This window comes from Bacillus sp. NMCC46, from assembly GCF_002998465.1.
Classification (GTDB): domain Bacteria; phylum Bacillota; class Bacilli; order Bacillales; family Bacillaceae; genus Bacillus.
The window spans coordinates 57,672-108,203 of sequence record NZ_PVQZ01000007.1 but is presented as its reverse complement, the minus strand read 5'-3'; the positions used below and the strand labels follow the sequence as shown (position 1 = coordinate 108,203).

The following is a 50,532-nucleotide window of genomic DNA, read 5'->3' as shown; positions in this document are numbered from 1 at the left end:
ATTTGTTCACGGAGTTCCTGATAGTGTTTTGCCCTTGTGTCCGTGGCACTTGTTAGTGCTTTTGCATCAATTATCTTGCCCAGAAGAAGTCACTCCCTCCATTATTGATCATAAAGTCTATTTTACCGTGTCCACCAAAACGGAAAAATAGGCTAATTGACATAAAAAATGGAATAGACTCACTATTTAACGGGCTAAAAAATAAGCTAGACAATGCGCTATGCTCTGTCTAGCCATACATTCGTTTTATTTATAATCATTGACAGGTCCTTTATCCATCAAAACCTCAATTTCATTAGAAGACTTCATTTTTAATTTAGGTCTGCGCTCAGAGTTTGGTTTGCTGTAAAGCTCAAGTGGGCGGATGATCACACCATCATTTGTATTTTGAAGTATACCTGGCACACAAGAATAAATACGATCATTGTCATTGGCATGTTTGGCATGAATCGTCACAGACGTTCCTTGGTGATTATCTATACTCATAGATACTCTATATCTATAAAAGGAACCTATTCCGTTTGATTGGGCAGAATAAACAACCGGAACGACAGCAAGGATATCGTCATTTAACCGTAGTTTAATAACTTCTGTTTTCATTGATTCATGGTCTCTGCCGACATCTCCCATATGCTCAACAGCTCCGCTGCCGTAACTTTTGAGAGCAGGAATTCCTTTCGCACCAAACATAGCCACATCTACTTGCTTTCCTGACTTTGTGTAGACCAATGCATAAATATCATAATCGGTGCCGGACTCCCAGGATACTGTAGCTGTGATCTCAGGCGTTTTCTCGATTATGATCGGTTTATGACCTTTGTCTAGACTAATTTTACCCTGAACTTTCTCTAAACTGATAGGTGCAGCGACTTTCTCTTTAGCAGTTGTCTTCGTTTGAGCAGGGTCTTTAATTGGTTGTTTTTCAGGAGCCATTTGATGTGTAGAAATATCCTGTTCATCAGGTTCAACCTCCACACCATAATGCTTGCATAGACCTTCCAGTCCAGAATCGAAACCACGCCAAATTGAGCGTGCTTTCGTGTCACCATTTCTTATATATAGCTCTACTACGACAATGCCCTTTTCATTTGTAAAGTTTACTGGTGTTAGATAAAACACCTCGTCACCTGTTCGAATTTCTGCTTGCAAATTCTTCACTAGAGAAAAGCCCGTTCCTTGATCTTCTGTTAATGTAATAGCCATCTTTGTGATTCCAGCAGGCACTTTGCTCATATCAAAATTCAATTGATGCCTTTTCAACTGACCTGATACCTCTGCTGGTAAAAGTGACGCTGCACCCGAAGCACTCTCTGGTTGATTGTAAAAAATAATGCCATGATCTCCTTCAACCTGATCTGAATCTGTTAAAAGAAACGCCGTTAAAGAAATATCAATTGCAGATGACACTTCATAGCTGATGGATACATGCCCCTTTGGAGAACTTAGTACGGTATTGGCTCCCATTTGCAGTGTTTGATTCATTTCAACAACTCCTATACTTTATCTACCATTTATCGTTTTTATAGATCAATTATACCAAATCATGTAATAGAACCTATTAATATCTTTATCTCTTTTCAACCTCTGCAATGATATGAGACAATGCTAACTAAAAACAAACACTCCCGAAAGGAAAATCAATGTGTATAAAAGAATCATTCCTGCAATTATGGTGATATTCGGCCTTTGGATTCTTCTTCAAATATCCTTGAACATCAAGATCTTTCACAATCCAATGAACTATTTTGTCGCCATTACTCTCTTTTTTCTTTGTATTCAGGCTCTATTAAAACATAAACGATGAAAAACCCGAACAAGCACATACTTCGCTCATCCGGGCTTCTCTTTTCCTTTGTTACATTTCTTCACCGTTCGTGGCAATGACGTTTTGGTACCAAGTAAAAGAATCTTTTTTGAGTCTCTTCATCGAGCCGTTGCCTTCGTTGTCGCGGTCAACGTAGATCATGCCGTAGCGTTTTTTCATTTCACCTGTTGTGAATGACACGATATCAATGATGCCCCAAGGTGTGTAGCCAATAAGGTCAACACCGTCGTATTCAATGGCTTTTTTCAGTGCTTCGATATGAGAAGCGAGATATTGAATTCGTTCTGGATCGTGAATAGAACCGTCATCTTCCACTTGATCTATGGCACCAAATCCATTTTCTACAATGAATAGCGGGATTTGATAGCGATCATAAAAACGATTCAAAGTATATCTTAGGCCTGTCGGGTCAATGGACCAGCCCCAGTCGCTTGATTTGATATAAGGATTGTCTACACCATGCGGCAGGGCTCCGTTGACAATATCTCCGTTGTTATCAGACACTGCATCACTTTTAACCGTTGTCGACATGTAGTAGCTAAAGCCAAGATAATCTACTTTCCCTTTTCTTAAGCTTTCTTCATCGCCTTCTTCAAACGGAATATGATAGCCTTCGCGTTCGAATTCTTTAAGTGCATAGCTCGGATAGTAGCCCCGAACTTGTACATCTGGGAAGAAATAGCGTTGTCTCATATATTCTTCAGCAAGCATGACATCCTCTGGATTTGAGGAATATGGATAGATTGGTACGTGAGAAACCATTGCTCCAATTTGAAAAGCAGGATTGATTTCTTTGCCTTTTGCTACTGCCCACGCACTTGCAAGTAATTCATGATGTCCTGCTTGATACATGATTTCTTTGGCATTTTCGCCTTCTTTGACTGATACCCCTGAATTTGTCCAAAGGAACAGTGGGTTGTTGACATCCATTTTGTTATTGATTTCATTAAATGTCATCCAGTATGTGACTTTGTCCTTGTATCGATTGAAGCACACTTCTGCGAATTTCGCGAAATACTCAGCGACTTTTCGGCTTCGGAACCCGCCGTATTCTCTTGCCAAATGAAGCGGCATCTCAAAGTGAGACAGTGTAATCACAGGCTCGATGCCATGCTTGAGCAGTTCATCAAATACATCATCATAGAATTGTAAACCAGCTTCATTCGGTTCAGCTTCATCTCCCTTTGGGAAAATTCGGCTCCAGCCGATGGATGTACGCAGGCATTTCAAACCCATTTCGGCAAACATCGCGATATCTTCCTTGTAACGATGGTAGAAATCGATCGCTTCATGGTTCGGATAAAATTTGTTGTCTTCTATCGTCTCAGTAATTTGTCTCGGTACTCCGTGAGCACCAGCTGTCATTACATCCACAACACTTGGGCCTTTTCCTCCTTCATTCCATCCACCTTCGAATTGATGTGCAGCTAATGCTCCGCCCCATAGAAAATCTTTTGGTAATGTCATTATTTATTCCTCCTATTTTACAATTGTAATCATGACGTCCGTTGGCTGACATGTCGATTGTGCTTCTACCATCACATCTTCATACGCTTGTGTATTGGTGATGATGACTGGTGTGACTGTTTTTAATCCTTTGCTTTCAATTGCTTCTTGATCAAATGTCATCAACAAGTCACCCTTTTTCACCTTGTCGCCTTCTTGAATTTTGAGTGTAAATGCTGAGCCATCTAGAGAAACCGTATCAATTCCTACGTGAACAAGTAACTCCACACCAAATTCTGAACGAAGTCCAATGGCATGCTTTGTTGGTGCAAGCATGACAACACTGCCGTCAAACGGTGCATACAGCTTATTGTCTGTCGGTTCAATGGCAAAGCCTTTGCCCATCGCCCCGGAGCTAAATACGGCATCCGGTACTTCAGATAATGTGAGCACTTTTCCTGCAAGTGGTGCAGTGATTGTTTCTTCATTGTTCATCGAAGCATTCTTTTTTTCTTTATCTTGATCTTTGACAGTTGTTGTTCCGGCTGTCTGCTCCACTGTATCTTCCCCATAACCAAACATTTGAATGAGCACAACTGGTAAGATCAGCGCAATTGCGACACCAATTAAGATACCGATGATCGATGTTGGATAATCTGCACTAATTCCGTTCACAATTGTCAGCGGACCAGGCAAACCTGCATACGCAAAGTAATAAGGCGTGAAGAAGCTGGCAACGATGGCACCGGCTGCTCCAGAAATACATCCGAAAATAAACGGCTTTTTAAAACGTAAGGTAACACCGTAAATCGCAGGCTCCGTAATTCCGAAGAGTCCCGTGATTCCGGCTGAGACTCCGACTTTCCGAGTTTCGCGGTTTCTTGCTTTTAAAATAACTCCTAACACTGCGCCGACCTGAGCGATAACAGCAATGGTTTGATATGCCTGGAAGGAGTCACGTCCATATTGTTCAAAGTTGGCGAGCACCATTGGCGTAATGCCCCAGTGAACGCCGAATATGACAAGTACTTGCCAGAATCCACCGATAATGGCGCCTGCTAAAGCCGGTACATTTTCTGCTAAGATATTGTATCCGTTTGCAATCCCATTTGCACCTGCTGTTGAAAGAGGACCAATTAATAGAATGGTTAACGGAACCATGACGACCATACAGATAAATGGGACAAATAACGGTTTTACTACCTCGTGAATCCGTTTATTTAAAAATCTCTCTACATATGAAAGAATCCATACCAAGAACAGCGGAGGCAAAACAGATGACGTATAAACAGTTTCAGATAACGCAATGCCTAAAAAGGTAACGCCTTCACCTGAAGCCACACGCCCAGCAATTTCTGTCCAAGCTGGACTGACAAGCGCTGCTGTACACGCTACTGCGATATACATATTCGTTTTAAAATGCTTAGCTGCTGTGATGGCAATAAAGATTGGCAAAAACGTAAACGGTGCCCATGAAATGAAACTAAAGACTTCATATGTTCCCGTTTTCGAAAAGCTTGGAAATAACAAATTAATGAGGATAAGTGCACCTTGTAAAATACCAGCTGCAGCCAAAATATACACAAAAGGCGCAAACACAGCGGACATGGTCGCAATGACACGGTTCAGTACCGTTCCCTTGTTTTCATTAGGCTGGTCATCATCCGACGATTGGAGCTGAACAAGGTTGGAAAAATGCTCGTATACTTCACCAACATGCTGTCCGATGACGACCTGAAATTGACCGCCGTTTTCCACCACGGTAATAACACCAGGCATGGCGTTGACTGCTTCCTTGGCCTTTGGATTCGAACGTTTCAGTACCAAACGCAGACGCGTGGCGCATCTTGCGGCACTCACCACATTTTCTTCTCCGCCAACTGCCTCTAAGATGTCTTCTGCAAGCTTTTGATAATCCCTCACTTTTGACATATAACCCCCCCTTTATCACTACTAGTATATGTATATTATAATTATACCGGTACAATATATCAATACATATATAATTTTGATTAGCATATCAAAGGAAAATCGGTATGTGCTATAATACAAAGACAATAAATCGTGAAAACAAAGAGGAATGGCTATGTTAAAGTATCAACAAATTGCGAGCGATATTGAAAAATATATTGTCACCCATGAGCTGCAGCAAGGGGACAAGCTTCCTGTACTCGAAACCCTCATGAGCCAATTTGCTGTGAGCAAAAGCACCATTATCAAATCATTAGACTTACTCGAAAGAAAAGGAATTATCTATCAAGTGAGGGGCAGCGGCATCTTTGTTCGAAGACACAGGCGCAAAGGCTACATCAGCCTTTTATCCAACCAAGGGTTTAAAAAAGATTTAGAGGAATTTCAACTGACTTCAGAGGTTTTAATGCTAGACACCATCAAACCGTCCGAAGAAGCTGCGCTTAATTTGAATATTGAAGAAGATGAGGATGTTTTTTACCTCAAACGCATCCGTTACATCAATGGACAAACCTTATGTCTAGAAGAATCCTATTACCGAAAAACCATCATTCCCTATCTCAACACAGAAATTGCTGCCGATTCTGTTTTTAAATTTATCAGTGAAGGCCTTGGACTCAAGGTCGGCTTTTCCGATATGTACTTACAAGTAGGAAAACTGAATGAAACCGAAGCAAAGCACCTCGGCCTTAAACAAGATGATCCCGCTCTCCGCGTCGAGACCGTCTTTCATCTCACAAACGGCCAGCCCTTCGACTTCTCGAAAATCACTTATAACTACATGCAGTCCCAATTTTTTATTCAGGCGAATAATTATTATGGGTGATGGATGGAAAAAGCTTCCTGAGACAATCAGGAAGCTTTTTTGTCGTATGAAGAAATGTCGCATGATGAATGTTTTGCCGAATATGAGGCATCACCCGCTCACCTCATCAGTTAATGAAAGACCGTTTCGATTCCGCCGCAGCAATACAATCCCTAATTCGGATACGAGCTTCACAATGTTATGACTCACGCCAGACTGTGTCAGCCCAAGTTTCTCCTCGGCTTTTAAAACTGCCGGATTCGACGACTGTTAGAAATATTTTGTATTGGAATGTGATCAGTTTGCTTATCTCAAATGTTAATCTCACATTAAATCTTGGCAAAACCTACTGCTCGATATATCTTTGATCTTTCGATTTAAATGGCTTTCTACCAACTGAAAACATTTTTCCTGAATCAATGACCGTTTATGCGTGTCTAGTTGTTCTTTTTCATCACCATGCACATCTTCATCTTCCTCTAACTGAAAATCAGTTAAGTCCATTTTGTCATGAACATGAGTGTTAATAAAAACATGAGCATTGTGAAAATAGTGCATATGCTCTACTAAAGAAGAGATCGTGGTGATAAAATCATCGAATGTTTCTTCTTCAAACGTTTTTTTGAGATCGAGATTACTATGGACATCAATTGAAATGTAATTATCTCTTTCATCCAGTTCTTCTTGGGTAGCTAGAGGATTATCGTGAGTCGTTGCTTTTCGATTTAAATCTGTAATGGAGAAATAAATGGTGATTTCTTTTTTATCGAGAAATTCATACTCCCATATTTCTGCGTCTCTTAATCTTAATATGCGGGTTAGGTTGTCCAACTTTTTAAACCCTCCATTGTTATTCATCTATTTCTAAAAAATGATGATCTTAATTCGTCGTTGCCGACGACGAAGACCTAGACGCTGCTTCATCAGCCTTCACACAATCAATCGCAACAACCAACGCAATCATTACAGGCTCCATCTCTTCTTTCAAAATATCAACCTTATAGCTGTCACCCCAAGTAAACCATTCCTTCTTCACCTGACCGATCACTTCGCCGTTCTGCAGCACTTGGAAATTCATATCCCACCAGTTGCCTTGTACTTCTACACCAGCAGCATCAATTGAATATTTTGCTTTAAAGAACGTAAACTCTTTTTTGATCGTCAATACCTCTTGCCCACCAACTTCTACTAAAAACTTTGGTAAAAAGCTAAACATTTTCTTCGTAATCACGGCGATTTCTTCTCGTTCTGTATTCAGAATGGTGAACGTCTTCGGCATCTTCATAAAGCTGCCCTCGACCACATACACATCGTTCTCCTGCTGATCCTTTACCGTAAACCTGCCGCTCAGACTAAATACTTTCTGCTTCATGTAAAGCTGTTTCATATGTACCTCCCTCTACTAAATGACAACTTCATTAAAGTTTATCATACAGAAAAAGGCCCAGATAACCCAGCTGTAAATTTCTTCACCAAAAACTGTATCAAACTAAGCGTTTTCCCCATTCATTTTACTTTTAAAAGCAAAAATGGCGATAGCTACAATAACACCTGTATATCCAATTACCCACCAAAGATGCAGTAAAATTGATGCATAGTCTCCAGAAAGTGCGGCTCTGCTAGCGTCTACTGCGTGAGCAAATGGAAGTGCGTACGCAATATCTTTGAACCAGCCTCCAACTAAATTCAAATCGAACCATGTACCACTTAACCATGCGCTCATATTCGTTAGTAGCGCTCCACAAATACCACCAACCTGCTTGTCGTTAAATATACTCCCCACTAAGAGCCCTATGCCGATAAATAGTAAAGATGTTGGCAAAAGGACAAGAATGGATAACAAAACATTGGAATTAAAAGGTAATCCTAAGAAAAGTGCTGCGATAAAGCTAATGATAACTTGAACAATTGCTATCGGTATGAGTGGGACAATATACCCTACAATGTAGTCTGAGGCAGAAAGAGGTGTAGTAAACAATCGCATCAAAAATGATGTACTTCGATCTTTAGCTATTAACATTCCAGAGAATAGTGAGATAAAAGAAAGCCCGAAGACGGCTATGCCAGGAATTAGTTTATCAATGACAAATAAATCAGTTGGAACATTCGCTTGAATAGCATGAAGCAAAAATAAGATAACTAACGGGAAACCTATACCAAATGCTAAGTTTAAAGGATCTCTCAAAATCTCTTTACGATTACGTGCAGCAAAGGCTAGTGACTTCATCTGGTGACCTCCTCATTGGTAGCTAATGAAATAAAGGCATCCTCAAGTGATTTGGTGTTGGTACTTTCCATCAATTCAGCTGCTGTTCCAACTGCCTTTAATTTTCCTTTCGCCATCGTCCCTATTCGATCCGAAAGGGCTGCTGCTTCCTCCATATAATGTGTCGTGAGAATGATGGTCATGCTCCCCTTTAATTTCTCAATAGTACTCCATAGCTCACGCCTTGCGATGACATCGAGACCGAGAGTAGGTTCATCAAGAAAAAGGATTTTGGGGTCTGTAATGAGTGCCATTGCAATACTAAGTCTTCTTTGCATTCCTCCAGATAAGGTTTTAGCCTTCATTTTAGATACCTCAGTCAAACTAAACGTATGAAGCATTTCCTCCACTTTTATATCCACCGTTTTATTGTGGAACCCGTATATTTGAGCGATTAATTCAAGATTTTCTTTAACGGATAAGTTAGGAGCTACTGCCGTTTCCTGTGGTGAAACATTAATCTGTTCTTTTACTGCGTAGGGATTAGAAACAATACTGTTACCAAGGATCGTTGCATCACCGGTAGTAGGGATGCTAAGACAGGTCAACATCTTGATCGTTGTCGTTTTACCTGCACCATTCACTCCAAGTAAAGTAAAAAGCTCGCCTTGTTCAATTGAAAGATTAAGAGAATCGACTGCAATCTTTTCTTCGATTTTCTTAGTTAGATTCTTTGTTTGAATAGCAATCATTCCTCATCCTCCTGATCTTCCTGTGCCTTATATATATCGTCAGCAAACTGCAGGAAGGCCTCATTTTTTACAATGGCGATTCCTTGAGCTTCATCACCCAAAATCAACAGGCTGTCTCCAGGACTGATGCTGAATATCTCCCTCGCTTTTTTAGGAATGACAATTTGCCCGCGTTCACCAACCTTTACAAGTCCAAATATGTGTTTTCCTTTTGGTTTCACCCCTACCTCTTCTGTACCATCCACATTATTCACGAGATCATCCAAAGCAACGCCGTATATTTCAGCCAAAGCCTTACAATTGTTGATATCCGGCACAGTTTCTCCCGATTCCCATTTCGCAACAGCTTGCCTTGAAACACCAATTTTCTCAGCCACTTCTTCTTGTGTAAACCTGTGTATTTTTCGCATTTTTTTCAAATTCATATTGATCATGTTTTTCACACCCTTCAATATCATTATATAAGACTTATTCCGATCATCTACCAACTGAACATGACATCAGAAGTTATCTTCAATTTACATTTGGTTAAATGCCTAAGTTTAACCCAAAAAAGCCACCTCGAAATTAAGTGGAGGGGACTTTTTTGGTGTGTAATCGAATAAAGGAACTGAGATTCATATGTTTAATCACATATACTAATTTTTAATTCTGCTACAACACCTTTTGCTAAAGCTAATAAGGGAAGTAAGAATGGCTTGGAAAATAGGTATTCCCCCACGCAAAGCATCACTAGATAAGTATAGTAATGTTTTCAGTGAATAAAAGGAGGAACTATGAAAAAAATAAAGTTTTTTGACTGGACAATCAATTTACAACATGATTTAACCGCAATTACAGATCATAATGAAAAGAAATTGGTCATTTTAGAACCATCAATTGAACTAAACAGTGTGATCTGGATGGATGAAAACAATGAACTACAAATCAAACCTACTTGGGATTGTATCATTACAATCGATTCAACTAACAAATCACTGACAATTCAGCAAACAGAAGAAGTTTTTGGAAATGTGTACGAGTGAAAATAGGAGGAATGATGAAGGAAACCACTTTTTTTGACTGGACGGTTCACTATCCAGAACATTTAACAGCAGTCAAAGATGATACAGAAAAGAAGATGGTTTTTCTAGAACAAACTGTTGAATTCAAAGGGATTATCCGTATTGATGAGAATGATGAACTGCAAATTAAGCCAACTTGGGATTGTGTCATTATTATTAATGCTAAAAAATGTCTGTCACAGTTTGTGATGCAGAATATGTTGTAGGTTTACCATAGAAAATAAAAAAGTCTCGTTTGAGGGAAATCACTCAAATGAGACTTTTTTGTTTAGTTTCAGCAATTATTTAATAACCATTTACAAAGTAAGCAATGGTTTCTAATTCATCTGCTTTCAGTTCTCTGTTCACGTAATTTTGATATTCTATCGTGATTTTCTGCTGATCTCCACCACAAAGATCAGTGTATTTCGCAATCATCCTAAGCTTATCTGTTTCCTGACGAAACTCCTCCTTTGTCCACGGTCTTTGGTGTGAAGGAATATACGTATCGGCATCAAAAGCATCTAACTCATCTAAAAGACGCAATGTTTCCTTCATTGAATAATGGACTTTTTCGGCATACATTTTCGGATAAATACAATCACCAAGAAAAAGGATTTTCTCTTCTTTCACATACACGATGACTGAGTCAGCGGCATGATCGCCCCCAACAAGTTGCACGACACAAGTGACCCCGCCAAGATCGATCTCCATCCGACGGTCAAATGTCACATCCGGTAAAACCACCTGAATATCTCGGTGATCCTGATATTCCTCCTTGATGGCCTTCGCGCAGAACTCAATCTCCGTTCCTTCCCTCACCCGCTCATCAATTGCTTCATCTGACCACGAAAACGGAAGAAGCTTCTCCATTTCCTTTCTTGTCTTTGCAGAAGCAATCGAAAGCGAATCAGGCAGCGCTGGCAGACCAAAGATATGATCCCAATGCCAATGCGTGAGCACAACCATATCAGGAGTCAAGTTCTCATGTTTTAACGTTTCTTTGATAAAGTACTTGGCATGTTCTTTCGAGTTACCAGCATCAATCATTAATGTCTTGTTACTGCCCACAACCATACCTAGAATGGGGCGGTCGGTAAGCGATATAGGTGTGATATACCAAAAATTCTGACCTATTTTTTTAATTGAGTGCATAGGTTGCTTCCTCCTTTCTATAATTATATTTTAAATCGAATCACGTTTTTTACCATCGTTCCGCTGTTTATGATGCGGTTGTCCTTCAATATTATAAGTGCGGTTTACTAATTCGAATTCCATTACTCGAAGTAGCACGTGAAGCCAATATTGTTACAATGATCGCGATTGCAACACCCAAAGCCCCTACCCAAGTAATGGAAGATAGAGAAACTCTCTCTACAAAGATACCTCCAATAGCTGCACCTGCAGCCATCGCCAATTGCATCATTGACTGATTGAGACCTAATAGTATACCTGATGACTCTGGCTCCATTGTAGCTAGGTGATATTGTTGAGTCGGGCCAGAAGACCATGCAGCAAATGACCATAATATTAAAAAGAGCAATACTCCAATATAAGAATGCGTAACTAGTGAGAGCAATATTAGCATGATGACATGTAATGTCATTCCGCTAATCAGAGTAAAATTCACACCCCATCGGTCGGTACTAAATCCACCAACCTTTGACCCAACTAGACTAGCAATCCCGAATACGAGGAGAACTCCACTCAGCAATTTGTTGCTTACACCTGATATATTTAAAAGGTAAGGGGATAGGTAGGTATAGGCAATTGAATAACCACCAAGCCAGAAAAAGGTGATGGCTAATCCCAACACTACTTTTGGTTTTTTAAAAAGAGCGAGTTGTTGAATTAAAGGTACAGGTTTATCCCCTTGGATTTTTGGAATCGTAAGAGAAATTATAACCATTGCTAATAATCCGAGTAAGGCTATTCCTCCAAATACAGCTTTCCAACCGAAGAAATCACTAGTCATTCTGCCCAGTGGGACTCCAATTATCAATGATGCTGTAAATCCCATTACTACTGTAGCAATAGCGTTACCTTGCTTACCTTTTGGTGCGATTTTTTCAGCAATTGTTAATGCAGTAACGACGACCATCCCCGCCCCAAGAGCCATAATAATTCTTGAAACAATAAATAATTTATACCCAGGAAGGACGAATGCAAGAATATTACCTAGAATAAAAATGCTAAGTGAAAATAACATTAACTTGCGTTTATTCATTCCCGATGTTAAAGCCATTAATACTGGGGTGAAGATGGCATACACAAGAGAAAAAATGGTAATCAACTGGCCGGCTGCAGCTATCGTAATTCCTAATGATTCAGAAATATTATCCAAAATACCAGAGATGATATACTCTGATGTACCAACTAAAAAACTTACAATAGCTAAAGTGTATACCTTTACAGTGTTTGACAATGTAGATCACTCCTTATATATAATGTATTTACATATCTTGAATTGTTAATATGTATGAACAAAAAAATATATTACGATAAGTCGGTTTGTATTTAATAAATGAAACTGAATTCTGATGTATGAATTCAGTTCATTTATTAAATATTTTTTTCTAGAATCTGAGCAATTTTTTTTATGGCATTTTCATCTCTTTTATAATACGTGTATTTACCTATACGCTCTGTCGTAATTAATCCAGCTCGCAGTAGAATTGAAAGGTATTGAGATGCTGTTGATTGCGTCATTTTCAATTTATCTGTTATTTGACTAACACATACCCCTGTAGTATTCATATCAATCCCTTCGTGGGGTGTAAAATGACGATCAGGTTCCTTTAGCCATTGTAAAATTTGCAGTCTTGATTCATTGGATAAGGCTTTGAAAACTTCTATTGGCTCCATACACCCCATTATATCGATAAATAACGATATGTCAACATGTGTTGTTTGAGATCCTTAAAATTTCTATTTTCCTTCTTCCTCTGGTACGGTTCATCGTGATACCTTTAAATGAAGTTATTAAAAAACCTTGGTGGAGACCAACCTCTACCAAGGTTCTTAAAATATTATTTTATGTTGGAAGATCTCTAGAACAACATTTAAATTAGAAATTGCTTATCACTCTTCACAAAAACTAATGATTTCCTTCGGTACAGGTTCAAATATTAGTACCTCTGGCTTTGGATAAGACCTTTTCCTCAAATAATCTTTGAGTGGGATCATACTTTTCCAGTACTGCTCAATCCAATATTCAATCGTTTCTCCAGTGTCAAAATTTAAAGCTTCCTCATCAAACTCTTTCATATCTTCATAGAACGCTTGATCATAAATAGAAAGCGAAATATCATTATCAAATACAAATATCTTGTCCGTAAATATAGGGAAACAAAAAGACTCGGAAAAACGATTGATTATATCAGCGCCTATTGCTTCTTTGAAATTAATCCATTTAGGAATATCAGAAGGTCTTAAATTTTCTGTTATCTCTAATTTCACTCTTCCACCATTACTATATCTATGATTTGACTTCGTAGAATATTTAATGCCACTGTTCATGACTTCCTGCCGTGAAACATGGAACTCATGACTCTCGGGAAAATATGCATGGTATAGTAAATCACTCATGTAATCACCTTCTTTCTATTTATTTCTTGGAACGTAAGGGAAGTGTGAACTTCTTGTTGGATCATCTAAGTTTTCAAATACCCTGTGACTCCCAGTTGGTGTATCAGGTGTACTGATATTCCCATCAAATTCTTTATAATACTTGGTTATTTTATTGGGGTTCGGATTATTAGAGTTTGGCCAGTTTGAATAAGCCTTATCAGGATTAGCCATTGTTTCTTCCCTTAATTTAGAAACATCTACATCTTTACCATATTGAGACCTATTAGGAGTTGACGGTCTACTTGAGTCATACATATGTTTTTCAGAATGTGGACTAACAAAATCTTTGGGGTTAGTACCACCATTTGGCTTTGTAGGTACTGGAGCACTCCCCTTAATCCCCATTTTCCCCTGAAATCCCTTCACCCCAAACGGCAAAATCCTTGCAAGTGCTGCATTCATACTCGCTTCCTGCTGTTCTTTTGAAACCTTGTTTCCAAACATATCTCGACCCGTAATAGCCTCGCTGAAACCGTTTGTGGCGGTAAGGCCATATAAACCTTTTTGAGATGTTTTCAAGGCATCAAAGGACTTTTTGGACGTCTTGTAGATGTCAACTGCTCTGACTGCGGCTGATGTGGCTTGGGTGGTTTTATAGACGGCTTTTCCGCCTTTGAAAATGCGGCCTGCCCAGCCGACGATTGGGATATAACCCGCTGCTGCCATGCCGCCTGCAGCGACTCGCTGTCCTGCGGTGAGCTCTTCACTTGTGATTGGGTCAACGCCTGTTGCGGCACGTTTTGCATCGTTCACGCCAGTCAGTTCATTCACGATGTTTCCGCCATAGTCGAGGGCTTTTTCATACCAAGGACGGTTGGCGAGTGCTTCTTGTTCCTTTGCAATCTTTCGGGCTTCTTCTTGTTCTTTTTTGATTTTGAGGTATTCTGCAGTTTGCTTCTCAATATCGCTTTTTGCCTTGTAGATTTCACTATCTTGAAATGCTTTTTTGTCAAAATTCATAGGTGAAATGGATTTCCCGTCATTCGTGGCATCCATCATTTCTGCGTACAATGCCATTGTAGCCTTCTCCTCAGTCTCTGACAAAGAATATTCATCTTTTAAATTTTGATCAAGTTCAATTAAATCCTTAACGGTCTTTTTCCATTCATCTTCCGCATCTGCAACCTTTTCATCAAATGTTTCACTATCAAATACCTCTAAAGAAATGAGGTCATCAATATCTTCAAAAATGGTTTTGAGCGCCTTTTTTTGATCCGTCACAAAGCTTTTGGCGTTTTTAATGCCCATATGTACTGCATCGTCTAAAAAGTATTCTTCAACAAAGGTATCATCGCCAAAGCTCGTATCATCAAGCGTACCGGATACACCCTCATGAAAAGCTATTTGCTTATCAATGAAACTGATAAACATGTCCACATTTCCGGCGAGCTCTTTGTAGAAACTTTTAATGTTATCGGCTCCTTTTCCAGTGAAATCATCACCTAGGTTTGCCACGCCTTGTAGAGCCTTTTTTAAATCAACCATTTGTTCGCGGAGTTCCTGATAGTGTTTTGCCCTTGCGTCCATGGCACTTGTAAGTGCTTTTGCATCAAGTATCTTGCTCAGAAGAAGCCACTCCCTCCATTATTGATGATAAAGTCTATTTTACCGTGACCTTCAAAACGGAAAAATAGGCTAAATGACATAAAAAATGGAATAGACTCTCTATTTAACGGTCAAATAAAATAAGCTAGACAATGCACTTTGCTTTGTCCAGCCATACATTCATTTTATTTATAATCATTGATCGGTCCTTTATCCATCAAAACATCAATTTCATTAGTCTGCGCTCGGAATTTGGTTTGCTGTAAAGCTCTAGCGGACGGATGATCACACCATCATTTGTATTTTGAAGCATACCCGGCACACAAGAATAAATCCGATCATTATCATTCGCATGTTTGGCATGAATTGTCACAGACGTTCCTTGGTGATTATCGATACTCATAGATACCCTATATCTATAAAAGGAACCTGTTCCGTTTAATTGAGCAGAATAAACAACCGAAACGATAGCAAGAATATCGTCATTTAACCGTAATTTAATGACTTCTGTTTTCATCGATTCACGGTCTCTACCGACATCTCCCATATGCTCTACAGCTCCGTTTCCGTAACTTTTAAGAGCAGGAACACCTTTTGCGCCAAACATGGCCACATCTATTTGTTTTCCTGACTTCGTATAGACCAATGCATAAATATCATAATCCGTTCCAGACTCCCAGGATACTGTAGCTGTAATCTCAGGCGTTTTTTCAATGATGATCGGTTTATGACCTTTGTCTAGACTAATTTCACCTTGAACTTTCTCTAATATAATAGGTACAAAGTATGAGGATAGACTAATGATTGTCTTAAAAACAACGTCACTTACTTTTTATATTTTTTCTATAGTTAAACTTTCTCTTCCTGAACTCCTGACGAAATAATATTTTCATATAAAAACTCAATAATTGGTCTAACCATTTTCTCAGCCAGTATAACCGGCACTGCATTGCCAATTTGTTTGTATTGTTCATTCAGCTTATGATTTTTAGTAACGCCATCTTTATTACCATTTGAAAACTCAAACCAGCTAGGAAACGTTTGAATTCGGGCAACTTCGCGAACTGATAAGCGACGGTTAAAATCACCCTGAAATTCCCATTCGTCCTTACCGATTTTCTTCATAGGTTCACCATGAGGATGCATGGGAGCTTGTCTACCGCTCGCTTGAATAGTAAAGCTTTGCTCATTCCAACTTTTTTTACGATTACGACTCATATACATACTTGAAAATGAGCCTTCATAAACATCACTTGCATCTAGAGGTAAATCGCCGATTGTTTCTTTCAAAGTGACATATGGTAGCTTCCCTTCTCCATGTGTTGGTTCAGGAACTTCATAATTAAAACCATATTTTATATATATATCATTGCGAATTCCTATAATAAATACTCTCTCACGAAGTTGAGGGACACCATAATCTCGTGAATTTACTAAATGAGCAGTTACGTGATAACCCGCTGCTTGAAAATCCTCTATCATTTGATTAAGAACTTGCCCTTTCGCCATTGTCATAAGACCTTTAACATTTTCTGCAACAAAAAACTCAGGTGTACTTTGAACTAAGGCACGAATATAATGAACGTATAAGAAGTTACGAGGATCGTCCAGTAATCTAGGACCAGAACTACTAAAGCCTGGACAAGGGAAACCACCAAGCATGAGATTACATTTTGGAAATACTTTTACTTTGCGAATATCCTTAGCTACTTTAGTTACTGTAGGTGCAAAGTTTTTGACATAACTCATATTAGCTGCAGTAAACATATCATTTGAATAAACAAAATTGCATTTTACTTTACTTCGTAATTTTAAATAGTCATCTTTGCTTTCAAATGCTCTATATGCCTTCTCTTCTCCAAATTGAACAACCATACTAGAAAGTTCAACTCCTAGATCTAGACCACCAGCCCCAGAAAATAACGAGACAATGTTCGTCTCTCCTTCTTTATAATAGAGCTCTTTTAGCATTTCTTTTTCTTCTAATCTATCTTGTTCAGTGACATTACTTTGAACCAGTTCGTTTTCTTCATGAATTTTCTCAAATAGAATTTTCTTTACTTCTTCAGGTGTGAAAGTAAGCGAAGACACAAAAGTTCTTTTTTCTCTTTCACCATCTACCATAAGAAACCACTCCTTTTCAATATATAGCATCTTACCACAATAGGTTGGATTTGGCCAGTTTTTAATACTATGAGAAAATAAAGTAAAAACATAAGGAGAAATGTCATGACACATCCACCTACAACAAATGTTTTAGTGGCTTTAAAGAATATATTGGATAGGAATTCATGTATATTAACACCTATTTTCAGATCAAATGGTTCAGTGAATGCTGCAGGAGACAGTCTCGAATTTTTCGTGAAGGATATGTTTTGCACTGGTGCTAGTCAATACCAGTACGAGCATGAGAAAATGAGAAAATATAATGAATATCTAAGCTGGACAGGTAATTCATCTAACTTTCCTGACTTTATTGTTAAAGGTGGTGTGGGTGTTGAACCAAAAAAACTAAATAATCGGAGCTATTCTTCTTTAGCTTTAAACAGTTCATATCCAAAAGATTATATCTACCCCAATAGCCAGAACTTACCGAAATTTATAGACGAGGATGAGTGGGATAAAAAAGACGTCATATATGTTGCAGGGAATTTGAATACTGAGAATAACAAACTTCTTTCAATTTGGTTTGCTTATGGAAATACAATGGTAGCTGACCGATCTACGTATTTAAATCTTATTAATGAGATTAGAGAAGCAATAGCAAGCACCAATGCAACACTAATGAAATCTAAGGAATTAGCTCGTGCCAAAGGAATTGATCCATTGAAAATGTCAAATCTTCGAGTTCGAGGTATGTATGAATTAGAACACCCACATAAAGTATTCTGTAAATATATATCTCGAGATGATATTCCTATAGGTGCATCAAAGATATTTTTAGTTATGCTAGTTGAGGATTATATTGCAATTGAAGAAAAGCCAGATTTATCTATATATCTCGTTAGTGGTAAACTGAAGAAAACAGAAATTAACATTCCAAATCCGAATAATCCAAATGAGAGCCTTAAGGCAATCCTATTTGAAGGTTGGACGGATTAATTTATAAACATTACTTACATATTCCACCTGAATTTATTTAACTAAAGAGAGTGGTGATAATAGATATTATCACCACTCTCTTTAGTTTTGTGTTTTTATTGTTTTTATCTAATTCTTAATTATATTTGATGTGTACATATTAGAGAACGACACTCACTTTGTAATAATTAAAATAGTGAAGTTTGAACGTAAAGTCTTTCACTTTCTCCGTTTTCCAGCTGACTATAAGCAAATTCTGCAATAGGTCTGGCAATTTCCTTTGCTAAGATTACTGGGACAGCATTACCAATTTGTTTATATATTTTATCTAAACGTCCATTTACAGACATCTTCGAACTTCCACCATCCATAAACTCATACCAGTCAGGAAAGGTTTGAATTCTAGAAATTTCCTTTACAGATAATCTCCGGTTAAATTCTCCAACAAATCTCCACTTGTTTTTTTCTATTTTTTCCATACCATCACCGCTCGGATGCATAGGGGCTTGTCTACCAGATGCTTGTATAGTAAAACTTTGGTCATCCCATTGTTTTTTCCTATTCCTTGACATATATATAGTTGAGTATGAACCTTTGAAATAAGGACCAGGATTATTTTCTAAATCTCCTATTGCATCTTTTAAGGTAACATACGGTTTAAGTCCAACGCCTTCTCCATAAATTGGATTTGGTTCAGGATATTTGAAATTATGTTTTTTGATTATTTTATCTTTGTGGACACCAATTAAAAAAACACGCTCTCTATATTGTGGTACACCAAAATCTCTTGCATTTACAAGATAAGGAGTCACTTTATAACCTGTTGATGAAAAATCTTCAATAATTTGGCTTAGAACCTCACCTTGCCCCAGTGTCATCATACCTTTAACATTTTCAGCAATAAAAAACTCTGGCTGGGTTTGTAACAGAGCTCTAATGAAATGAAGGTACAAGAAGTTTCTTTTATCATCAACTAAACGAGGACCTGCCTCTGAAAAACCTGGACATGGAAAGCCGCCTAACATTATATTACATAGGGGGAAATTAGCTACTTTTTTTATATCCCTCTCATGTTGAACTACATGTTCTGGGAAATTTAATTTGTACGTTTGATTAGCTTCTTTAAACAAATCATTGGTATAGATAGTATGGAACACACTTTGGTGACGAACTCTATTAAATAACTCCTTATCTTTGAAAGCTTCCATAGCAGCTTCTTCACCTATTACTGCAGATAACCCCGCTAACTCAAAGCCTAAATCAAGACCTCCACATCCTGAAAATAAACCAACAACATTAAATTTGTTAGTCCTATAGTCTATTTGTGCTAATAATTCCTCATCTTTGTCGCTTTCAACAATTACCTTGGATTCATCAGCGATTTTTTCCATTAATATTTTCTTTACTTCATCTTTTTCAAGGTTAGGCGCAGGTTTAAATTTTCCTCTGCCCTTCGTATTGATCTTTCCATTATTTATTTTATTTTCAATTTTGTCTTCATTAATTTCATATGGGTATTCTTTTATATCAAAGGTCTTCATTTCAATATCCTCCACTACTGTGTTAAATCATATTTTAATATTCATAATATATTTGGTCATATATATCCGTACTAATTAAATCTAGTATAATATAGAAAACTACTTTTTAGTATGGAGGCAATTCACAATGGATCCAAATAAAACTGGTAGGGCATTTGAAGCCATAGTACTCGAATATTTAATTCAATCTTTAAAAACTGAAGATATCAATGCTAAGTACACTTCAAGGGCATTAGAAATTCAAAAAGGCTATATAAGCATTTTTAACGAATTAGCCGATTTAGCTAAAGGCGATGTAAAGTACAAAAAGCTACATGAGAATTTTATCTCAACAACTCCACAGCTAGTTGACTGGATCATTAATTCATTTAAATTAAAATCTTGTGAAATAGTTATTATTGATAAGTTTAAAGACTCAGAAGCTAGTGGAAATATAGCGGATTTACAACTTCAAGTATTTTATAATGGCGAGCCTAAAGTTATAAATTTATCTCTTAAAAATAACCACGACGCACTTAAACATTCACGAGTTGGACCCCTGCCTACATGGATTGGATTTTCAAAAGAAGATGATGAGTATATAGAGTATACTAAAAAACTTGTAGATGCTAGGGAAAAAGTCAAGAATAAAATATCCAATTTATCACAAAGTAAAAATACTCCTATCAAAAATTATAAGGATTTAGATTTGATCAATACAAATGTAAAAAGGTATTCTACTCATTATAAAAATCAGCACATATATCCTGAATTTTATTCAGTTATTAAGGATTTTATGGAAACCCAAGCTCAAAATAAGAGAGCTGTAAATCTACTTTTTCGCTATTTAATGAGCGAGCCACATTATAAAATAATTAATTTACCAAAAGAATTTAGAATTTATGACTTCACTTCGATACCAGATGCAAGCTCTGTAACTTTTAATATCGATTTAAAAAATGGCTATTTAATGCTTAATTTCGATAATGGTTTTAAAATGGCTATTAGACTTCATAATGATAAGTCAGAGATCTTAAAAAGTTTTAATTATAAATGTGATATTAATTTAGTATCGCTAGATGAATTAAATATTACTCCTTTCATTCTCAAAAAGTAAAAAGAAGAGGCAAATTTCACCTCTTCCTTTTAATAAAAATTCTGTAATAAACAAATTAAAATTATATTCCAAATAATAGATAGGGTTAAATAATCAATTATGTCTGTTAGAAATTATTATACTAATAATAAAAGATTTATTTCCCATGTGTATCATGACAATTCAAGCTTAATTATTTCACAATATTACTAACATAAAATTCTTTCAGTATTTCTTTAACTATGCAGTATATCCTATGTTTTTGAAATTTTTTGATTATAGTTCTTCTAATAACTCTAAAGATTCGAAGTCTATCATAAAGACACGTTATGATATTAGTAAAATTTTCAAAACTGCCATCAGCATGTCGATAGTAAAATGGAACAAACGTAAATTGTAAATAGGGTGACATATTTTCAATTCGTTGATTCCAAATATCATATCTTATCGATGCCTGCTTTATCTCCCATTCATTATAACTACATGCGCATTGAGCAAATGAAATTGGAATGAATGGCATATTATCAACCGGAATATATGAAACCAAATCTAATCCACCGTCACCACCTGGAGCATTAAAAAGTTTATCATCATCGAAGGATTTGGTTGTAGTACTATTAATATTTTTCGCCAAAGATGAAATCCTTTTGCCCAAATTACCTTTGTAATTTCCACCTCCAGTATCTCTTGATGTCCCGAATACATGAGTAGTCGCTAGTGGAGAAGATATTAACCTCAAAATATCACAACTCATATCTTCAAAAGCATGAGCAAGAATAAATCTTGTTGACTCATCAAAGAATGCCAAATTAGATGAAAATAGAAGAAAAAAGTAAAATTCATTGTACTTTGTTATTTGATCTTTTAATTTTATTGAATCCTCAGATACTACAAATGGATAATATTTACCTAGGGTTTCTGCTCTAAAATTAATATAAATAAAGTAATCATTTACCTTTGAACGCAGTTTATCATATTCTGGAGAGTGATCTATACTTCCACGGTCTGTCTCTTCTGGTCTCTCGTCCGTAAAATGGTCCAAAATATCATCTATTGTGATAAAGTTATCTTGATTGTTCAAACAAGATAATTCTATAAAATCAGCCCATCTGTTATTATCATTTTTGGACCATTTTGGGAGGCTATTTATTTTTTTAACAAGGATCATTCTTATTCACCTTGCTCTTCAATTAAAGATAGTAGTTTATTTATTTGATCCGGTGTCAGTTTTTTTTCCAAGTTCTTTATTTCATCTTTCCCAGACTGCTGAAAGTTCTCATTTATAGCTCCTGTAATTGTTTTACACATTTTTTCAATCTCAGTAATTACCTTTATAGCTGCTTCCGGATAAGTACTAAGTTGTTCAATCATGTTTTTCGAACTCTGCAAGTTATCCTTAGCACTTAAGATTAAAGAAATGAATGTCTCACTGGGTTGAGTTGTAAATATTAATGCTTCAGCTATAGTATTACCTTCCTCAAGTTTTTTTAAAGCTGGTTCAGATTTAATTACTTCATTTAACTCTGATATATTCCTAGATTCTTCAACCTTCTTTTTTTCAGGATGAAATAACCAAGTAAATAAATCCTTATAATGCTCTTTATCTAAGGTTTCTATTGAATAGTCTCCTGTTGACATTATTCCAAGATATTCTTTAATACCTGTATAGGATATTGCTGTTGTTATCCAAGAAAAGTTAAAATCTTTTTCTTTAATTTTTGCATCAAAATAGGCTTCATTATTAGCTATTTCATAAAGTTTCAAAGAGGTATGTAATCTTTCAACATAATCAGAACGACTTCCAATCATTTTAGCTAAAACTTTATATATCTGATCTCCGGCTTCACTAATATGCAATTCATAAAGTTGATCAAGGTATTTAGCTTTTTCTAGTGCACCCCAATCCTTAACACCCGTTATGTGTCGGTATCCTAAATAATTTAGAACATCATCCCTGGTCTGATAAATAATTACTGGAATACTTGTTGGTTTATGCTTTGCTGTAGAACAGACTTCAGCAATTGATTTTTTACGTACTTTAGCAATTTCAGGGTTATTTAATAATTTTAATGCTGTTAATCTTCGATTCCCCTCTACAACTATAAATTGCTTTGAATTCTCTTCCTTAGGGACTACTAATAATGGTTCAGCTTCTGAATATCCTAATTGTGCAATTGATTCCATTAACTCTATAATATTTCCATAACGGATCATATAATCAATAACCTCTAATTCATCCACGGAACCATATAGAGATTGAGGCATGCGTGGATTTTTAGGATCATAGTAAAGTTGTTTTAAATTGACAAAACTAATTTGTAACACGGAAACTCCTCCAATAAAAAAGTAATTTAAAACTATTTTACTCTAGCTTGCACTTTAAGCAGAATATATTTTAAGATCTTGGCGGGTATTCTTTAGTTGATTGAAATTTTCTCTTTTTCAACTAATGAATTGGAATTGTAAAAAAATATCTTTTATGGGGATATACTAATTAAGAGTAACAAATAATATTTAATTATCTATAAAAACATATTCCCTTTTCACCATTTTCAACTCTTTTCTTAAAAATTATTCCACACTCGTTTAATAATTACCTTTGACTAATATAAAAAACCTCACTTACTTATGGTACGGCTCCCCCCGCACAATCCGAAACGCTCGATAAATCTGCTCCACCAGCACCAACCTCATCAACTGATGCGGGAACGTCATTTTCGAAAACGACAGCTTCTCATTCGCACGCTGCATGACGGCGTCGCTTAATCCGAGGGATCCGCCTATGACGAAACATACCTTGCTTTTTCCGTATGTTGCCAGCTTATCTATTGTATCGGCTAATTCTTCGGAACTTTTCATTTTTCCTTCGATGGCGAGGGCGATGACGTGGGCGTCTGGGTTGATTTTGCTTAGGATGCGTTCGCCTTCTTTGTCTTTGATGATTTTCATGTCTTGATCGCTGAGGTGTTCGGGTGCTTTTTCGTCTGCGAGCTCAATGATGTCGATTTTCGCATAGGCTTGTAATCGCTTTGTGTATTCCGCTATGCCTTGTTTTAAATATTTCTCTTTTAATTTTCCTACTGTGATAATTGATATATTCACAGGTCATCCCCACCTTAAGAACAAGTTATTCATATAAGTTATCAACAATTGTGGATAAAATTTGTGTATTTTGTGTCCGATCATTCGTTCCCCACTATATATATTGCAGGTTCATCGCACAATTCACAGGTTGTGGATAAACTGTGTGTATGTTCGATTTTTCTGAATTCTGGTGGCTGTTCGTGATCATCTATGTACATGTCTAATACGGTTTCTATGTGTTCTGCACAAGCATATAATGTTTTGTTCATAAGTTTCTTATTCCTCCAATATGTTGTCTGGTTATTCACAAGTGTTTCGCTCATTGTTCAATATAACCGATTTATTCACATGTTAATAGTCTTTTGCCATTTCCCACACCTTTTATCCACAAACCAAACAAAGAAGCCTCCACTTCTGTGAAGGCTTCTTTCTATAAAAATGGATTATAAAATCTTGTTCCTCTAACAAATGTAATCACTAGCGACACGATGAGTACCACACCAACAAACAATAACGCAGCATAATCTGCTTTTTGAAAGTCTTTCGCCGTGAACCATGTGCGCTTTTTATGCTTTCCAAATCCGCGCAGCTCCATCGCATTGCTGATCGTTTCAATCCGCTCCAAGCTGGAGAAAATCAGCGGCATCACAATCGACAGCGCATTTTTAATCCGTTTCCCCAGTTTTTCATTCTTCGATAAATCAATTCCTCTTGCTTGCTGAGAAATCGCTATCGTTCGAAAATCCCGCTGAATATCTGGAATATAGCGTAAAGCAATCGCGACAGCATAGGAAATCCGGTAGCTGACCCCGATTCGGCTGAGCGATGAGGCAAATTCACTTGGATTCGTTGTGACGATAAACAAAAGCGCTGCTGGCATGACGGTCACATATTTCAGCGTAATATTCAATTGATAGAAAAGCTGTTCCAGTGTGACGTTGTACCAGCCTGCAATATGAAACAGCTCATGCTTTGCTCCGTAGATGGCGACTCCTTGCTGGGGCGCAAAGATGTAAATAGCGATGTTGTTGATGACTAGGAAAATCGCCAGGACAATCACCACGAAGGAAATATCACGAAATCGCACGTTCGATAGCTGAAAGAATACGATACTGGCGGCTAGCATAAAGACTAAAATGCCTGTATCATACGTGAGCATCGCTGCGGATGACCAGAGGATAAAGCAAATGAGTTTGGTTGCACCTGTCAGCCGATGAATCGGCGACGGGCGATCGATATAGGACAGCATGTCTACAGCCATGTCATTCGTTCCTTTCTGTCAACCTCAATGAAGCGATCCACGAGTTCATTTGGATTTGGCCAGTCTGCTTTCAGTGCCAGTTCGTACAGCGATGTTTCCTTTAAGCTCGCCTTTTGGACAAGCAGTTGATCTGTCAGCACTTTGGCTGGGGTATCATCTGCGATTTTTTCTCCATCTGAAATGACAATGGTTCTTGTCGTGTATTCGAGCATCAAATGCATATCATGGGTGATCATGAAGATCGTGACACCCTGCTGATTTAATTGCTCTAAAAACGTCATCATCTCTGTGTAATGTTTAAAATCCTGTCCTGCGGTTGGCTCATCTAAAATGATGATTTCTGGCTCTAATACAAGAATTGATGCGATGGTGACGCGTTTTTTCTGTCCGAAGCTGAGGGCTGAAATCGGCCAGTTCCGAAATGGATATAAGCCGCATACTTTTAGAACCCGCTCCACCCGTTCCTTGATGTCGTCTTCCTTTACGCCTCTTAAAACGAGACCGAGTGCGACTTCATCAAAGATCATTTGTTTTGAAATCATTTGATTTGGGTTTTGCATGACAACGCCGATTCGTTCAGAACGCTGTTTGATTGTGTCTCCTGTGATGTCATCGCCATTCAGATGAATTGTCCCTTTCGTTGGCTTTTCAAACGCGCAGAGCACCTTGGACAATATCGTCTTGCCTGCGCCATTGGCTCCAGCGATGCTGATCATTTCTCCTTTTTTGACGGTAAAGGAGATGTTGCTCAGCGTGTTTGGTCTTGTCGGATAGTCAAAGCTCAGCTCACGCACCTCTAGTAAATCCTGCGATGCAATCTGCTCTACTGACGGCTCAGACGCTTCCATCCACTGCTCGATTTTCTCTTTTTCCTCGTCATTTAAGGTGAGATGCTGTAAATTAGCTATCTGATCTCCCGGTGTAACTGGAATGCCTGCATATTTCATGGCCTTTACATATAAAGGCTCGCGCAAATATGCCGCTTCTAATACATTTGAGGCGAGCAATTCATCTGGTGTCATATCCGCTGCAATCGTGCCGTCATTGACGACGATGATGCGGTCGACATGACGGAAGAGGACGTCCTCTAACCGGTGCTCGACCATCACGACGGTTTTTTTCGTTTCTTTTTGCAGTCGATCGATAAGGTCGATCACTTCTTTGCCTGTAGACGGATCAAGGCTTGCAAGTGGTTCATCAAACAGCAAAATGTCGACATCGTTGACAAGTACGCCCGCAATGGCGACACGTTGTTTTTGACCGCCTGACAGCTCATGTACGGACGATGCCAGCTTGCCGTCCACCTCTGTTAATCTTGCCGCTTCTTCGACACGTGTTTTCATTTCTTCGCGTGTGACTTGATCATTTTCAAGAGCAAACGCGATGTCTTCTCCAACGGTCAGCCCGATAAATTGTCCATCAGGGTCCTGCAGCACCGTTCCGACGAGCTGTGAAAGGGAAAAAATGTTCTCTTTCTCTGCATTCTTCCCGCCGATGTGAAGACTTCCTTCCATAGAACCTTTATAAGACGCAGGAACTAGCCCATTGATACAATGGGCTAGCGTGCTTTTTCCCGATCCAGACGGGCCTGCGATGAGGACTTTTTCCCCTTCATAGATGGTCAGGTTGATATCTTTCAATGTCGGTTCTGCCTGACTGCGATACTTGAATCCGAAATGTTCGAATTGAATCATCGGTTTCTTCATTTATGTGTTCCACCTTGCTTCATGATGTTTCTTTCGATAGACTGCCGCTTTTGCTTCTCGTTTTCGCATAAGCCGCAATGATGATGGTTCCTAGTACACCGACTGTGATGATGTTCGAGATCCCTGCCACGATGCCTTGAACAAATACTTTGTTCGCAGGTTCTGCATAGATCACAATGTCGAGTACAGGAGCAATGACAAACCAGCCTAATGCCTGCGCACCTGCTTGTACGGCGTTGAAAAGCGTGATCTTCTTCCAGCCAAAGTCGCCCTCTTCTACTTTTAAACGGTTAGAAATGAAGCCAATCAATAACCCAACAACACCTGAAACGATAATCCAGCTCCACCAAGGGCCGAATGTGGTGGCATCTTTAATGAGATGACCAATAAACCCAATCAGTGCGCCTGCAACAGGACCAAAAAGCACAGCCATTAATGCAAGGAATGCGTATGATGTCTCAATTTGTGTATTCGGAATCCCAGTTGGAATGGAGACGAAGCGTCCTAAAATGACAAAGACGGCTGCGCCAATTCCGATGGCAACGACAGTTTTCGTTGAAAGTTGTTTACCTGCCATGATGTTTCCTCCTCTTATTCGTATATAATGCGCGGAGCTTTGCGAATCGAAAGGCGCCAGCCTGTGCCTGTACCGATGTTATAAGCCTTTGCAAATGACCCTTGATTGATCGCCACGCCTAAATGGTCGAGTGAATTGACATATACGAGTGGTTCGCCTACCTTTAAATCGGCAAAAGATCGTCCATAGGTCATGATATTTTTATACACATTTTTCGGCCCGTTGGCAATGGTAACTTCTATTGCATCGCCGTAATTAATTGAAAGCTGTTCAAATAACGTGTAATGAATGTTTGTCCATAGGTTTCCGAACCTCACGTCTAAAATATCAATCGTCCCTGTGATGACTTCTTCTTTCGCATACGCCTGTACGACTGGAAGGTGAATAATATCATCAATATTCGCCTTTGGCCCCACCTCTTCAAAAGAAATCACACCTGAAGCGATTCTCGCCCCTGTATATGCGTAAATGTCTCTCCCATGGAATGTATGTGATTTTCCCGACTTCGGCAGCCGGTTAATGGTTTCATCTAAATAACGGGCTTCCACAATGCCAATATCCTGCGCGACGTGCGTGAGTGTCCCGTTATCTGGGGTAATGATATAGTGCGAGCTTGTGGTTTTGACGACAAGACTCTTTCTCTCTGACCCAACGCCTGGGTCAACAACGGAAACGAATACCGTCTCTTCCGGCCAGTATGTGACGGTTTGGAGCAGGCGGTAAGATGCCTCCCAAATGTCATACTGCGGTATATTGTGTGTTAAATCAAAAAGGCGGATCCTGCTGCTCACCGTATTTGCCACTCCGTACATTGCGCTGACTGCTCCATCATCAATGCCGAAATCTGATTGTAAAACCAATGCATGTTCACTCATGTCAATCTCCCTTTCATTTGAAAAAATGGATGTGGTGTTTCACGTGGAACATTTGAACATTTGTATGAAAAAAGTGGACAATAAAAAATACCCCATCCTTATCTTTGAATCATAAGGACGAGGTATTTGTCTCGTGGTACCACCTTTATTTACTGTTTGCTCGCGCTAAACAGCCTCTACAAGTACAAAGCTCCAATCTGGCTCATATACTGTGGTTTTGATAACGAGTACCAACTCTCGTCGTGTCCTACTAATATCATAGATATGTTCAGCACGAGGCTCAGAGACCATTTTTCGAATCATTATTTTTGCTTCTTTTCAGCTGCCGAAGCTCTCTGTGGAAAAATTGATGATTGTACTTTCTCTCGTCATTGCCTGTTTAACTATCTTGAATTAAAGCTATCATACATGATGTTTTTTGATAAATCAAGATATTTTTCTGAACATTTTCAAAAGTGGGTCAACTGATGCTGGAAGAGTCTTCTTTTTATAAAATTTAAACAAATGTTAAAGAGCGAGATATGGTGTCTTTCCTTTCTAGCTGTATAATAAAGATGAAGGGAGGTACAGCGTGTGTGGACCATCTGTATGAATGAGTTTAAGCAGCTCTTCAAAAGCACAAAATCCATTTTAACAATTGTTATTATTTTCATTTTATCTACTTTTGTTTCAACTCTTCCGTTTATTGCTGCTCATCAGGACAAATGGGAGCAGGCAAAGGATCCTTATTCTATTGGGAATGAACTGGTGATGTCGTTATTTGGTTTCTTCCTTATTTTTTTATTGTCTCATGATATTTTGAGCCGCGAAATTCATTTAAAAACCATTCGTTTTCTAGTCAGTAAAACAACCCGTTTGAACATTATTATCGGAAAATATCTTGGGCTGATGCTGTTTTGGCTTAGCTGCATTATGACGACATACGTACTGAATATGGTGATTTCACATCGTTTTCTGTTCTCTGATGCGTTAAAAATCTTAACCTTTATCAGTGTCGGTATCTCATGTACTTTATTTTTGTCCATGCTCTTTCCAACACCGCAGAAATCAATGTTTGTTGGGATGTTGTTTTCCTTTCTTTTCCCGATCGTCAGTATGATATCTGTTCTTTCTTCAGAACGATTGATTCATTGGTTCCAATATATGACGCCTTATTATTATGCGCGCTTGAGTGAACCGCTGACCTATGTACTCATGAATACAGCATTAACCGTTGTATTACTCATTGGAACAGCACTCCTATTTCAAAGGAGAGATGTCTAAATGCTGCATACAAAAGAGCTCACAAAAAAATATCGGACAAAAGTCGCGATAGATCACATTACCATTGATGTCAATCAAGGCGATATCTTCGGACTCATTGGACCTAAGGGTTCTGGTAAGACGACGTTTTTCAATATCATTACGGGAATTTCCCGGCCAACCTCTGGTACGTTTACGATGATGGATATGCCTTCATTAAAAAAGGTGAGGCAGCATATCGGTGTTCTGCCTGAATATACGGATTTATATGAAGGGCTCACGGCACTTGAACATATTGCCTACTTATCCAAAATCACCGGGACACGCCAGAAAACGAGTGATTATGAAGAACTGCTCGAATTTGTCGGTTTAGATCACTATCATCAGGAAAAGGTCGGTACCTTCACACCTGGTATGAAGAAGCGGCTCGGAATGGCGCAGGCCATCGCCCATCGGCCCGAATTTATTTTACTAGACGAGCCTTTTGCCGATATTGATGCTGATTCGATCTTACACATCCAGCAGGTCATTGAAACGTTAAAACATGAAGGGAAAACCGTCTTTTTAACGGCTGACCGCCCAAGGTTCACAAATAGTATTTGTACCAAAACGGCATTCATTTCTGAAGGAAAATTAGTGTCCCCCCATACTCATCCTCAAGAAAAAACCATCACATCCTCAAACATACGTGCAACCTTCAAGCATGCGTGGATTGATGATGAGGTGAAGCCTGTTCTCACGCAGTACTTACAAACTGTCGGAACAGATCTTGTGATCAGTGATGACGAGACCTCATTGTTGATTCGTTCAGAAGCCCAAGTCCCATCGATCATCCGCGCTTTCGTGAAATGCAAAGTCGATTTATACAGAGTCACGGCTCAGGATGCCATGAGCACCTCATAAAAAAGTACCGTACGCGATCCGCACGGTACTTCTTCTTTTTTATAAAGGTTTACTCATATAGATTCCGGTTTCTGCAAATCCGGTCTTCTCGTACAGTGAACGGGCGATTTGATTGTGAGCAAAAACATGCAGCGAGAGTTTCTGCACTCCTAATGACTTTGCCTGCCCCTCTAATGCAGCAATAGCCTGCTTTGCAAAGCCTTTTCCTCGATAAGCTTCGAATAAAATAAAGTTATAAATGAATCCTTCCTGCTGAGGGTGATTCGGGTCATAACAAAGCCAAACCCAGCCAATCGCTTCTTCCCCATTTAAGAAACTCCATAGTTCATGATGCTCTGTCTGCAGACCTTCTGGAAGCAGACGATCAAATTGCTCTTCTGCGTTCGCAAGTGATTCTTCCTTTTCCCATGTCCCTGCGAGTACCTTTTCTTCTGCGTACCGCTGAATGGCCTTCTCCATCAATACATCGTAATCCGTTTGTGACATTGGTTGTAGTGTAACCAATTCGTACCGCCCCCTTTCCTCCATCATATGATGAGCATGCAAAAAAAACCAGTCCCATCAAGGAACTGGTCATCCGCCGAATCGGTCGGTTTGAGAAAGTTTGATCTCTACTGATTTTTTCTTTCCGCTTCGGTAAAACTCCATCTTTACCTTGTCGCCGACTTTCTTTTGATATAAATACTTACGAAGATCTACGATATTCTGTACACTCTTGCCATCAAAGGAGGTGACGACATCCAGCTCTTTTAGTCCCGCTTTTCCCGCTGGAGACAAAGACTCGACACTCATCACGACAACCCCTGATGTGACTTTAGATGGCAGCTTCAACGTTTCCTGCCAGTGATAGCTCGCAATATCTGCTAATGATTTCATGCCAACGCCTAGATACGGACGCTTCACCTCTCCGTAGCGCTCTAAATCTTCTATGACAGGGATGACTAGATTCGCCGGGATAGACAGCCCGATGCCTTCTACCTCTGATTCAGCAATCTTCATTGAGTTGATGCCGATCACTTTTCCGTCCATATTGATCAAGGCACCACCGCTGTTGCCTGGATTGATGGCGGCATCTGTTTGCAGTACCTCCGCATTCCAATCCGCCTGTCCGTCCCCATTCGAGTCTACAGGAATCGCACGTTCCGTTCCCGAAATGACACCTTGTGTGACAGAGCCCGCGAATTCAAGCCCTAACGGATTTCCAATGGCGATGACTGGCTCACCTGGCTTCACATGATCTGAATTGCCAAAGGCGGCGGTCTTCTTGATCTTATCACTTTTGACGGTGAGAACCGCTAAATCCATCAGCTGATCGCTTCCAACAAGATTGGCACCAATTCTTGTCCCATCCTGAAGGCTCACTTCAAGCTGGTTGGCTCCTTTGATGACATGGTGGTTGGTCACGATATAAAAGGTATCACCCTTTTTCTTATAAATCACACCTGACCCGCTGCCTGCCTCCCCGCCTTCTTCCCAAAAGCTCGACTTTTGGATATTAATGACGCCGACAACCGTATCCGACATATTAGATACGACTTTCGTGACCGCATCATTGACGTTCACATTGACGGTCTTTAAAGGGCCCTGTGCTGATTGCTCATCTCCGTTCTGCTGCCACCCAAAGGGACTGCCGCTCTGTCCTGACACATAGGGGAAAAAGAATCCCATTAAAAAAGCTCCTACCAATACACCGATCAGACCAGATAGGAAATATCCTTTTCTGCTTCGTCTCGGCTTCCACTCTACATCGCGATAATCCACTATGTTTCCTTCCTTTCAGTGAATAGATGATGTATATAGTGTTGGTAAGAAGCTCTTATCTTAATCATACGATTGTAAAAATCATACGGCGCAAAGCGGGGTTGCTTTTTTCGGGTCCGTATCATATAAATCAAAGCCATCCCCGACAACAAAGCCTTTCATCTCAAGTGTCTGCTGGACCGCCATACGGGCTAAATCCTTCATGTTGTTGTCTTGACTCAAGTGAGCCAAGTAAATGCGTGAGGTGGCATCTCCAATGACATCGGTCATCGCAAGAGCGGCATCTTCATTTGAAACATGTCCGACATCGCTCAAAATTCTGCGCTTAATGCTCCACGGGTATCGGCCCATTTGCAGCATACCGACATCATGATTGCTCTCAAATACAAATGTATTGGCTGACTGAATGATGCCTTTCATACGGTCACTCACATAGCCTGTATCCGTCATTAGGGCAAGTTTGCGCCCGCCATAATGGAACACGTAAAACATGGGCTCAGCCGCATCATGTGAGACGCCAAAGGACTCAACATCGAGACCGCCAAAGGATTGGACGGTTTCCATATCAAAGTGGAATTTTTGCTCTGTGTCAATCTTCCCGATATGAGACTCCATCGCCTTCCATGTTTTCGCATTTGCATAGACAGGGAGCTTGTACTTTCTCGCCATGACACCGAGCCCTTTAATATGATCTGAGTGCTCATGTGTCACAAAAATGCCATCCAAATCTTCAGGCTTGCGGTCGATTTGACCAAGCAGCTCGACCATTTGTTTGCCGCTTAACCCAGCATCCACTAAAAAGGCATGCTCGTCTGTTTCTAAATAAAAAGCGTTCCCCGTACTTCCGCTCGCTAGTACACTGAACTGCAAGCTCATGTTCTCTCACTCCATTGAAGATTTGTCATCTTTCTCTATATGATCAAGTGTTGAGCCATCAATGGCGTTGATCAAATATTCTTCTTCTGTCTTTTTCTTTGAACTAACTGATACGCCTTCAAGCTCGACTCGCCATACAGGCACCATGACCTGCGTGCTTGCACCCGGGTATTGCGTATAGTAGCCAAGCTCTACCTTTTTCACGGTCGTGTTTTGGCTCAGCATGTTTTGTGTATATAAGTCCTTCACGGTTTCAAGCGCTGGGACAAGGGTTTCTTTTCTCACTTCATTAATCGACGTCACCATCGACTGCTGATACGACACGACCTCGTTTTGATCGTTTACATCTAAGGTGATTTTCCCGATGGTTTCGGTGTCATCAAGGCCTTCTTGGAAGATGTATTTCCCTTTATACGTTTGGAAAAAGACGATCTTCCCTGTCTCTTCATCAATACTCCACAGCTTATAATTCTTCCCATCCAGCAAACGCTGGTTTACGAGGTTTGCCGCCGCTGTTTTTATATCCTTTTTTGGCAATGAAACAGGTTTATTGAAGGTCATCTCAAGCAGTGTGACAGGATCATCTTTGTCCGTTTTCGGGAATGTGCTTTTCGTCTTTTGATCAGCTAATCCGTCGACATCCTTTTTCGTATATTGCTTCTTTTCAGCTGTAATGCGGTATCCAATCTTCGCTTCATCTGATAGATTGCCATATTTGATCCCATCTGCCTTCATTTCTTCCAGCGTATCCGTTTTTTCGATAATCGCAAAATGATCGGTTGATCGTTTTTCAAAGTATTGAAAACCTAGAAAGATATCGAGAACGAGAAAGGCTAGGATAAAGATCGTTTTGGTCTTATTCCACTCCATTATTCTCGCTCCCCTCTGTCAACAAATCATGCGATAGTATCACGGTTTTGCCGTTATATTTCATGCACCATACTGGCTCCAGCCAGACAAACATCGCTTGATCTTGATCTGATGCGGTTGAAGCAGCTTGATAGGCCGGGAAAATTTGTTCAATTTTCTCCAGGTCATCATATTTCGTCTGCTTGACGATTAAGTCCTTCAGCTCTGTCCCGTTCATCAGCTTGACCTGTTCACTCTGACTCGCTTTGTTGCCTAGAATATAGTTTGGACGCTTGTAATTCAAGATGTCATCATTCGCCCACTGTACTTCAAGAGAGGTCATCCCAAATGGATGCTTTGTACTGTTGACGATCGGCAGACCATCCATAAACATATTAAAGGAAAGCTGCTGGTTGCTGTTGATGCCAAAGTATTGATAGTCATCGGTAAAGCTCCCCGTATCATTGAAATACTTCACACTTCGCTTGATCAAATCCCCCGTTTGGAAAACGGTGCTGGAATTGATATTGCGGTGCTGATATTGGATGCGGTGGTCTTTTTGATTGGCTTCAAGACGGCTTGTGCCATCTGTGTACACTGTCCGATTTAAATTAGACTCCTCGCCCACAAGACTCGGGTCCGTAAACAGAGCGTCCTTGAATTTGCTTGTCTTAATCGTTTCGATAAAGAACATTTTCGCTTCAAGCTGCTTTTGCTTTCTCGGAAGGAGGAAATCTCGTTTAGAATTCGCTGAGAATGTATAGAGATCGTAGCGCGGCATCTCGTTTTGAGCGGCTGAGATACTGTCCATTAGATTCCGATAGTTAGCGGATTCTATTGTCAGCTCAAGCACCGTTTCCTTGCTGTATGAAACCAAATAGACTTTCTTATTGGCCTTGTCCTGCTGGGAGAACGGCACAATCATCCGATCAAACGAGTTGTATTCAATGGACTTATTCGGCCATTTAAACAGCGCTTGGAAAATATCAATCGGAATCGAGTCATTGAACACAAGATCCAATGTCTTCCCCTGTCCTCCGCTTCCATAGAAGAAATTCTTAAATCTCTGCTCAGAATATTGATCCGACACATCCGAAATCTCTTTGACATCCCAAAGGCTCACATCATTCCAGAAGTTTTGAAAGAGTTCCTTTTGATCGACTTTAAAGTGCTCCCCATTTGAATGGATGAACATCTCGCGCGGCTTCACGACATCAATGAGACTTCTAGGCTCATCGCTTGAAATCTTCTTCGTTTCCACGACCTTTGTGCCGGCATCTGCCTGGTCCTGCATGACGGGCTGGAACATCCAAATATTCCACGTAAACACAAGACTGATCGCAATTAGGATTGTCAATATTATGGTTTTAAAGGTCTCACGCTTCATCCCAATCATCCTCTTGTTCTTCATTGTACGGAAGGGTAAAGGTCACCGTTGTTCCTTTTCCTTCAATGCTGTCAGCCCAAATATCTCCGCCATGAGCCTGAACCATTTCTTTTGCAATCGCAAGTCCTAGGCCGGTTCCGCCAAGCTTTCTTGTTCTCGCCTTATCCACTCGATAAAAACGTTCAAAGATTTTATCCATATCCTTCTTCGGAATACCGATCCCTTCATCTTTGACGCTGAATAACACAAGGCCATTCTCCTCATCCAGATCAACGGTAAACGTGATATGTCCACCCTCTGGGGAGTATTTCATGGCATTTGAAATGATATTATCGAGCACCTGTGTGATTTTATCTTGATCAATTTCCACGTATATTTCACGCTGCGGCAGATTGCGGATAAACTCGACATGCTGCTCTTTCGTCATTTCAAAACGATCAATGACCAATGAGATAAACCTGATAAAATTCGTCCACTCACGGTTGAATTGATAATCCTTGCTGTCGAACTTAGACAGCTGCAGCAGGTCATTAACAAGCCGGATCATGCGCTCTGTTTCATTTTGAGTGACACTGAGGAACCTTGGCGCAAGCTCTTTATCACCAATTGCCCCTTCAGCCAGTGCCTCAAGATAGCTTCGCATCGTCGTCAGCGGTGTGCGCAGCTCATGTGATACGTTTGCGACGAATTCACGGCGTTCTGCATCAATTTTCTCCTGCTCTGTGACGTCATAAATGACCGCAATTAAACCATCAATCTTCCCATGCTCTTTCTGAATGACTGAGAAATTCACACGCAAAACAGACAGCTGATCTTCGCGTTCAATTTCTATCAGCATGGAATCTTGATTTTCGACTAAATCTTCAAATGTATGCGTGTCCTCGAGGCCCAGTAAGGACGTAATCGGCATCTCTAGTGCTGTTTCACGTGAAACATTTAACAGCTCTAATGCGGGGCTGTTTAATAGAATAATCGCACCGTTTTGATTCGTGGCGATGACGCCATCCGTCATATAGGCAATGACAGAAGAAAGCTTTTTCCGCTCACCCTCCGTCATCAGCTGCGCTTCCTCCAGCTCTCTCGTCAGATGGTTAAAGGTCGTCGCAAGCTGGCCAATCTCGTCATGTCCATACTTTCGGACTTTCCTGGAAAAATTCCCTTTGGCAAGCTCGATCGCTTGCTTTCTCATATCCGAAATAGGATGAGTGATTGTTCTAAAGATGAAGATACCAAGCAGTGCGGTCGTCCCAAGTGCGATCAGTGTGCCAGTCGCCAAAATGGTGTTAATGGTTCGCATTTGGTTAAAAACGCTCTCCATCGAAGACACAACATAAATCACACCGACGGTTTCTTGGTTTTCATTTTTCACGGCTGTCGCAGAAATACGCACCCGTTTATTGGATTCTGGGTCATAGAATTTCTTTTCATAGTCTTTGCCGACCGCAAAAATACGGCTAATGATTTGATCAGTGATTTTCTTCCCGGCAATCTCCTGACTGCCATTATTCACAGAGGCAATGACCTCTCTGCTTTCATCAATATAGCTGACTTCAGAAATTTCATTAGACTCATCTTTGTTGTTAAAGTCGTTTAATATCTTTTGAGCATCCTCTTTTAATTCTGCCTTGCTTTTCGATGAATCTTGTTCTAGGTAATACGATAACGAGTAGATTCGCTGATTCAAGGAATTATCATAGGAATTAATTAAGGACTGCTCTAGCTGCTTCACAAAGTACACGCCAATGATCTGCATGGCGACAATGATCAGCAGCACGTAAATTAAGGTCAATTTGAAGTGAATCGAGCGAAAAAAACCTACTTTACTCATAAGAATCTTAGTCCTGCTCTGGGTTTCTTAAATAGTAGCCAACACCTCGTCGTGTCACGATCCAGCTCGGGTGGCTAGGATTGTCTTCAATTTTCTCACGAAGACGGCGGACTGTGACGTCCACTGTACGCACATCCCCGAAATAATCGTAGCCCCATACGGTTTGCAGCAAGTGCTCACGTGTCATAACTTGTCCGATATGTTTCGCTAAGTAATGAAGCAATTCGAACTCACGGTGCGTCAATTCAATTGTTTCCTCACGCTTAGACACCACATATGCATCTGGATAAATGACAAGTGATCCAATTTCAATATCATTTGATTCAGATTCTTCCTCTGTCTGCGGCGCAGCAATTTGTCTTCTCAAATTCGCTTTCACACGGGCAAGCAGCTCGCGCGTGCTAAATGGCTTCGTCACATAATCATCTGCGCCAAGCTCAAGACCGATGACTTTATCAATTTCAGAGTCTTTTGCTGTCAGCATGATAATCGGCATGTCATATTTTTTTCTCACTTCACGGCATACCTCAACGCCATCTTTGTTCGGCAGCATAATGTCGAGCAGAATGATGTCCGGTTTGATTTCTTCTACCATTTCAAGGGCTTCATTTCCGTCATATGCACAATGAACCTCATAGCCCTCTTTTCTTAAGTTAAACTCCAATATATCAGCAATCGGTTTTTCATCATCTACGACAAGAATCTTTTTTTCCATTGTGATTTCCTCCTGCATTTTTAGCATCTATGTCATTCCATTTTGCATGTCTCATCAGGCCTTTTCGTTTGAGCAAAAAAGGCTCACTGTCTATTATAACGTTTTACGTGGCAAAGATAAAAATAATAACGGCTTTCTTTTCTAGTAAACGTTGGATAGGAAGTCACCTCTCAAAAAAATTGATGGCTTTTTTCCTTTTTTATTGAAACTTTTCCAGTCAATAATCGTCTATATAGATGTAACGTCTTCTTCTTATGGAGCCGGGCCCTACCTAGGCCCGGCTTCTCCCTTTTTATGCCTTCTTTTCATAAGAAAAACGCACCTGCGATTGCAGATGCGTTTGGAAGTGGCTCGGGACGGAATCGAACCGCCGACACACGGATTTTCAGTCCGTTGCTCTACCAACTGAGCTACCGAGCCATCATCAAAAAGATGAATATGTATAAATGGCGGTCCGGACGGGACTCGAACCCGCGACCTCCTGCGTGACAGGCAGGCATTCTAACCAACTGAACTACCGGACCTCAGTAACTTGCCCGAAAAAGCAATCGTGGTGCTCCTTCAAGCAAGTGAGGAAAAATTAGCTTAACGCTAAAGTAAATCAATGACCCGTACGGGATTCGAACCCGTGTTACCGCCGTGAAAGGGCGGTGTCTTAACCGCTTGACCAACGGGCCAATACATGGTGAGCCATGAAGGACTCGAACCTTCGACCCTCTGATTAAAAGTCAGATGCTCTACCAACTGAGCTAATGGCTCTCGGTTTGTGAAAAGTGAATCTGAAGAAGCTGTATTGCGTCAAACCAATCGCTTTAAAAAAGCTGGAACATCGCATCCTAACAAGTTTCAGAGACCTTTGCAACAACGAGATTTATAATATCATAGAGTAATTACATATGGCAATACGTTTTTCTACATTTTTTTAAAAAAAGTGTCGGATTTGAAATCTCCCGCCAAAGCCCTTCTATTTGCAACCGCCTTCATATCTGTTGCCCCTTTTCATGACTACTGCCTATTCAAGCACATAGAAACGTTTTAGACCGCTCAAAAATGGTTATACATGAAACAAGTGACATTGTGATTGAAAAAGGAGGAAGCAGTATGAGTTCATTTAAATTAGGAGATAAAATGCCCAACTTTTCACTTCCAACCATTCAGGGCGAACATATTGATTTTCACAAACATTTAGAGGAGCATCAAAGCTGGCACCTCATCGTCTTCTTTAGAGGCTCATGGTGCCCAGTATGTGTAGAAGAATTAAAAGAGCTCGAACAGCAGCAATCATACTTTCAAGACAAGGATATCCACTTAATGGCGATTTCAACGGATCATCCTGATGACTTGAAGGAATTTGCGGATAAAGAAGGACTATCTTTCCCGATCATGTCTGACCAGGACCTTACTTCATTAAAAGCATATGAAGTCCACTATCACGGAGAAGATGCTCCTTATGAAGATCACGGAGTGCACGGGGAACCTGCCTATTTCTTATTAAATGAAAAGGGCCAAGTCCTCTATCAGCAAAGACAAACAAGTCCGTTTGGCAGACCGCATGCCAACGAACTGCGCAAAATCATTCAGTACATCCGCAAAAACTTAAAAGGTCAATATAAAAGCGTGAAATAAGAAAGAAGCCCTTGTCATGAGGGCTTCTTTTATGAACGCGTTTTATTATATAGCCAATCTGCGGCGAAAAATACAAGGAGACCCGCCATGAGAATGACAAAGGTGACGGGTGGTTTATCATCCTGGAAATAAGAGTACAGCGAATGTCCTCCTAATGCAAGAAGATAAAAGATAAATGCCGGTCCTGCTGCTTTATGTGCATTCGCTTGTTCTTTTTTCGTACTTTTTTTGAAAAACATTGTAACAATTCCCCTTTATGCTGCTTTCTTCTTCGTCACCCGGCGAAGTGCCCGCAAACGAATATATTCCATCGGACCAATTCTCCAAACCTTTAGACAACATGCTGATATGGCGATTTGCAGAAGTGAAATGAGCAGCCATGCCAATACGATAAGGGGGGCGTTGATTTGTCCGCCAAGACCCAATCCCCAGCTATAAAAAAGAATCGAGCAGATGATATTTTGCAGGATGTAACAGCTGAGTGCCATTTTCCCTACATATTCAAACCAATTCCACATGAACCATGATTCCGTGTGAACCAGGAGCTTCGCAATGACAGCGATATAGAAAAGAGAGAGGAATGGCGAAAACGCATAGCGCACAACGAATTCCACTAGTTCGTTCGGAACGAAGACAAGTGCATTCAGCGGCAGCCCCACCCACAGACCGACTCGGAATAATATTTTCCGTAGAGATTGCCCGCGTTCATTTGCATAAAAAACACCGGCTCTCATCATCCGCACACCTAATAAAAACAGAAATGTGTTCATTGGAATGATAAAGATCGCTTCTTCACGGTACATGAAAAAGTGTTGTAATCGTTCTTGAACCTGCGAGATCCATGTCTCTGGCAGCTGCTCTTCCAGCGCCGGTTCACTGCTTTGATCATACGATTCTGTCTCCATTTCAGAGAGGGAGAACACCATCAGATAGGACAGAACAAGTAGATGAATGACTCCAGAGAAGATCATGCCTCTTTTGATGCGCTTGCTCCCTCCTCGTACAATAAATGCCACAAGCAAACCGGTGACAGCGTAACTCATGAGCACATCATATTCCATCACAAGTGCAAAATGGACAAAGCCTTCGATAAATAAAAATAAAAGAATCCATAAATATGTACCTGGCCAAGGCATGTTTTTTCTTTTGGCCTGCTGATATTTCAGCTCTAGCCCTACACCGAACATGATTGTGAGCAGTGAGAGCATTTTCCCATAGACGAACATGGAAACAAGGCTTTCTAGAAAACTGCCATGTTCATATTCATCTGCAATCTGATCTGTCGCAAAGGTATCCCCTGCATACGCAAAAAACCAGACGTTCGTTCCCAATGTGCCTAATATGGCAAAACCTCGTAAAATATCTAATAATCTTATTCTTTCTTTCACTAGAACGCTCCTTCCCCCTATACAGTTATCATATTTTGGTAATGATCGGAAGCCTGTTCTACTGAAATTAAGAAATATTTAAACAAAAAGACACCAGTAAAATGTGCAATTTTACTGGTGTCTGATCAGTCTATTATTATGGACGGTACACGCTGCGGACAACGTTCGTTTGGGAACGATCTGGTCCGACTGAGAAAATGGAAAGTGGAATACCTGTTAATTGTGAAATGCGCTCTAAATAATGACGGGCATTTTCAGGCAGTTCGCTTAAATTCTTCACGCCTGTAATATCCTCTGTCCATCCTGGCATTTCCTCGTAGACAGGCTCACATTTCGCTAGTTCATTTAGACTTGCTGGAAATTCTTCTGTGATTTCTCCGTTCAATTTATAAGCGACACAGATTTTCAATGTTTCAATCCCTGTCAGTACATCAATTGAGTTAAGAGATAGATCTGTAATCCCGCTCACACGGCGAGCATGACGGACAACGACACTGTCAAACCAGCCAACACGGCGCGGACGTCCAGTTGTTGTACCGTATTCACGGCCAACCTCACGGATTTGATCGCCAATTTCATCATGGAGTTCTGTCGGGAATGGGCCATCTCCAACACGTGTTGTGTACGCTTTTGACACGCCGACCACATGTTGAATTTTTGTTGGTCCTACGCCAGAACCAATCGTCACTCCTCCAGCTACTGGGTTAGATGACGTGACAAATGGATATGTCCCTTGATCAATATCAAGCATAACTCCTTGTGCTCCTTCAAATAGCACACGGCGGCCTTCATCTAGTGCGTCATTCAAGACAACAGATGTGTCCACGACATATTTTTTCACTTGCTGGCCATATTCATAATACTCGTCTAAAATATCTTCAATCTTGAAGCCTTCTGTGTCGTACATTTTCTCTAAAAGACGATTTTTTTCTTCTAGATTACGTGCAAGCTTCTCTTCAAACACTTCACGATCTAATAGATCTGCGACACGGATACCGATACGAGCTGCTTTGTCCATATAAGCTGGTCCGATTCCTTTTTTCGTCGTACCGATCTTGTTAGCCCCTTTCCGCTCTTCTTCCACCTCGTCCAATTTTAAATGGTAAGGCAGAATCACATGGGCTCTATTGCTGATTCTGAGGTTATCTGTACTCACATTCCGTTCGTGAAGATACGCAAGCTCAGTGACCAACGCTTTAGGATCAACCACCATTCCATTACCGATGACACAAGTTTTCTCTTGATAAAAAATACCGGACGGAATGAGGTGTAGCTTGTAAGTCACTCCATCAAATTTGATCGTGTGACCTGCATTGTTTCCCCCTTGATAACGGGCAATCACCTCTGCATTTTCTGAAAGGAAATCGGTAATTTTCCCTTTCCCTTCGTCACCCCACTGCGTACCTACTACGACTACTGAAGACATATCGTGCACCTCCGTTAACCTTTCAAAACGTTATCTCTTTCAAACACATTTATTTTATCAATGCAAAACGAAAAAGTCAACGTGAAATCCGAACATTAATATCTCGAAATCAAATTTTGTTCGTTTTAATTATGAGAAAAAGCGCTTTAATCACTTCTTCAGCGCTTAAAAAGGGAGATTTTGAGTAAAAACAACTATTTTGATGGTTCCTAATTTCTATTGATTTTCAATTAAATGAATCATCGAGCTTGCCATAAAATCAGGTGAGTACGGTCTCCCTGTCCTCAACCACCATTCTGCTGTTCCAACATAAGCAGAAATGACGAATTGCTTCTGCATGTCGATTGGAACGAGATGTGGATGAGGCTTTGAGCCTGCGATTTCCTCTAACCCCATAGAAAAGCTTTCTTCAAAAAAAGCACGAACCGTTTCATGAATATTGAGCTCTCGTCCTCGTTTCAAAAGAATTTGATACTCCTCTTCATGTTCCTGCAAATGCTGATAAAATCGAAAAATATACACATATGCCGCATGCTCTTTTTTCACATCATCTTCTTGTACAGGAGCAAAAATGGCACATTTCATCACATCAAACATCTCATCCATCACCTGCTGGGCAAGATCAAATTTATCCTCATAATGCTGATAAAAGGTGGTGCGGTGGATGCCCGCCACTTTCGTCAAATCCTGTACAGAAATCTTCTCCCACTCTTTTTCTCTTAATAACTGAAATAACGCTTTTCTTAATTGCTGCTTCGATTCCGTTGCACGCTTATCCCCTCTGTAGCAGTCCGCCACAAGCCATTCTCCCCTTCCTATGAACTTCAACAGATTCCGCTTTTCTGTTGGTTGAATCCTCAAGGCTGATGAATTAACTTTAATCTAACACAATGAAAAAAAGGAAGCATCTGACAACCTATAAGGAGTGATGATCATGGAAACAACAACACCAACTGCCGTGCAAAAAGCGTTATTAAGAGGAAAAAACAAGCAAGATCCGTATGACCCATTTGATTGGTATGCCAACATGCGTCAGACATCACCTGTTCATTTTGACGAAGCCAGCCGAACATGGAGTGTATTCACCTATGAGGAAGCAAAACGTGTGACAATCGATAAAGATACCTTTTCTAGTCAGCCTCCTAAAGACCAGCGGAAGCATTCACTGATGAAAACAATGGTGATGATGGACCCTCCCAAACACACTCGAATCCGCTCCATTGTGAGCAAAGCCTTTACACCTCGAGTCATGAAATTGTGGGAGCCGCGTATTCAAGAATTGATGGAGGAACTCATGGCACAAATAGAAGGAAAAAACGAGATTGACCTAGTGCAAGCCATCTCTTATCCGCTTCCTGTCATTGTCATTGCAGAGCTTTTAGGTGTGCCGTCAGAGCATAAACAATCCTTTAAAGAATGGTCTGATATTCTCGTCAGTATGCCTAAAAGTGAAGATGAGGAGGATGTCGCTGAATGGCAGAAAATTCGGGACCAAGGAGAGGCTGATATGATGGCGTTTTTTGCAGACATCATTGAAAGGAAACGTCACAACCTCGGTGATGATTTGATTTCCCTCCTCATTCAAGCGGAGGAGAATGGAGACAAACTGTCAGCGGATGAATTAATTCCATTCTGTAATCTTCTTCTTTTAGCTGGCAACGAAACAACCACCAACCTGATCTCCAATATGATCTTCAGCTTGTTAGAACAGCCGGGTGCGTATGAAGCGCTCGTTCAATCACCTGAGCTCATCCCGCGTGCTGTGGAGGAGGCCGTCCGTTTCCGTGCACCCGCTCCTACGATCGTCCGCTATGTCACAGAAGACACAGAGCTTGGGGGAAAAGTGCTGAAAAAGGGAGACAATGTGATTGTGTTTCTTGCTTCTGCCAACCGGGATGAGCGTCAATTTTCAAATGCACATGAATTCGATATACACCGCCACCCTAATCCTCATATTGGTTTCGGGCACGGTATTCATTTCTGTCTTGGCGCACCACTTGCCCGCTTGGAAGCATGTACTGCCATCAAGGCCTTATTGGACCGATATGAGTCACTAGAGCTCCTCTCCTATATGCCGATGACAAACAGCGGCATGTATGGGCTGAAAGAGCTGAAGCTGCGCGTCACACTTCGTTCATAACAGAAAAGACTCCCACCAAGCATGGGAGTCTTTTTTAAACGGGGGTAATTCCTTCTGTGTTCATGAGCACAACTCGATATCCATCTGGATCTTCAATGGTTGCCCCTCCTCGATCCCAGTATGGGTTCGTAGAGGTGACTTGCCGTCCGCCAAATGAGATCAGTCTCTCTTTCATCTGCTGAAACTCCTGTTCATCAGGAATATAAAAAACAAGCAGCTGTTCTGGATGCGGAACGGGCAGGCTCTCTTCTTCTTCATGTTTGGTGATTTCTAAATGAACATGCTGATGAGGAAGCCCCAGCATCACACCATCGTATCCTTCATGCTGATCAAATGAACCTATTCGTTTGAGCCCTAAGCCTTTTTCATAAAAAGAAACAACCTCTTCCATGTTGACGGTTGGACGTGCGATGCGTAATTGAGCGGCTTCGAACTGTTGAAATTTCATCAGTCATCACTCCTTTTCTCCTTTTAGTATACGATTTCTCTCTCTCCCTCTCCTCCTCATTTCGACCGTTTTTCAATCATTCTTTCGATGTAGATCCATCAAAAAAAAGCCCAGCTTCTTGAGCTGGGCTTTAAGCACCGGGCGGAACACCCGCATCGTCAAACCTTCTTTCCAGATTGACGAATTTGTTATATTCTTTGACGAACGCCAGTGATACTGTACCAACTGGACCGTTACGCTGTTTGGCAATGATGATTTCAATAATGTTCTTATTCTCTGATTCTTTGTCGTAGTAATCATCACGATAAAGGAATGCCACGATATCGGCATCCTGCTCGATACTTCCTGATTCACGAATATCAGACATCATTGGACGTTTGTCCTGACGCTGCTCTACTCCGCGTGAAAGCTGAGACAAAGCAATAACCGGAACTTCAAGCTCCCTTGCCAGCGATTTCAATGCCCTAGAGATTTCAGAAACCTCTTGCTGACGGTTATCGCTTGATCGTCCGCTTCCTTGAATGAGCTGCAAGTAGTCAATCAGGATCATGCCAAGACCGTTTTCTTGCTTCAAACGGCGGCATTTCGAGCGAATTTCACTTACTCTGATTCCTGGTGTATCATCAATGAAAATCCCACTATTTGATAGCGAGCCCATCGCCATTGTCAGCTTGCCCCAGTCCTCTTCTGTCAGATTACCGGTTCTTAGGTTCTGGGCATTGATATTTCCCTCTGCACAAAGCATACGCATGACAAGCTGCTCAGCCCCCATCTCTAAACTAAAGATGGCGACACTTTCGTCTGTCTTCGTCGCGACATTTTGTGCAATGTTCAATGCGAAGGCTGTTTTCCCTACCGATGGACGAGCCGCTACAATAATCAAGTCATTTCGCTGGAATCCAGCAGTCATCCGGTCAAGCTCAGAGAATCCCGTTGGAATCCCTGTGATATCGCCTTTTCGGTTATGAAGCTGTTCAATATTATCATATGTCTGAACAAGAACGTCCTTAATGTTTTGGAAAGCTCCTGAGTTTTTACGCTGCGCCACTTCCATAATGGTCTTTTCAGCATCACTCAACAGATCCTCTACTTCATCCTCACGCGTGTATCCATCCTGTGCAATGGTTGTCGCCGTGCGGATCAGACGTCTTAAAATTGATTTCTCTTCTACAATTTTTGCATAGTATTCAATGTTTGCGGCAGTTGGGACAGAATTCGCAATATCGGTTAAATACGAAATCCCGCCTACCTCTTCTAGTAAATCTGTATTGGCCAGTTCAGAAGTCACCGTAACAAGATCGACCGGTTCCCCTCTATCGCCAAGTACAAGCATCGCATTGTAAATCTTTTGATGCGACATTCTATAGAAATCCTCTGGAATTAATACCTCAGAAGCGAGCGTGAGCGCAGATGGTTCTAAAAAAACAGCACCTAATACGGCCTGCTCGGCTTCTATATTTTGCGGCGGCAGCCGGTCATCGAGAAGTTCCGTCATGCCAAGCACCGTCCTTTCATAAAAAAATACGCTACTCATCATTTTAACATTTTCATCAATAAAAAAGTGAAAAACATCGACTATAGTCAAAATTACCATGAGGATGTTTCGTTGAACAGTGTGTTTCTGAACAGCAAAACTAACGCATTTCAATAGAAAAGACTCTGTAACATAAATTGTTATAGAGTCCTTCATTGTCGCTAATGGGATTTGTATCTGTTGCCGTTCACATTTTGTTAATCTATCGTTTTCTTCACTCCATAATTTTCTTTTTGCCCAATGTCTTGTAAAGACCCGTTTTGATAACCAATAGATAGCACCAAATCGGGAATTGAATCAAACCCGTTTTTGGCTAGATCAAATAACTGTGCTCCGTAATGTGAAGCGGCAATGCGTGCATTTTCTGCTGTGTATGGATTTTTCAGGAGTTCTTCTTTGTATATATCAAAAATATTCTTCCCGTTATCCGTTACAAATTGACCGTTTACAATGCTTAAATCTTTTAAATTGTAGCCTGTGACCGTTTTGATTTGATTAACAAGGTGGAATTTGGCAAGAGAATCAGGCGTGAATTGAGTAGAATCGTCAGATCTGCTTTTCATGATGTGGAAAAATAATTCTCTTGTATTGTTGGTTGTATTTAATAGGTCTTCTATTTGTTTGGTCAGCGATTCGTCTGTTGAACCACTCACCAATAATTTGAAATGATTTGGGTCAATGGTAAAAGTTAAATTTGTGTTTTTAGGAATGGTTATACCGTTTTTAGAGAATAAATCTTGCAATTGTTCGTTGACCTTTTGCCGATTGAATATTTTTTTCTCTACGCTTTCTTGGGTAGGATCGTACCGTTTTTCATTACGGAAGATGGCGTCATTAAAGTCATATTGACCTCCTTTTCCAGAATTAGCCCAGCCAATCTCCATCGTATAAGCAGCTTCTCTCTCTACTTTAGTTAGATCATTCCTGAAATAAGGAGAGTAAGAATTTCTATACTTATCGTGTATATGACCATGAGGATTTTTGAAACGTTTATTTTGTTCATTTATTTTTTCATATTTTTCATCTAATATTTTCATTCGTCTATCAGCTTCGGTCATCACCTCATTTGTACTTTTAATAGCTGATTGACCTTTATAGTCTATTCGGTTCTGATTGTTTGAAGCACCTGCCGTGTATGACGTATTAATATTCATTTTGATTCTCCTTTTTAAAAAATTAGTGATTATTAAATATATCGGCAATTCAGTTAAAATTTGTTAGTTCTGATCCGATATAGTAATTATTAGAAGGAGGGTTAAAATATGACAAATACTATCTTCAAACGTTTTTTATTACCTGCATTGGTATTAGTGCTTGTTACTAGTTTTTTTGCACCTAATTCAGCGGAAGCAGCTATTACAGGGAATAACAGCCCTAACACAGCAAGCTCAATGGGATATTGGAAAAATAGTCGTCCAGATACAACAATCTTACCTGAAGGTGAAAATGAAGCGTATTATCAGTTCACGATCAATAAGGGTGAAAGGGTTTATGTGCGAAGTTCATATGATAAGCAATATACGGGGATGAAAATCGAGGTGTATAATTCGAAGAGTTCTAAGCCAGGGTCAAGAGTGATTAATCCTGATTCAGTAACGCCCTTTATATTTGCAAATACTGGTGACGTTACTTCAACTTCAGAAACTTATTTTGTGAAAGTGACCCGTGGTACATATACAGGGAATATGTATTTTACTGTCTCCATTCAAGATCGTATCAAATCTGGAAATGGGACATTCAATTTTACGGGAGCCGCTACCAACTCGGGGAATACTTCTTTGAATTTTTTGGGAGTTGATTCTTCTATCATTACAATGGATTTAACGAACAATTCTTCTATCCCTAACAATGCAATCGTTAAATCGATTTCAACAACTAGTACCCAATCGCCTAACCAAGGAAATGTCACACACAAACTGATGGCTGATGAAAACAAGATTTGGAACGAATCCGTTTTTTCCTCTGCAACAAGTGGTTCTTACCGTATTTCTCTGGAAGATCAATTAAAAGTCGCTCAAAAATGGAGCTTTAAGTACAATGCAAAAGCTACAGCGAGATCTACTATGAGCAATGTCAAAGCCGATATCCGTTACGAATATGATGTCACAGATGGATTCTAATTTAATGGTGTTTACAGACATGTTCACCAATTGATCAAAAAGTAAGGGTACATCCCTTACTTTTTTAATTGTGGCATTTTTGATGCTATACTTCGCCACTCTTAAAACAGCTACGCATGATATTGAATAAGTTGTGAGATATGATCACCAGCTTTTTGAAAAATCCTCCTCTTTTTTCCTAAAAATACAAGTGGGTCTATAGACTTATTTTTCCTCAAAATTATTCCAAGAAGAAAAGCCTATATTTATTCCTGAATCAAACAGAAGAAAACAGTAAATATTCCGAGGCAGTCCAGGTCTTTTGACATTTCTCCTCTTTTTAAATGACAAGGTCCGGTATTCCCTATTTCAAATCATTTGTTAGTGAGTTAGTCCTTTATTTTCTGAATATTAAGATTAAAATATCCAATACACAACTTTATGAACATTTGACTTCATAATTGATAACCATTATCATTTGATTTGCTTGCGTGATAGTTGAGAATCATTTTCATTTGGAGGAACCATTCTTCAATTACTACACTCTTCCAATATCCGCAAGCCTGCTTTTATCATTGTATGAGGGTCGAATTTGAGGAAGGAGATTTTCTAAATATGTCCAAACGCCCTGAAGGAATGGGTACTGAGGATTCACTTTTCGGAGAAAGCCGTCCTTTTTTTATACCTGGGACGGAGCAACTGGATATCACAGCGCACCCATACAGACTTTTTATATTTAAACCGAATACTACTCCTCCAGCGGCTGGTTTTCCAGTCATGTACGTGCTTGATGGGAATTCACTTTTTGGCACAATGGTCGAAGCCATTCGTTTACAGTCAAGAAGACCTGAAAAAACAGGTGTCGTACCTGCCATCATTATTGGAATTGGCTATCAGACAGAAGCGCCCTATCATCCGCTCAGGCATTATGATCTCACTCTTACCAGCCCTGATGCTTCCATTGGGGGCAAAAGAAAGGACTTCTCCATCCATACATATGGCGGGGCCTCTGCTTTCTTTTCTTTTTTAGAAAAGACTGTAAAGCCTTATATCGAGCAACGCTTTCCGATCAACCTGAGTCGTCAAACACTGTTTGGGCATTCTCTTGGCGGTCTTTTTGTATTACACACACTATTTGAGCACCCTGATGCTTATCAGACATATATTGCGGGCAGTCCTTCTATCCACTGGAATAAAAAATTATTTCTAGAAAAAGAATACCAATTCACCAACCGTATACGTCAGGTGCCTATGGATGTAAGGCTGTTTGTAGGTGTAGGTGAGCTAGAAAAACATCATCCATGTCAAATGAATGATCATGCAAAGTCACTAGCAAATCGTATGTTGCCTTTATCCTCATATGGCTTACATACGGCCTATCATGAGTTCCCTGAAGAAGGACATACGTCCGTTTTACCGGTGCTGATGAATTACGCTTTCCGTTTTGCACTCTATCATGATGATCCTTTAACAACCACAGACATGAAAGAAAGGTAGTGAACACATGAAACATAGTGGTCTATCTCAAAAGATTGCCCTTATCACAGGCGCAGGACAAGGTATTGGGCAAGCAGTCGCAAAAAGACTATCCGAAGAAGGTGCGATCATTGCAGCAGTTGACGCAAATGAAGATCAGCTGCAAAGCACCATCCAACAAATGAATGATGAAGGCATACGCGCCTTTGCCTATCCAGGTGACATTACCGATCAAGCTTCTGTTCAGCACATTGTCGATCAAATTGAAAAGCAGCTCGGACCCATTTATTTACTAGTCAATGTAGCAGGCATTCTTCGAATCGGTTCTATTGACCAGCTTTGTGCAGATGACTGGCACCAAACCTTCGCAGTCAACACACATGGTGTCTTTTACGTATCTCAAGCTGTCTC

General features: G+C 40.1%; 50 protein-coding genes, 4 tRNA genes, 2 pseudogenes and 1 other annotated feature (1 of these 57 cut by a window edge). Of the genes and pseudogenes, 13 read left to right on the top strand and 43 right to left on the bottom strand.

Translation table 11 applies throughout. The features are described 5' to 3' along the window. Window positions 1-246 precede the first annotated feature (246 nt). Entirely contained in the window at window positions 247-1,482 is a 1,236-nt protein-coding gene (locus C6Y01_RS17310) for a TerD family protein (protein WP_106038567.1), read from the bottom strand. A 160-nt stretch (window positions 1,483-1,642) separates the two neighbouring features. Between C6Y01_RS17310 and C6Y01_RS19205 the strand changes: the two genes are divergently transcribed. Then, window positions 1,643-1,804, top strand: coding sequence for a hypothetical protein (locus C6Y01_RS19205; RefSeq protein WP_095286145.1), 162 nt, complete (start codon window positions 1,643-1,645; stop codon window positions 1,802-1,804). A gap of 51 nt (window positions 1,805-1,855) precedes the next feature. Here C6Y01_RS19205 and bglA read toward each other — a convergent pair whose 3' ends face one another. Both bglA and C6Y01_RS17300 read right to left on the bottom strand, forming a co-directional pair. Then, window positions 1,856-3,295: a 6-phospho-beta-glucosidase BglA gene (gene bglA, locus C6Y01_RS17305; protein WP_106038566.1), complete on the bottom strand. Its 1,440-nt coding sequence runs from the start codon at window positions 3,293-3,295 to the stop codon at window positions 1,856-1,858. Window positions 3,296-3,304: 9 nt separating this feature from the next. Next, entirely contained in the window at window positions 3,305-5,203 is a 1,899-nt protein-coding gene (locus C6Y01_RS17300; protein WP_060597661.1) for a beta-glucoside-specific PTS transporter subunit IIABC, read from the bottom strand. A gap of 154 nt (window positions 5,204-5,357) precedes the next feature. On the opposite strand from C6Y01_RS17300, the gene C6Y01_RS17295 reads away from it, so the two are divergent. After that, complete coding sequence (locus tag C6Y01_RS17295) at window positions 5,358-6,068, top strand: GntR family transcriptional regulator (protein ID WP_106038565.1); 711 nt, start codon at window positions 5,358-5,360, stop codon at window positions 6,066-6,068. 49 nt (window positions 6,069-6,117) lie between these two features. Here the strand turns inward: C6Y01_RS17295 and C6Y01_RS19320 are convergent. The 6 genes and pseudogenes from C6Y01_RS19320 to C6Y01_RS17265 form a co-directional block, all read right to left on the bottom strand. Then, window positions 6,118-6,345 (bottom strand): annotated as a pseudogene (locus C6Y01_RS19320) (LysR family transcriptional regulator); the annotation flags it as partial. A 26-nt stretch (window positions 6,346-6,371) separates the two neighbouring features. Next, window positions 6,372-6,878, bottom strand: a complete 507-nt coding sequence (locus C6Y01_RS17285; protein ID WP_034660570.1) for a hypothetical protein — start codon at window positions 6,876-6,878, stop codon at window positions 6,372-6,374. Window positions 6,879-6,927: 49 nt separating this feature from the next. Next, window positions 6,928-7,434 carry an LURP-one-related/scramblase family protein gene (locus C6Y01_RS17280; protein ID WP_034660571.1) on the bottom strand — a complete coding sequence of 169 codons (507 nt, stop codon included), beginning with the start codon at window positions 7,432-7,434 and terminating at the stop codon, window positions 6,928-6,930. Between the two features lie 102 nt (window positions 7,435-7,536). Continuing rightward, on the bottom strand, window positions 7,537-8,274 hold the full coding sequence (locus C6Y01_RS17275) for an ABC transporter permease (protein WP_106038564.1): 738 nt from the start codon (window positions 8,272-8,274) through the stop codon (window positions 7,537-7,539). Next, window positions 8,271-9,005: an ABC transporter ATP-binding protein gene (locus C6Y01_RS17270; protein WP_106038563.1), complete on the bottom strand. Its 735-nt coding sequence runs from the start codon at window positions 9,003-9,005 to the stop codon at window positions 8,271-8,273. The genes C6Y01_RS17275 and C6Y01_RS17270 overlap by 4 nt, the downstream gene beginning before the upstream one ends. After that, on the bottom strand, window positions 9,002-9,439 hold the full coding sequence (locus C6Y01_RS17265) for a helix-turn-helix transcriptional regulator (protein WP_034660576.1): 438 nt from the start codon (window positions 9,437-9,439) through the stop codon (window positions 9,002-9,004). The genes C6Y01_RS17270 and C6Y01_RS17265 overlap by 4 nt, the downstream gene beginning before the upstream one ends. 342 nt (window positions 9,440-9,781) lie before the next feature. Between C6Y01_RS17265 and C6Y01_RS17260 the strand changes: the two genes are divergently transcribed. Together C6Y01_RS17260 and C6Y01_RS17255 are read left to right on the top strand one after the other, a co-directional pair. Then, window positions 9,782-10,030 (top strand): hypothetical protein, encoded by a 249-nt coding sequence (locus tag C6Y01_RS17260; RefSeq protein ID WP_034660577.1) that lies wholly within the window; start codon window positions 9,782-9,784, stop codon window positions 10,028-10,030. A gap of 14 nt (window positions 10,031-10,044) precedes the next feature. Then, entirely contained in the window at window positions 10,045-10,275 is a 231-nt protein-coding gene (locus tag C6Y01_RS17255) for a hypothetical protein (protein WP_223249962.1), read from the top strand. A 79-nt stretch (window positions 10,276-10,354) separates the two neighbouring features. Here C6Y01_RS17255 and C6Y01_RS17250 read toward each other — a convergent pair whose 3' ends face one another. The 7 genes and pseudogenes from C6Y01_RS17250 to C6Y01_RS17220 form a co-directional block, all read right to left on the bottom strand. Next, window positions 10,355-11,203, bottom strand: coding sequence for an MBL fold metallo-hydrolase (locus C6Y01_RS17250; protein WP_034660578.1), 849 nt, complete (start codon window positions 11,201-11,203; stop codon window positions 10,355-10,357). 91 nt (window positions 11,204-11,294) lie between these two features. Then, window positions 11,295-12,473, bottom strand: a complete 1,179-nt coding sequence (locus tag C6Y01_RS17245; RefSeq protein ID WP_106038562.1) for an MFS transporter — start codon at window positions 12,471-12,473, stop codon at window positions 11,295-11,297. 137 nt (window positions 12,474-12,610) lie between these two features. Continuing rightward, on the bottom strand, window positions 12,611-12,913 hold the full coding sequence (locus C6Y01_RS17240) for an ArsR/SmtB family transcription factor (RefSeq protein ID WP_034660581.1): 303 nt from the start codon (window positions 12,911-12,913) through the stop codon (window positions 12,611-12,613). A gap of 216 nt (window positions 12,914-13,129) precedes the next feature. Beyond that, window positions 13,130-13,636, bottom strand: a complete 507-nt coding sequence (locus C6Y01_RS17235) for a DNA polymerase III (protein WP_106038561.1) — start codon at window positions 13,634-13,636, stop codon at window positions 13,130-13,132. Between the two features lie 15 nt (window positions 13,637-13,651). Beyond that, window positions 13,652-15,244 carry a ribonuclease YeeF family protein gene (locus tag C6Y01_RS17230; RefSeq protein ID WP_106038560.1) on the bottom strand — a complete coding sequence of 531 codons (1,593 nt, stop codon included), beginning with the start codon at window positions 15,242-15,244 and terminating at the stop codon, window positions 13,652-13,654. 164 nt (window positions 15,245-15,408) lie between these two features. Further along, window positions 15,409-16,001: pseudogene (locus C6Y01_RS17225) on the bottom strand (TerD family protein); the annotation flags it as partial. A gap of 71 nt (window positions 16,002-16,072) precedes the next feature. Further along, a complete protein-coding gene (locus tag C6Y01_RS17220) occupies window positions 16,073-17,347 on the bottom strand; it encodes a DNA cytosine methyltransferase (protein ID WP_106038559.1) in 1,275 nt (424 codons plus the stop codon). A 105-nt stretch (window positions 17,348-17,452) separates the two neighbouring features. Between C6Y01_RS17220 and C6Y01_RS17215 the strand changes: the two genes are divergently transcribed. Next, on the top strand, window positions 17,453-18,325 hold the full coding sequence (locus C6Y01_RS17215; protein WP_106038558.1) for an NgoPII family restriction endonuclease: 873 nt from the start codon (window positions 17,453-17,455) through the stop codon (window positions 18,323-18,325). 167 nt (window positions 18,326-18,492) lie between these two features. Here the strand turns inward: C6Y01_RS17215 and C6Y01_RS17210 are convergent, their stop codons facing one another. Continuing rightward, a complete protein-coding gene (locus tag C6Y01_RS17210) occupies window positions 18,493-19,845 on the bottom strand; it encodes a DNA cytosine methyltransferase (RefSeq protein WP_106038557.1) in 1,353 nt (450 codons plus the stop codon). A 127-nt stretch (window positions 19,846-19,972) separates the two neighbouring features. Here C6Y01_RS17210 and C6Y01_RS17205 point away from each other — a divergent pair, with 127 nt between their 5' ends. Beyond that, window positions 19,973-20,941 carry a HaeIII family restriction endonuclease gene (locus C6Y01_RS17205; protein WP_106038556.1) on the top strand — a complete coding sequence of 323 codons (969 nt, stop codon included), beginning with the start codon at window positions 19,973-19,975 and terminating at the stop codon, window positions 20,939-20,941. Window positions 20,942-21,113: 172 nt separating this feature from the next. Here C6Y01_RS17205 and C6Y01_RS17200 read toward each other — a convergent pair whose 3' ends face one another. From C6Y01_RS17200 to C6Y01_RS17165, 8 genes are all read right to left on the bottom strand, one after another. Continuing rightward, complete coding sequence (locus C6Y01_RS17200) at window positions 21,114-22,088, bottom strand: hypothetical protein (protein ID WP_106038555.1); 975 nt, start codon at window positions 22,086-22,088, stop codon at window positions 21,114-21,116. 2 nt (window positions 22,089-22,090) lie between these two features. Continuing rightward, window positions 22,091-23,245 (bottom strand): ParB N-terminal domain-containing protein, encoded by a 1,155-nt coding sequence (locus C6Y01_RS17195; RefSeq protein ID WP_106038554.1) that lies wholly within the window; start codon window positions 23,243-23,245, stop codon window positions 22,091-22,093. A 297-nt stretch (window positions 23,246-23,542) separates the two neighbouring features. Next, window positions 23,543-24,022 carry a 23S rRNA (pseudouridine(1915)-N(3))-methyltransferase RlmH gene (gene rlmH, locus C6Y01_RS17190; RefSeq protein ID WP_034660583.1) on the bottom strand — a complete coding sequence of 160 codons (480 nt, stop codon included), beginning with the start codon at window positions 24,020-24,022 and terminating at the stop codon, window positions 23,543-23,545. Window positions 24,023-24,102: 80 nt separating this feature from the next. Continuing rightward, window positions 24,103-24,273, bottom strand: a complete 171-nt coding sequence (locus tag C6Y01_RS17185) for a CxxH/CxxC protein (RefSeq protein WP_066031484.1) — start codon at window positions 24,271-24,273, stop codon at window positions 24,103-24,105. A 161-nt stretch (window positions 24,274-24,434) separates the two neighbouring features. Then, window positions 24,435-25,265, bottom strand: coding sequence for an energy-coupling factor transporter transmembrane component T family protein (locus tag C6Y01_RS17180; protein ID WP_034660585.1), 831 nt, complete (start codon window positions 25,263-25,265; stop codon window positions 24,435-24,437). Next, window positions 25,256-26,971, bottom strand: coding sequence for an ABC transporter ATP-binding protein (locus tag C6Y01_RS17175; RefSeq protein WP_106038553.1), 1,716 nt, complete (start codon window positions 26,969-26,971; stop codon window positions 25,256-25,258). The genes C6Y01_RS17180 and C6Y01_RS17175 overlap by 10 nt, the downstream gene beginning before the upstream one ends. Window positions 26,972-26,990: 19 nt before the next feature. Beyond that, entirely contained in the window at window positions 26,991-27,548 is a 558-nt protein-coding gene (locus tag C6Y01_RS17170) for an ECF-type riboflavin transporter substrate-binding protein (RefSeq protein WP_012011871.1), read from the bottom strand. A gap of 14 nt (window positions 27,549-27,562) precedes the next feature. Next, a complete protein-coding gene (locus C6Y01_RS17165) occupies window positions 27,563-28,423 on the bottom strand; it encodes an SAM hydrolase/SAM-dependent halogenase family protein (RefSeq protein ID WP_106038552.1) in 861 nt (286 codons plus the stop codon). Between the two features lie 110 nt (window positions 28,424-28,533). Then, window positions 28,534-28,804: a binding site (T-box leader), on the bottom strand. Window positions 28,805-28,996: 192 nt separating this feature from the next. Here C6Y01_RS17165 and C6Y01_RS17160 point away from each other — a divergent pair. Both C6Y01_RS17160 and C6Y01_RS17155 read left to right on the top strand, forming a co-directional pair. Further along, window positions 28,997-29,686 carry an ABC transporter permease subunit gene (locus C6Y01_RS17160; protein ID WP_060597675.1) on the top strand — a complete coding sequence of 230 codons (690 nt, stop codon included), beginning with the start codon at window positions 28,997-28,999 and terminating at the stop codon, window positions 29,684-29,686. Further along, window positions 29,687-30,568, top strand: coding sequence for an ABC transporter ATP-binding protein (locus C6Y01_RS17155; RefSeq protein WP_034660595.1), 882 nt, complete (start codon window positions 29,687-29,689; stop codon window positions 30,566-30,568). Between the two features lie 39 nt (window positions 30,569-30,607). On the opposite strand, the gene C6Y01_RS17150 is transcribed toward C6Y01_RS17155, so the two are convergent. From C6Y01_RS17150 to C6Y01_RS17100, 11 genes are all read right to left on the bottom strand, one after another. Beyond that, entirely contained in the window at window positions 30,608-31,072 is a 465-nt protein-coding gene (locus C6Y01_RS17150; protein ID WP_106038551.1) for a GNAT family N-acetyltransferase, read from the bottom strand. Between the two features lie 69 nt (window positions 31,073-31,141). Beyond that, entirely contained in the window at window positions 31,142-32,332 is a 1,191-nt protein-coding gene (locus C6Y01_RS17145; RefSeq protein ID WP_411266061.1) for a S1C family serine protease, read from the bottom strand. 78 nt (window positions 32,333-32,410) lie between these two features. After that, window positions 32,411-33,205, bottom strand: a complete 795-nt coding sequence (locus C6Y01_RS17140; protein ID WP_034660602.1) for an MBL fold metallo-hydrolase — start codon at window positions 33,203-33,205, stop codon at window positions 32,411-32,413. A 6-nt stretch (window positions 33,206-33,211) separates the two neighbouring features. Further along, the gene (locus C6Y01_RS17135) at window positions 33,212-34,075 is read right to left on the bottom strand and encodes a two-component system regulatory protein YycI (RefSeq protein ID WP_106038549.1); all 864 of its coding nucleotides are present in this window, start codon (window positions 34,073-34,075) and stop codon (window positions 33,212-33,214) included. Then, window positions 34,062-35,441 carry a two-component system activity regulator YycH gene (gene yycH / locus C6Y01_RS17130; protein ID WP_034660605.1) on the bottom strand — a complete coding sequence of 460 codons (1,380 nt, stop codon included), beginning with the start codon at window positions 35,439-35,441 and terminating at the stop codon, window positions 34,062-34,064. Before yycH ends, C6Y01_RS17135 begins: the two co-directional genes overlap by 14 nt. After that, window positions 35,431-37,269, bottom strand: a complete 1,839-nt coding sequence (gene walK, locus C6Y01_RS17125) for a cell wall metabolism sensor histidine kinase WalK (RefSeq protein ID WP_034660608.1) — start codon at window positions 37,267-37,269, stop codon at window positions 35,431-35,433. Before walK ends, yycH begins: the two co-directional genes overlap by 11 nt. A 7-nt stretch (window positions 37,270-37,276) precedes the next feature. Further along, window positions 37,277-37,984: a response regulator YycF gene (gene yycF, locus C6Y01_RS17120; RefSeq protein WP_034660610.1), complete on the bottom strand. Its 708-nt coding sequence runs from the start codon at window positions 37,982-37,984 to the stop codon at window positions 37,277-37,279. 347 nt (window positions 37,985-38,331) lie between these two features. Further along, window positions 38,332-38,404: transfer RNA gene (locus C6Y01_RS17115), tRNA-Phe, on the bottom strand. Window positions 38,405-38,431: 27 nt separating this feature from the next. Beyond that, window positions 38,432-38,508: transfer RNA gene (locus C6Y01_RS17110), tRNA-Asp, on the bottom strand. A gap of 81 nt (window positions 38,509-38,589) precedes the next feature. Further along, window positions 38,590-38,661 (bottom strand) — tRNA-Glu (locus C6Y01_RS17105). Between the two features lie 6 nt (window positions 38,662-38,667). Further along, a tRNA-Lys gene (locus C6Y01_RS17100) sits at window positions 38,668-38,743 on the bottom strand. Between the two features lie 342 nt (window positions 38,744-39,085). On the opposite strand from C6Y01_RS17100, the gene C6Y01_RS17095 reads away from it, so the two are divergent. Beyond that, complete coding sequence (locus C6Y01_RS17095; RefSeq protein ID WP_106038548.1) at window positions 39,086-39,610, top strand: peroxiredoxin family protein; 525 nt, start codon at window positions 39,086-39,088, stop codon at window positions 39,608-39,610. Between the two features lie 29 nt (window positions 39,611-39,639). Here the strand turns inward: C6Y01_RS17095 and C6Y01_RS17090 are convergent, their stop codons facing one another. From C6Y01_RS17090 to C6Y01_RS17075, 4 genes are all read right to left on the bottom strand, one after another. Continuing rightward, a complete protein-coding gene (locus C6Y01_RS17090; RefSeq protein WP_106038547.1) occupies window positions 39,640-39,849 on the bottom strand; it encodes a hypothetical protein in 210 nt (69 codons plus the stop codon). 15 nt (window positions 39,850-39,864) lie between these two features. Next, window positions 39,865-40,998 (bottom strand): DUF418 domain-containing protein, encoded by a 1,134-nt coding sequence (locus C6Y01_RS17085; protein WP_106038546.1) that lies wholly within the window; start codon window positions 40,996-40,998, stop codon window positions 39,865-39,867. Between the two features lie 136 nt (window positions 40,999-41,134). Then, window positions 41,135-42,424, bottom strand: coding sequence for an adenylosuccinate synthase (locus C6Y01_RS17080; protein ID WP_034660617.1), 1,290 nt, complete (start codon window positions 42,422-42,424; stop codon window positions 41,135-41,137). A 216-nt stretch (window positions 42,425-42,640) separates the two neighbouring features. Then, window positions 42,641-43,222, bottom strand: coding sequence for a TetR/AcrR family transcriptional regulator (locus tag C6Y01_RS17075; protein ID WP_106038545.1), 582 nt, complete (start codon window positions 43,220-43,222; stop codon window positions 42,641-42,643). Window positions 43,223-43,358: 136 nt separating this feature from the next. Between C6Y01_RS17075 and C6Y01_RS17070 the strand changes: the two genes are divergently transcribed. Next, the gene (locus C6Y01_RS17070) at window positions 43,359-44,564 is read left to right on the top strand and encodes a cytochrome P450 (protein WP_106038544.1); all 1,206 of its coding nucleotides are present in this window, start codon (window positions 43,359-43,361) and stop codon (window positions 44,562-44,564) included. A gap of 34 nt (window positions 44,565-44,598) precedes the next feature. Here C6Y01_RS17070 and C6Y01_RS17065 read toward each other — a convergent pair whose 3' ends face one another. The 3 genes from C6Y01_RS17065 to C6Y01_RS17055 form a co-directional block, all read right to left on the bottom strand. Continuing rightward, window positions 44,599-45,012, bottom strand: a complete 414-nt coding sequence (locus C6Y01_RS17065; RefSeq protein ID WP_095286160.1) for a VOC family protein — start codon at window positions 45,010-45,012, stop codon at window positions 44,599-44,601. Window positions 45,013-45,142: 130 nt separating this feature from the next. Further along, on the bottom strand, window positions 45,143-46,507 hold the full coding sequence (gene dnaB, locus C6Y01_RS17060; protein ID WP_003214779.1) for a replicative DNA helicase: 1,365 nt from the start codon (window positions 46,505-46,507) through the stop codon (window positions 45,143-45,145). A gap of 236 nt (window positions 46,508-46,743) precedes the next feature. Further along, complete coding sequence (locus C6Y01_RS17055; RefSeq protein WP_106038543.1) at window positions 46,744-47,700, bottom strand: DUF4885 family protein; 957 nt, start codon at window positions 47,698-47,700, stop codon at window positions 46,744-46,746. Window positions 47,701-47,808: 108 nt separating this feature from the next. Between C6Y01_RS17055 and C6Y01_RS17050 the strand changes: the two genes are divergently transcribed. The 3 genes from C6Y01_RS17050 to C6Y01_RS17040 form a co-directional block, all read left to right on the top strand. Next, window positions 47,809-48,666, top strand: a complete 858-nt coding sequence (locus C6Y01_RS17050) for a hypothetical protein (RefSeq protein ID WP_034660627.1) — start codon at window positions 47,809-47,811, stop codon at window positions 48,664-48,666. Window positions 48,667-49,260: 594 nt separating this feature from the next. Then, window positions 49,261-50,142 (top strand): alpha/beta hydrolase, encoded by an 882-nt coding sequence (locus C6Y01_RS17045; protein WP_034660628.1) that lies wholly within the window; start codon window positions 49,261-49,263, stop codon window positions 50,140-50,142. Window positions 50,143-50,149: 7 nt separating this feature from the next. Further along, on the top strand, window positions 50,150-50,532 hold the beginning of the coding sequence (locus C6Y01_RS17040; RefSeq protein ID WP_095286163.1) for a 2,3-dihydro-2,3-dihydroxybenzoate dehydrogenase. It continues 403 nt past the right edge of the window; 383 of the gene's 786 nt are visible here — the first part of the coding sequence; it begins with the start codon at window positions 50,150-50,152; the stop codon falls past the right edge of the window.

Bases quoted from the DNA above. Each gene is read 5' to 3' on its own strand.
- C6Y01_RS17310 (WP_106038567.1), bottom strand. From the start codon at position 1,482: ATGAATCAAACACTGCAAATGGGAGCCAATACCGTACTAAGTTCTCCA.
- C6Y01_RS17300 (WP_060597661.1), bottom strand. From the start codon at position 5,203: ATGTCAAAAGTGAGGGATTATCAAAAGCTTGCAGAAGACATCTTAGAG.
- C6Y01_RS17295 (WP_106038565.1), top strand. From the start codon at position 5,358: ATGTTAAAGTATCAACAAATTGCGAGCGATATTGAAAAATATATTGTC.
- C6Y01_RS17280 (WP_034660571.1), bottom strand. From the start codon at position 7,434: ATGAAACAGCTTTACATGAAGCAGAAAGTATTTAGTCTGAGCGGCAGG.
- C6Y01_RS17275 (WP_106038564.1), bottom strand. From the start codon at position 8,274: ATGAAGTCACTAGCCTTTGCTGCACGTAATCGTAAAGAGATTTTGAGA.
- C6Y01_RS17270 (WP_106038563.1), bottom strand. From the start codon at position 9,005: ATGATTGCTATTCAAACAAAGAATCTAACTAAGAAAATCGAAGAAAAG.
- C6Y01_RS17265 (WP_034660576.1), bottom strand. From the start codon at position 9,439: ATGATCAATATGAATTTGAAAAAAATGCGAAAAATACACAGGTTTACA.
- C6Y01_RS17260 (WP_034660577.1), top strand. From the start codon at position 9,782: ATGAAAAAAATAAAGTTTTTTGACTGGACAATCAATTTACAACATGAT.
- C6Y01_RS17255 (WP_223249962.1), top strand. From the start codon at position 10,045: ATGAAGGAAACCACTTTTTTTGACTGGACGGTTCACTATCCAGAACAT.
- C6Y01_RS17250 (WP_034660578.1), bottom strand. From the start codon at position 11,203: ATGCACTCAATTAAAAAAATAGGTCAGAATTTTTGGTATATCACACCT.
- C6Y01_RS17240 (WP_034660581.1), bottom strand. From the start codon at position 12,913: ATGGAGCCAATAGAAGTTTTCAAAGCCTTATCCAATGAATCAAGACTG.
- C6Y01_RS17235 (WP_106038561.1), bottom strand. From the start codon at position 13,636: ATGAGTGATTTACTATACCATGCATATTTTCCCGAGAGTCATGAGTTC.
- C6Y01_RS17220 (WP_106038559.1), bottom strand. From the start codon at position 17,347: ATGGTAGATGGTGAAAGAGAAAAAAGAACTTTTGTGTCTTCGCTTACT.
- C6Y01_RS17215 (WP_106038558.1), top strand. From the start codon at position 17,453: ATGACACATCCACCTACAACAAATGTTTTAGTGGCTTTAAAGAATATA.
- C6Y01_RS17210 (WP_106038557.1), bottom strand. From the start codon at position 19,845: ATGAAGACCTTTGATATAAAAGAATACCCATATGAAATTAATGAAGAC.
- C6Y01_RS17205 (WP_106038556.1), top strand. From the start codon at position 19,973: ATGGATCCAAATAAAACTGGTAGGGCATTTGAAGCCATAGTACTCGAA.
- C6Y01_RS17200 (WP_106038555.1), bottom strand. From the start codon at position 22,088: ATGATCCTTGTTAAAAAAATAAATAGCCTCCCAAAATGGTCCAAAAAT.
- C6Y01_RS17185 (WP_066031484.1), bottom strand. From the start codon at position 24,273: ATGAACAAAACATTATATGCTTGTGCAGAACACATAGAAACCGTATTA.
- C6Y01_RS17180 (WP_034660585.1), bottom strand. From the start codon at position 25,265: ATGGCTGTAGACATGCTGTCCTATATCGATCGCCCGTCGCCGATTCAT.
- C6Y01_RS17175 (WP_106038553.1), bottom strand. From the start codon at position 26,971: ATGAAGAAACCGATGATTCAATTCGAACATTTCGGATTCAAGTATCGC.
- C6Y01_RS17170 (WP_012011871.1), bottom strand. From the start codon at position 27,548: ATGGCAGGTAAACAACTTTCAACGAAAACTGTCGTTGCCATCGGAATT.
- C6Y01_RS17165 (WP_106038552.1), bottom strand. From the start codon at position 28,423: ATGAGTGAACATGCATTGGTTTTACAATCAGATTTCGGCATTGATGAT.
- C6Y01_RS17155 (WP_034660595.1), top strand. From the start codon at position 29,687: ATGCTGCATACAAAAGAGCTCACAAAAAAATATCGGACAAAAGTCGCG.
- C6Y01_RS17140 (WP_034660602.1), bottom strand. From the start codon at position 33,205: ATGAGCTTGCAGTTCAGTGTACTAGCGAGCGGAAGTACGGGGAACGCT.
- C6Y01_RS17135 (WP_106038549.1), bottom strand. From the start codon at position 34,075: ATGGAGTGGAATAAGACCAAAACGATCTTTATCCTAGCCTTTCTCGTT.
- yycH (WP_034660605.1), bottom strand. From the start codon at position 35,441: ATGAAGCGTGAGACCTTTAAAACCATAATATTGACAATCCTAATTGCG.
- walK (WP_034660608.1), bottom strand. From the start codon at position 37,269: ATGAGTAAAGTAGGTTTTTTTCGCTCGATTCACTTCAAATTGACCTTA.
- yycF (WP_034660610.1), bottom strand. From the start codon at position 37,984: ATGGAAAAAAAGATTCTTGTCGTAGATGATGAAAAACCGATTGCTGAT.
- C6Y01_RS17095 (WP_106038548.1), top strand. From the start codon at position 39,086: ATGAGTTCATTTAAATTAGGAGATAAAATGCCCAACTTTTCACTTCCA.
- C6Y01_RS17090 (WP_106038547.1), bottom strand. From the start codon at position 39,849: ATGTTTTTCAAAAAAAGTACGAAAAAAGAACAAGCGAATGCACATAAA.
- C6Y01_RS17080 (WP_034660617.1), bottom strand. From the start codon at position 42,424: ATGTCTTCAGTAGTCGTAGTAGGTACGCAGTGGGGTGACGAAGGGAAA.
- C6Y01_RS17070 (WP_106038544.1), top strand. From the start codon at position 43,359: ATGGAAACAACAACACCAACTGCCGTGCAAAAAGCGTTATTAAGAGGA.
- C6Y01_RS17065 (WP_095286160.1), bottom strand. From the start codon at position 45,012: ATGAAATTTCAACAGTTCGAAGCCGCTCAATTACGCATCGCACGTCCA.
- dnaB (WP_003214779.1), bottom strand. From the start codon at position 46,507: ATGACGGAACTTCTCGATGACCGGCTGCCGCCGCAAAATATAGAAGCC.
- C6Y01_RS17055 (WP_106038543.1), bottom strand. From the start codon at position 47,700: ATGAATATTAATACGTCATACACGGCAGGTGCTTCAAACAATCAGAAC.
- C6Y01_RS17050 (WP_034660627.1), top strand. From the start codon at position 47,809: ATGACAAATACTATCTTCAAACGTTTTTTATTACCTGCATTGGTATTA.
- C6Y01_RS17045 (WP_034660628.1), top strand. From the start codon at position 49,261: ATGTCCAAACGCCCTGAAGGAATGGGTACTGAGGATTCACTTTTCGGA.